Origin of the sequence: Flavobacterium omnivorum (genome assembly GCF_900099915.1) — a bacterium.
In the GTDB taxonomy this organism is placed as follows: Bacteria; Bacteroidota; Bacteroidia; order Flavobacteriales; family Flavobacteriaceae; genus Flavobacterium; species Flavobacterium omnivorum.
This window is the reverse complement of sequence record NZ_FNDB01000001.1, coordinates 1-57,671: the sequence shown is the minus strand read 5'-3', so window position 1 is coordinate 57,671 and position 57,671 is coordinate 1. Positions and strand designations below refer to the sequence as shown.

The 57,671-nt window shown below is 34.6% G+C and carries 59 protein-coding genes (1 of these 59 running past the window's edge); 23 read left to right on the top strand and 36 right to left on the bottom strand.

Annotated elements, in window-relative coordinates:
* From BLS90_RS00290 to uvrC, 6 genes are all read right to left on the bottom strand, one after another.
* Nucleotides 1-261: the start of a tryptophan 2,3-dioxygenase family protein gene (locus BLS90_RS00290; protein ID WP_091253602.1), read on the bottom strand. Its footprint begins 675 nt before the window's first position; only the first 261 of its 936 coding nucleotides appear in the window; the start codon lies at nucleotides 259-261; its stop codon lies beyond the left edge, outside the window.
* A gap of 2 nt (nucleotides 262-263) precedes the next feature.
* Nucleotides 264-1,034, bottom strand: a complete 771-nt coding sequence (locus tag BLS90_RS00285) for a DUF3108 domain-containing protein (protein ID WP_091253598.1) — start codon at nucleotides 1,032-1,034, stop codon at nucleotides 264-266.
* Between the two features lie 292 nt (nucleotides 1,035-1,326).
* The gene (gene hppD / locus BLS90_RS00280) at nucleotides 1,327-2,487 is read right to left on the bottom strand and encodes a 4-hydroxyphenylpyruvate dioxygenase (RefSeq protein ID WP_091253595.1); all 1,161 of its coding nucleotides are present in this window, start codon (nucleotides 2,485-2,487) and stop codon (nucleotides 1,327-1,329) included.
* A 264-nt stretch (nucleotides 2,488-2,751) separates the two neighbouring features.
* Nucleotides 2,752-3,909 (bottom strand): homogentisate 1,2-dioxygenase, encoded by a 1,158-nt coding sequence (locus BLS90_RS00275; protein WP_091253591.1) that lies wholly within the window; start codon nucleotides 3,907-3,909, stop codon nucleotides 2,752-2,754.
* A gap of 184 nt (nucleotides 3,910-4,093) precedes the next feature.
* Nucleotides 4,094-6,292 carry a patatin-like phospholipase family protein gene (locus BLS90_RS00270; RefSeq protein ID WP_091253588.1) on the bottom strand — a complete coding sequence of 733 codons (2,199 nt, stop codon included), beginning with the start codon at nucleotides 6,290-6,292 and terminating at the stop codon, nucleotides 4,094-4,096.
* 36 nt (nucleotides 6,293-6,328) lie between these two features.
* Entirely contained in the window at nucleotides 6,329-8,131 is a 1,803-nt protein-coding gene (gene uvrC, locus BLS90_RS00265) for an excinuclease ABC subunit UvrC (RefSeq protein ID WP_091253584.1), read from the bottom strand.
* Nucleotides 8,132-8,268: 137 nt separating this feature from the next.
* On the opposite strand from uvrC, the gene BLS90_RS00260 reads away from it, so the two are divergent.
* Genes BLS90_RS00260 through BLS90_RS00250 form a run of 3 tightly spaced genes read left to right on the top strand, consistent with a single transcriptional unit; the run spans nucleotide 8,269 to nucleotide 10,043 of the window.
* Nucleotides 8,269-9,246: a succinylglutamate desuccinylase/aspartoacylase family protein gene (locus BLS90_RS00260; protein WP_091253580.1), complete on the top strand. Its 978-nt coding sequence runs from the start codon at nucleotides 8,269-8,271 to the stop codon at nucleotides 9,244-9,246.
* Entirely contained in the window at nucleotides 9,233-9,802 is a 570-nt protein-coding gene (locus BLS90_RS00255; RefSeq protein WP_091253577.1) for a 5-formyltetrahydrofolate cyclo-ligase, read from the top strand. Before BLS90_RS00260 ends, BLS90_RS00255 begins: the two co-directional genes overlap by 14 nt.
* 43 nt (nucleotides 9,803-9,845) lie before the next feature.
* On the top strand, nucleotides 9,846-10,043 hold the full coding sequence (locus BLS90_RS00250; RefSeq protein WP_073352846.1) for a hypothetical protein: 198 nt from the start codon (nucleotides 9,846-9,848) through the stop codon (nucleotides 10,041-10,043).
* Nucleotides 10,044-10,105: 62 nt separating this feature from the next.
* On the opposite strand, the gene BLS90_RS00245 is transcribed toward BLS90_RS00250, so the two are convergent.
* From BLS90_RS00245 to gdhA, 11 genes are all read right to left on the bottom strand, one after another.
* Nucleotides 10,106-10,705 carry a lipoprotein signal peptidase gene (locus BLS90_RS00245; RefSeq protein WP_091253574.1) on the bottom strand — a complete coding sequence of 200 codons (600 nt, stop codon included), beginning with the start codon at nucleotides 10,703-10,705 and terminating at the stop codon, nucleotides 10,106-10,108.
* Nucleotides 10,706-10,790: 85 nt separating this feature from the next.
* Nucleotides 10,791-11,171 (bottom strand): TraR/DksA family transcriptional regulator, encoded by a 381-nt coding sequence (locus BLS90_RS00240; RefSeq protein ID WP_073352844.1) that lies wholly within the window; start codon nucleotides 11,169-11,171, stop codon nucleotides 10,791-10,793.
* Nucleotides 11,172-11,177: 6 nt separating this feature from the next.
* Nucleotides 11,178-14,636, bottom strand: coding sequence for an isoleucine--tRNA ligase (gene ileS, locus BLS90_RS00235; protein ID WP_091253571.1), 3,459 nt, complete (start codon nucleotides 14,634-14,636; stop codon nucleotides 11,178-11,180).
* A gap of 267 nt (nucleotides 14,637-14,903) precedes the next feature.
* The gene (locus BLS90_RS00230; protein WP_091253568.1) at nucleotides 14,904-15,107 is read right to left on the bottom strand and encodes a helix-turn-helix transcriptional regulator; all 204 of its coding nucleotides are present in this window, start codon (nucleotides 15,105-15,107) and stop codon (nucleotides 14,904-14,906) included.
* The gene (locus BLS90_RS00225; RefSeq protein ID WP_091253567.1) at nucleotides 15,097-15,558 is read right to left on the bottom strand and encodes a hypothetical protein; all 462 of its coding nucleotides are present in this window, start codon (nucleotides 15,556-15,558) and stop codon (nucleotides 15,097-15,099) included. Before BLS90_RS00225 ends, BLS90_RS00230 begins: the two co-directional genes overlap by 11 nt.
* A 161-nt stretch (nucleotides 15,559-15,719) precedes the next feature.
* The gene (locus BLS90_RS00220) at nucleotides 15,720-18,383 is read right to left on the bottom strand and encodes a TonB-dependent receptor (RefSeq protein WP_091253562.1); all 2,664 of its coding nucleotides are present in this window, start codon (nucleotides 18,381-18,383) and stop codon (nucleotides 15,720-15,722) included.
* A complete protein-coding gene (locus BLS90_RS00215; protein WP_091253559.1) occupies nucleotides 18,371-19,105 on the bottom strand; it encodes a GLPGLI family protein in 735 nt (244 codons plus the stop codon). The genes BLS90_RS00220 and BLS90_RS00215 overlap by 13 nt, the downstream gene beginning before the upstream one ends.
* 52 nt (nucleotides 19,106-19,157) lie before the next feature.
* Nucleotides 19,158-19,451: a hypothetical protein gene (locus BLS90_RS00210; protein ID WP_139171364.1), complete on the bottom strand. Its 294-nt coding sequence runs from the start codon at nucleotides 19,449-19,451 to the stop codon at nucleotides 19,158-19,160.
* Between the two features lie 72 nt (nucleotides 19,452-19,523).
* The gene (gene recO / locus BLS90_RS00205; RefSeq protein ID WP_091253553.1) at nucleotides 19,524-20,237 is read right to left on the bottom strand and encodes a DNA repair protein RecO; all 714 of its coding nucleotides are present in this window, start codon (nucleotides 20,235-20,237) and stop codon (nucleotides 19,524-19,526) included.
* 59 nt (nucleotides 20,238-20,296) lie between these two features.
* A complete protein-coding gene (gene porZ, locus BLS90_RS00200) occupies nucleotides 20,297-22,585 on the bottom strand; it encodes a type IX secretion system anionic LPS delivery protein PorZ (RefSeq protein ID WP_091253547.1) in 2,289 nt (762 codons plus the stop codon).
* 125 nt (nucleotides 22,586-22,710) lie between these two features.
* Complete coding sequence (gene gdhA, locus BLS90_RS00195) at nucleotides 22,711-24,054, bottom strand: NADP-specific glutamate dehydrogenase (protein WP_091253544.1); 1,344 nt, start codon at nucleotides 24,052-24,054, stop codon at nucleotides 22,711-22,713.
* A gap of 276 nt (nucleotides 24,055-24,330) precedes the next feature.
* Here gdhA and BLS90_RS00190 point away from each other — a divergent pair, with 276 nt between their 5' ends.
* Entirely contained in the window at nucleotides 24,331-25,134 is an 804-nt protein-coding gene (locus tag BLS90_RS00190) for a THC0290_0291 family protein (RefSeq protein WP_091253542.1), read from the top strand.
* 90 nt (nucleotides 25,135-25,224) lie between these two features.
* Here BLS90_RS00190 and BLS90_RS00185 read toward each other — a convergent pair whose 3' ends face one another.
* The gene (locus BLS90_RS00185) at nucleotides 25,225-26,370 is read right to left on the bottom strand and encodes a cystathionine gamma-synthase (protein WP_091253538.1); all 1,146 of its coding nucleotides are present in this window, start codon (nucleotides 26,368-26,370) and stop codon (nucleotides 25,225-25,227) included.
* A 192-nt stretch (nucleotides 26,371-26,562) separates the two neighbouring features.
* On the opposite strand from BLS90_RS00185, the gene BLS90_RS00180 reads away from it, so the two are divergent.
* Entirely contained in the window at nucleotides 26,563-27,306 is a 744-nt protein-coding gene (locus tag BLS90_RS00180) for a DUF3298 and DUF4163 domain-containing protein (RefSeq protein ID WP_091253535.1), read from the top strand.
* 150 nt (nucleotides 27,307-27,456) lie between these two features.
* On the opposite strand, the gene BLS90_RS00175 is transcribed toward BLS90_RS00180, so the two are convergent.
* Both BLS90_RS00175 and BLS90_RS00170 read right to left on the bottom strand, forming a co-directional pair.
* Nucleotides 27,457-28,089: a hypothetical protein gene (locus tag BLS90_RS00175; protein ID WP_139171363.1), complete on the bottom strand. Its 633-nt coding sequence runs from the start codon at nucleotides 28,087-28,089 to the stop codon at nucleotides 27,457-27,459.
* A gap of 141 nt (nucleotides 28,090-28,230) precedes the next feature.
* Nucleotides 28,231-28,689 carry a DinB family protein gene (locus BLS90_RS00170; RefSeq protein ID WP_091254583.1) on the bottom strand — a complete coding sequence of 153 codons (459 nt, stop codon included), beginning with the start codon at nucleotides 28,687-28,689 and terminating at the stop codon, nucleotides 28,231-28,233.
* Nucleotides 28,690-28,765: 76 nt separating this feature from the next.
* Between BLS90_RS00170 and BLS90_RS00165 the strand changes: the two genes are divergently transcribed.
* The 5 genes from BLS90_RS00165 to nadD all read left to right on the top strand — a co-directional run bounded on the left by BLS90_RS00165 (nucleotide 28,766) and on the right by nadD (nucleotide 32,457).
* Nucleotides 28,766-29,116 (top strand): arsenate reductase family protein, encoded by a 351-nt coding sequence (locus BLS90_RS00165; RefSeq protein ID WP_091253527.1) that lies wholly within the window; start codon nucleotides 28,766-28,768, stop codon nucleotides 29,114-29,116.
* Nucleotides 29,116-29,997, top strand: coding sequence for a DMT family transporter (locus tag BLS90_RS00160; RefSeq protein WP_091253524.1), 882 nt, complete (start codon nucleotides 29,116-29,118; stop codon nucleotides 29,995-29,997). The genes BLS90_RS00165 and BLS90_RS00160 overlap by 1 nt, the downstream gene beginning before the upstream one ends.
* A 203-nt stretch (nucleotides 29,998-30,200) precedes the next feature.
* On the top strand, nucleotides 30,201-31,061 hold the full coding sequence (locus BLS90_RS00155) for a YicC/YloC family endoribonuclease (protein ID WP_091253521.1): 861 nt from the start codon (nucleotides 30,201-30,203) through the stop codon (nucleotides 31,059-31,061).
* Between the two features lie 116 nt (nucleotides 31,062-31,177).
* The gene (gmk, locus tag BLS90_RS00150; RefSeq protein ID WP_091253518.1) at nucleotides 31,178-31,753 is read left to right on the top strand and encodes a guanylate kinase; all 576 of its coding nucleotides are present in this window, start codon (nucleotides 31,178-31,180) and stop codon (nucleotides 31,751-31,753) included.
* A gap of 80 nt (nucleotides 31,754-31,833) precedes the next feature.
* Nucleotides 31,834-32,457 carry a nicotinate (nicotinamide) nucleotide adenylyltransferase gene (nadD, locus tag BLS90_RS00145; protein ID WP_091253515.1) on the top strand — a complete coding sequence of 208 codons (624 nt, stop codon included), beginning with the start codon at nucleotides 31,834-31,836 and terminating at the stop codon, nucleotides 32,455-32,457.
* Here the strand turns inward: nadD and BLS90_RS00140 are convergent, their stop codons facing one another.
* Complete coding sequence (locus BLS90_RS00140; protein WP_091253511.1) at nucleotides 32,458-33,354, bottom strand: LysR family transcriptional regulator; 897 nt, start codon at nucleotides 33,352-33,354, stop codon at nucleotides 32,458-32,460.
* An 86-nt stretch (nucleotides 33,355-33,440) separates the two neighbouring features.
* On the opposite strand from BLS90_RS00140, the gene BLS90_RS00135 reads away from it, so the two are divergent.
* The 5 genes from BLS90_RS00135 to BLS90_RS00115 all read left to right on the top strand — a co-directional run bounded on the left by BLS90_RS00135 (nucleotide 33,441) and on the right by BLS90_RS00115 (nucleotide 37,189).
* Entirely contained in the window at nucleotides 33,441-34,205 is a 765-nt protein-coding gene (locus BLS90_RS00135) for a type 1 glutamine amidotransferase domain-containing protein (protein WP_175455403.1), read from the top strand.
* A 4-nt stretch (nucleotides 34,206-34,209) separates the two neighbouring features.
* A complete protein-coding gene (locus BLS90_RS00130; RefSeq protein ID WP_091253508.1) occupies nucleotides 34,210-35,373 on the top strand; it encodes an iron-containing alcohol dehydrogenase in 1,164 nt (387 codons plus the stop codon).
* Nucleotides 35,374-35,680: 307 nt separating this feature from the next.
* A complete protein-coding gene (locus BLS90_RS00125) occupies nucleotides 35,681-36,676 on the top strand; it encodes an NAD(P)H-dependent glycerol-3-phosphate dehydrogenase (RefSeq protein WP_091253505.1) in 996 nt (331 codons plus the stop codon).
* A 42-nt stretch (nucleotides 36,677-36,718) separates the two neighbouring features.
* Nucleotides 36,719-36,934: a hypothetical protein gene (locus tag BLS90_RS00120; RefSeq protein ID WP_091253501.1), complete on the top strand. Its 216-nt coding sequence runs from the start codon at nucleotides 36,719-36,721 to the stop codon at nucleotides 36,932-36,934.
* 6 nt (nucleotides 36,935-36,940) lie between these two features.
* Nucleotides 36,941-37,189 carry a hypothetical protein gene (locus BLS90_RS00115; protein ID WP_091253498.1) on the top strand — a complete coding sequence of 83 codons (249 nt, stop codon included), beginning with the start codon at nucleotides 36,941-36,943 and terminating at the stop codon, nucleotides 37,187-37,189.
* Here the strand turns inward: BLS90_RS00115 and BLS90_RS00110 are convergent.
* The 3 genes from BLS90_RS00110 to BLS90_RS00100 all read right to left on the bottom strand — a co-directional run bounded on the left by BLS90_RS00110 (nucleotide 37,160) and on the right by BLS90_RS00100 (nucleotide 39,243).
* Nucleotides 37,160-37,567, bottom strand: a complete 408-nt coding sequence (locus tag BLS90_RS00110; RefSeq protein WP_091253496.1) for a hypothetical protein — start codon at nucleotides 37,565-37,567, stop codon at nucleotides 37,160-37,162. The genes BLS90_RS00115 and BLS90_RS00110 overlap by 30 nt on opposite strands.
* A gap of 188 nt (nucleotides 37,568-37,755) precedes the next feature.
* A complete protein-coding gene (pheS, locus tag BLS90_RS00105; protein ID WP_091254576.1) occupies nucleotides 37,756-38,775 on the bottom strand; it encodes a phenylalanine--tRNA ligase subunit alpha in 1,020 nt (339 codons plus the stop codon).
* 111 nt (nucleotides 38,776-38,886) lie between these two features.
* Entirely contained in the window at nucleotides 38,887-39,243 is a 357-nt protein-coding gene (locus BLS90_RS00100) for a hypothetical protein (protein ID WP_073354483.1), read from the bottom strand.
* Between the two features lie 164 nt (nucleotides 39,244-39,407).
* Between BLS90_RS00100 and BLS90_RS00095 the strand changes: the two genes are divergently transcribed.
* Nucleotides 39,408-39,911, top strand: coding sequence for a CvpA family protein (locus tag BLS90_RS00095; protein ID WP_091253492.1), 504 nt, complete (start codon nucleotides 39,408-39,410; stop codon nucleotides 39,909-39,911).
* A gap of 20 nt (nucleotides 39,912-39,931) precedes the next feature.
* Here the strand turns inward: BLS90_RS00095 and BLS90_RS00090 are convergent, their stop codons facing one another.
* From BLS90_RS00090 to BLS90_RS00050, 9 genes are all read right to left on the bottom strand, one after another.
* On the bottom strand, nucleotides 39,932-40,675 hold the full coding sequence (locus BLS90_RS00090; RefSeq protein WP_091253489.1) for a tetratricopeptide repeat protein: 744 nt from the start codon (nucleotides 40,673-40,675) through the stop codon (nucleotides 39,932-39,934).
* Between the two features lie 46 nt (nucleotides 40,676-40,721).
* Nucleotides 40,722-40,955, bottom strand: a complete 234-nt coding sequence (locus tag BLS90_RS00085) for a GxxExxY protein (protein ID WP_317039356.1) — start codon at nucleotides 40,953-40,955, stop codon at nucleotides 40,722-40,724.
* A gap of 143 nt (nucleotides 40,956-41,098) precedes the next feature.
* Complete coding sequence (locus tag BLS90_RS00080; RefSeq protein ID WP_091253485.1) at nucleotides 41,099-42,841, bottom strand: BatD family protein; 1,743 nt, start codon at nucleotides 42,839-42,841, stop codon at nucleotides 41,099-41,101.
* A gap of 20 nt (nucleotides 42,842-42,861) precedes the next feature.
* Nucleotides 42,862-43,611, bottom strand: a complete 750-nt coding sequence (locus tag BLS90_RS00075; RefSeq protein WP_091253482.1) for a tetratricopeptide repeat protein — start codon at nucleotides 43,609-43,611, stop codon at nucleotides 42,862-42,864.
* A gap of 47 nt (nucleotides 43,612-43,658) precedes the next feature.
* Nucleotides 43,659-44,690 carry a VWA domain-containing protein gene (locus BLS90_RS00070; protein ID WP_091253479.1) on the bottom strand — a complete coding sequence of 344 codons (1,032 nt, stop codon included), beginning with the start codon at nucleotides 44,688-44,690 and terminating at the stop codon, nucleotides 43,659-43,661.
* Nucleotides 44,691-44,743: 53 nt separating this feature from the next.
* Nucleotides 44,744-45,745: a vWA domain-containing protein gene (locus tag BLS90_RS00065; RefSeq protein ID WP_091253477.1), complete on the bottom strand. Its 1,002-nt coding sequence runs from the start codon at nucleotides 45,743-45,745 to the stop codon at nucleotides 44,744-44,746.
* A complete protein-coding gene (locus BLS90_RS00060; protein ID WP_091253474.1) occupies nucleotides 45,745-47,376 on the bottom strand; it encodes a hypothetical protein in 1,632 nt (543 codons plus the stop codon). Before BLS90_RS00060 ends, BLS90_RS00065 begins: the two co-directional genes overlap by 1 nt.
* Before the next feature lie 133 nt (nucleotides 47,377-47,509).
* The gene (locus BLS90_RS00055) at nucleotides 47,510-48,373 is read right to left on the bottom strand and encodes a DUF58 domain-containing protein (protein ID WP_091253470.1); all 864 of its coding nucleotides are present in this window, start codon (nucleotides 48,371-48,373) and stop codon (nucleotides 47,510-47,512) included.
* Nucleotides 48,374-48,454: 81 nt separating this feature from the next.
* Nucleotides 48,455-49,459: an AAA family ATPase gene (locus tag BLS90_RS00050; protein ID WP_091253467.1), complete on the bottom strand. Its 1,005-nt coding sequence runs from the start codon at nucleotides 49,457-49,459 to the stop codon at nucleotides 48,455-48,457.
* 212 nt (nucleotides 49,460-49,671) lie between these two features.
* On the opposite strand from BLS90_RS00050, the gene BLS90_RS00045 reads away from it, so the two are divergent.
* The 3 genes from BLS90_RS00045 to BLS90_RS00035 all read left to right on the top strand — a co-directional run bounded on the left by BLS90_RS00045 (nucleotide 49,672) and on the right by BLS90_RS00035 (nucleotide 52,696).
* Nucleotides 49,672-50,544 (top strand): aldo/keto reductase, encoded by an 873-nt coding sequence (locus BLS90_RS00045; protein WP_091253462.1) that lies wholly within the window; start codon nucleotides 49,672-49,674, stop codon nucleotides 50,542-50,544.
* A gap of 45 nt (nucleotides 50,545-50,589) precedes the next feature.
* Complete coding sequence (locus tag BLS90_RS00040) at nucleotides 50,590-51,342, top strand: SDR family NAD(P)-dependent oxidoreductase (protein ID WP_091253458.1); 753 nt, start codon at nucleotides 50,590-50,592, stop codon at nucleotides 51,340-51,342.
* A 214-nt stretch (nucleotides 51,343-51,556) separates the two neighbouring features.
* Nucleotides 51,557-52,696 (top strand): ATP-binding protein, encoded by a 1,140-nt coding sequence (locus BLS90_RS00035; protein WP_091253453.1) that lies wholly within the window; start codon nucleotides 51,557-51,559, stop codon nucleotides 52,694-52,696.
* A gap of 234 nt (nucleotides 52,697-52,930) precedes the next feature.
* Here BLS90_RS00035 and BLS90_RS00030 read toward each other — a convergent pair whose 3' ends face one another.
* The gene (locus tag BLS90_RS00030; protein WP_073354450.1) at nucleotides 52,931-53,224 is read right to left on the bottom strand and encodes a Bor family protein; all 294 of its coding nucleotides are present in this window, start codon (nucleotides 53,222-53,224) and stop codon (nucleotides 52,931-52,933) included.
* Between the two features lie 572 nt (nucleotides 53,225-53,796).
* On the opposite strand from BLS90_RS00030, the gene BLS90_RS00025 reads away from it, so the two are divergent.
* The 3 genes from BLS90_RS00025 (at nucleotide 53,797) to BLS90_RS00020 (ending at nucleotide 55,053) form a co-directional block, all read left to right on the top strand.
* Nucleotides 53,797-54,522: a metallophosphoesterase family protein gene (locus BLS90_RS00025; protein ID WP_091253450.1), complete on the top strand. Its 726-nt coding sequence runs from the start codon at nucleotides 53,797-53,799 to the stop codon at nucleotides 54,520-54,522.
* Between the two features lie 112 nt (nucleotides 54,523-54,634).
* Nucleotides 54,635-54,769 (top strand): DUF6646 family protein, encoded by a 135-nt coding sequence (locus BLS90_RS17280; protein WP_317039355.1) that lies wholly within the window; start codon nucleotides 54,635-54,637, stop codon nucleotides 54,767-54,769.
* Nucleotides 54,742-55,053, top strand: a complete 312-nt coding sequence (locus BLS90_RS00020) for a DUF6646 family protein (RefSeq protein WP_317039354.1) — start codon at nucleotides 54,742-54,744, stop codon at nucleotides 55,051-55,053. The genes BLS90_RS17280 and BLS90_RS00020 overlap by 28 nt, the downstream gene beginning before the upstream one ends.
* A gap of 94 nt (nucleotides 55,054-55,147) precedes the next feature.
* Here the strand turns inward: BLS90_RS00020 and amaB are convergent, their stop codons facing one another.
* Nucleotides 55,148-56,695, bottom strand: coding sequence for an L-piperidine-6-carboxylate dehydrogenase (gene amaB, locus BLS90_RS00015; RefSeq protein WP_091253447.1), 1,548 nt, complete (start codon nucleotides 56,693-56,695; stop codon nucleotides 55,148-55,150).
* Nucleotides 56,696-56,876: 181 nt separating this feature from the next.
* A complete protein-coding gene (locus tag BLS90_RS00010) occupies nucleotides 56,877-57,416 on the bottom strand; it encodes a 3-hydroxyanthranilate 3,4-dioxygenase (protein WP_091253444.1) in 540 nt (179 codons plus the stop codon).
* Nucleotides 57,417-57,528: 112 nt separating this feature from the next.
* On the opposite strand from BLS90_RS00010, the gene BLS90_RS17210 reads away from it, so the two are divergent.
* Nucleotides 57,529-57,671: DUF4372 domain-containing protein (locus BLS90_RS17210; RefSeq protein WP_139171362.1), on the top strand; the 143-nt coding region annotated here is incomplete at its 3' end.

The window sequence follows — 57,671 nt, the reverse complement described above, 5'->3', positions numbered from 1 at the left end:
GGAGATTTGCTGCATTTCCCAAAGAATCATTTTGAATATTAATTCATTTACTTGGTGATACATGATGAAAACCATTTCATCAGGAAGCGTCGTTCTTTGGATTTGAAGATTTAACAAAGCGTCTGTTTGAATGTAATCCCAATACGTAATGGGCTTAGACCAAAGCAATCCTTCTAACTGCGTCTCTGTTTTTTGATTTATTGCATTGTATTTGAGCTCAATTTCTTTTAAGATAGCTTCTGAATTCTCGTTATTATTCATTATTATTTTGTTTTAAAAGGAGTCTTCAATCCTTTGTATGCATCAATATCTGCTTTGATTGAACCTACAGCTAAGCTGGCTTTTATTCTAAGTGGCACTTTATTATCATCATCCGAAATCCAAACGGTAAGACTTTCTTGCTCCTTAAAAACACGCCCTGATTGTACTAAAGGTCTAAAAATCATCGCTGGGACGACGCCAAATTTAGTGGTAATATTTTCCCGCCCCATAAACTTTAGCTTAAATTTTGTAGTTTCATCATCAAAAAACATGTCAATGGCCACGGCTTCGCCAATTTTTAACTTATCAATATTAGGATGATTCCTTAAATAATAAAAAGTCGATAAAATATCTTGTGTGTTTTTTGGGATGTAAAGCGTTTTTTCTGTCTTGTGTTTGTAATCTTTTACAACCACTCTATTACTGGATTGATTGAAAAAACCTTCTTGATTTTTAGTGTACCCTCCTTCATCAATTTTTCGAACAAACTGATACGGATTTCTGGTTTCTTTGTCAATATAACTTTCGTATAAATCGTCCACCTTGAAGAAAAATCGAGACATTCCAGTAGTGTATCCCTTACCGATAACATGAAACGTTTTTTTATTATTTATCGTAGCATCTTTTACTTCCAGCGTGGCATAACCCGCATTTACTATTCCGTAATGGATTCTAAATTTGAACCACTCGCCAACAGCATAAGCATCTTCCTGAGGAGAATCAAAGCTACTTACAGTTATAATCAATAAAAAGAATAAGAATAGTTTTTTCATTATTTGATTTGTCTATTTACGGATTGAACTAGCAAATTTTATTCCAAATATATCAAAACAAAAAAACTCAGTCAAATAATGACTGAGTTTTTATGCTATTAACTAACCAAAAAACTATAAACTATGAAATTTATATGAAATCAGGAAGGAAACCACCCCTTCCCTTTTTGCGAGTGCAAAGGTAGTTAACAAAACTAGTTATATTTGTTAAAAATAAAGTTTAACACAACATTTACAAAAATACGGGTTGTTCAGTGGGTATTTTTTCACAATATGTAAAAATAACACCTATTTACAACGTTCCTCGCAATTCCTGTTCTCGTTCAATTGATTCAAAAAGCGCTTTAAAGTTCCCCGCACCAAAACCTTTGGCACCCATTCTTTGAATAATCTCAAAAAACAAGGTTGGTCTATCTTGCACCGGTTTGGTGAAAATCTGCAGTAAATAACCCTCTTCATCCGCATCAACCATAATGGCTAATTTCTCAATTTCATTCAAGTCTTCTTTCATCATTTTCATGTGGTCACCCAATCGTTCTGGTATAGCTTGGTAATAAGTGTGTGGGGGAGCAGATAAAAACTCGATACCTCTTGCTTTTAATTGCGACACTGTTTTGATAATATCATCCGTAGCAATAGCGATGTGCTGAATTCCAGGTCCGCCATAAAAGTCCAAATATTCCTCAATTTGTGATTTCTTCTTTCCCTCAGCTGGTTCATTGATTGGAAATTTGATTCTACCATTTCCATTAGACATTACCTTACTCATCAAGGCTGAGTATTCCGTATTGATTTGTTTGTCATCAAAAGATAGGAAATTCACAAATCCCATCACGTCTTCATAGAATTTCACCCAAGTATTCATTTCGTTCCAACCTACATTTCCTACCATGTGATCGATGTATTTTAAGCCTGTTGGCTCTGGATTGTAATCGGATTTCCATTCTTTGTATCCCGGTAAGAAGACACCCGTATAGTTTTTACGCTCCACAAAAATATGCACCGTTTCTCCGTAGGTATAAATTCCAGAACGTACTACTTCTCCAAATTCATCTTTCTCCACCGTTGGCTCCATAAAAGAGCGCGCTCCACGTTTCATAGTTTCTTCGTAAGCACTTGTAGCGTCTTCAACCCAAAGAGCCGCAACTTTCACTCCATCACCATGTTTTCTCAAATGCTCATGAATAGGAGAATCCTGTGTTAAAGGCGTCGTTAAAACGATACGAATCTTATCTTGTTTTAGCACATAGGACGTTCTGTCTCGAACTCCAGTTTCTAGTCCGGCGTACGCCAATGACTGATAACCGAAAGCGGTTTTGTAATAATGTGCCGATTGTTTTGCATTTCCTACATAGAATTCTACATAATCGGTTCCTAGTAAAGGAAGAAAATCTTGTGCTCCTTCAAATATTTTTTCTAGTCCGTATTCTACTGATTTTACTTCTTTGCTCATTGTAATTTATTTTTTGATTCGGTTTCTCTAGTTTTGAAACGCAGATATCACGGATCAAACTGATGTACACGGATTTAATAATTTAAAAAAAATGTTTTTATATATTCCGAAGCCCTAGCCCTGATGATCGAATTGCTCTCGCAATTACCTTTTTCTGGCTTCTTTAGCCAGGAAAAGATAAAGCGAACAGCAGGAAATAGCTCCTTCCTTCGACTACGCTCAGGTTGACAATTGTAATGCGATTGCTTCGCTCCTCGCAATGACTTATTCCACCCAAGATTTATAGTACTGACCATCGTCTATTCCCATCGCTTCTTCGGTGACCATCAGCGGGCGAAACGTATCGACCATTACGGCTAATTCGTGCGTTTCTGTATGACCTATACTGCGTTCCATGGCTCCCGGTGCGGGTCCGTGTGGAATCCCCTTTGGGTGCAATGTAATGTGACCTTGCTCAATATTATTACGACTCATAAAATCGCCATCTACATAATACAAAACCTCATCACTGTCGATATTGCTATGATTGTATGGTGCTGGAATAGATTTTGGATGGTAATCGTACAACCTTGGAACAAAAGAACAAACCACAAAAGTTGCCGTTTCAAAGGTTTGATGTACCGGTGGCGGCTGATGAACGCGCCCCGTTATAGGCTCAAAATTATGAATGCTAAATCCATAAGGAAAATTGTAACCGTCCCAACCCACAACGTCAAAAGGATGCGTGGCATAAACCACTTCATGCATCATTCCTTCCTTCTTGATTTTGATCAGGAAATCCCCTTTTTCATCGTGTGTCTCTAACTCGTTTGGCAAAATAAAATCGCGTTCGCAAAAAGGAGAATGCTCTAAATGTTGCCCTGATTCGTTTTTATACCGTTTTGGCGTGTAAAAAGGCGCAAAGGATTCGACGTAAAACAATCTGTTTTCCGAAGTTTCAAAATCAATTTGGTAAATCATTCCGCGAGGAATAATCAAGTAATCCCCATATTCAAAAGGAATATTTCCCATCATAGTGCGCAATTTCCCTTTTCCCTTATGGATGAAAATCATTTCATCAGCATCGGCATTTTTATAGAAATAGTTGCGTAATGATTGTCTTGGAGCGGCTAATCCTATTGTACAATCATTATTGACTAGCATGGCTTTGCGGCTGTCTAGAAAATCATCTTCGGGCTTTAGTTCAAAACCTTTAAGCAGCAATGATTTGATGTTTTTTCCAATGGCAATTTTAGGTTCAACCGAATAAGATTTTAGAATCTCCTTTACCTGTGTTGGTCTGTGAACGTGATACAACAATGACGAATGACCGTGAAAACCTTCAGTCCCAAAGAGTTGTTCGTAGTACAAACCGCCGTTTGGTTTTTCAAATTGTGTGTGTCTTTTTTGGGGGAAAATCCCTAATTTATGATATAAAGGCATGATTTTTTGTTTAAAAGTGTAACAAATTAAAGTTTAGATTACTTTATTAAGTGCTATGCTAAATCAAAAAAAAGAGTCCTTATTCCGGATTTCTCTTGATAAGGAATTGAAGATACTCTAATAAACCTAGCCATTTTGTTTTCATTATAACAAATATCGGAATTATTATTGAAATAAATTATATTTAAAACAAAAAGCCAATACTAAACCAGGTAAATCCTTTAGGCTGTTCTGGGGACCACGAATATTTTATTTCTATTGGTCCAATTACCGTTTCTAAACCGTATCCAACGGCATATCCAGAATATTTTGGAATAGAAATCCAATCCACGGTCTCAAAAATTCGATCTCCAATATTAGCAAAATTTGCTGAAAAGTTGATGTGATTCTTTTTATAAAACTCATAATCGACCGTGCCTGTTGATTTTATATAACTATTAGCCGCCAAACTCAAATAATCATACCCATAAAAATATTTGAAATTATTAAGTGGATTGTATCCGTAACCGCCCAAAATAAAGTTGAAAAAAGTAACACTTTCCTGACCAAAAGAAAAACCTGCATCAGTTTGGAATTTGACAGTGGCATTTTTAAATAAAGTTGCTGCTACTGCAAAGTCCCCTTTAGCAATAGAGAACGGTTGAAAATCGCCAGTATAGTTAGAAGAAACCAAATAGGATTGCACATCACCTGCAAAATACCACCCTTTTTTGGGAAAATATTTGTTATCAAAAGAATCAAATTTCAAATAACCAAAAAGACTTAAATAGTTACTATTGTCAATTGTTGGATTCACATTGGCCAATGTTTCCGATTTTATCTTTAAATATTTGAGCTCCACGCCACCTCCAATCAAAAATTTCTGAACAAACAATGACTGGAAATACACTTGATTGGTCATGTCGCTAAAATCAACATTAACAGCGTTGATATTGGGATTATTAAAAGCGATATTGCTAATTTCTTTTGCTACATTTCTATTAAACTGGTTGTAATGTGATTTAAAACCAAAACTCAAATTAAATCCGTTTTCAATGTAATAATCTAAATTGTATCTGAAATTGTCTCCCAAAATAACATCCAAAGAGGCGATGTCATTTTTAAAAAGTGTTTTTTTACGAGTTAAATTTACTAGTATACCGCTTTTAAACAAGTTATCATAGTGCATTCCGAATTTCAGATAAGTCTTTGTTTCGTTTTCCTTTAAATTAATATTTAAGTCTACCGCTTCTTGAATAGTTTCCAAGGAATAAGAGATAGCGCTAAAATTTTGTGAGGCATTTATATTATTAATCCCTTTCAACAAGTCATCATAAACAATTTTTGCTCCTGGCTTAAATCTTAATTTTCCGCTGATATATTCTTTCGTATAATTATCTAAATCATTGCTGTTTATAGCACTAATTTGTAGGCTATCAGAATGTAGCTTCAGTTCAGGCTTGATGTAAGGATTCGATTCATCAACTAGTTTTTTTAGCTCCTCAAAAACAGCAAATGTAGCCTCTTCTCCTTTTTTAATTATTTCTTTGCCTTTATCAAATGAAATCACGCCATATTGTGAAATATCGGGTTTTATGTAAATATCCGTATTCGCAATATTTTTCGTCATTCGTTCTATAGAATGAAGATTGGTGATTTGCACTAAAATTTTAGTAGCATCTTTAAGCTGCGTTCGATCTAGTAAACCATCTTGAACGTCAACACCTATAATGATGTCTGCGCCTAGTTTTCGTACCTCTTCAATGGGATAATTATTGACTACTCCACCATCTACCAAAATTTTTCCATTAATTTCCACAGGGGAAAATAAAGAGGGGAAAGCAGAACTAGCTATCATAGCCTGAGCCAAATTCCCTTTGTTCAAAAGTACTTCTTCACCGGTTTCAACATTGGTGGCAATACACAAAAAAGGAATGGACAGTTGGTTAAAATCCTTAACATCCCGTACGTTTCTGGTAATCCTACTTAGTAAATTATAATTGTACATCCCTTTAGACAAAGCTTCCGGAATCCCAATTTTCATTTTGTTAAACGGTAAAACTAAAGCATACAGCTCATCATTTCTGCGCTCATAAAAATTCTTTGAAGATCTGGGAATAAAATCGTTTAGGAGCTCATTGAAATTTGTATTTTGAAAAATAGAATCGATTTGGGCAGCGTTATAGCCCGAAGCATAAAGACCCCCAACAACTGCACCCATACTGGTCCCGCCAATGTAATCGATCTTGACTCCTGCTTCTTCTAATACTTTTAAAACACCTATATGAGCAAATCCCTTTGCACCACCACCACTTAAAACTAAACCTATTTTAGGTCTTTTTTGCTCTTGCGAAAATACCGTCAGACTGGTAAAAACAATCAATAATAATGCGATTTTCTTCATAAGCAGCAATTTGTCTCGTAGCAGAATTAGGTAGTATTAAATTTCATTTGTTGTCTTGTAAAATTCGACAATTTTTTTGGCTTTTGATATACCTATAACGTCCGAAATTTCTTTTTCTGTTGCTGATTTTAATCTTTTAACACTTTTAAAGTGCTGAATCAAAGCCAACATTGTTTTTTCTCCAATTCCCGGAATTGACTCAATCGACGAATTCAATGCCGTTTTACTCCTTTTATCGCGGTGATGCGTGATCCCAAAACGGTGTGCCTCGTTTCGTAATTGTTGAATTATTTTTAAGGTCTCCGATCTTTTATCCAAATATAACGGAACAGAATCGCCAGGATAGAATAGCTCTTCTAACCTTTTGGCAATCCCAATAACGGTGATTTTACCTCTTAAACCCAATGCATCTATACTCTTCAACGCGGATGATAATTGCCCTTTTCCTCCATCAATAATAATCAATTGAGGCAAAGGCTGTTCTTCTTCCAATAATCGTTTGTATCTTCTATACACTACTTCGGTCATCGAAGCAAAATCATCTGGTCCCTCAACCGTTTTAATATTAAAATGACGGTAATCTTTCTTGCTTGGTTTTCCATCTTTGAAAACTACACAAGCAGCGACTGGATTCGTACCTTGAATATTCGAGTTGTCAAAACATTCTATGTGTCTTGGCTCGACAGGTAACCGCAAGTCTTTCTGCATTTGTGCCATAATTCTTTTGGTATGGCGATCCGGATCTACAATTTGCAGTTGTTTGAGCTGTTCGATTCGGTAAAACTTAGCGTTGCGAACGGACAAGTCCAGAATTTGTTTTTTATCTCCCAATTGCGGGATTGTAATTTTGATGTTTTCGCCCAAATCCACATGAAACGGAACAATCACCTCTCGAGACAATAATTGAAAACGTTCTCTCAGTTCTATTATCGCCAATTCTAGTAATTCTTCGTCACTTTCATCCAATTTCTTTTTAATTTCCATCGTATGAGAACGAATAATCGAACCGTGGGAAATTTGCAAAAAGTTTACGTATGCCGCACTTTCATCCGAGACAATTGAAAACACATCGATGTTGGTAATTTTTGGATTGACAATCGTGGATCGGGATTGGTAATTTTCTAAAATTTCAATTTTTTCTTTAATTTTTTGTGCTTCTTCAAAATGCATATCGGTTGCCAGATTCGTCATGACCCTTTTAAAATCCTTCATACTTTCTTTGAAGTTCCCTTTTAAGATTTCCCGAATCGCATCTACTTGTTTTTGGTAATTTTCCAAAGTCTCATGACCTTCACAAGGCCCCATGCAATTGCCAATATGGTATTCGAGACAAACCTTGAATTTCCCACTTTCAATATTGCTTTTACTCAAATCATAATTACAAGTTCGAAGCGGATATAACTCTTTAATCAGATCCAGAATAGTACTTACGGTTTTGAAACTGGTATACGGCCCAAAATATTCCGATCCATCTTTAACCATTCTGCGTGTGGCAAAAATTCGGGAAAAAGGTTCTTTCTTAATACACAACCAAGGATAACTTTTGTCATCTCGCAGCAATACATTATAGCGCGGTTGCAGGGTTTTTATCAGGTTATTTTCTAACAAAAGTGCATCAGTTTCCGTAGGAACAACGATGTGTCTAATGGTTACAATTTTCTTTACGAGTACATTGGTTTTGGCCGTATCGTGAATTTTATTGAAATAAGAGGAAACTCTTTTTTTTAGATTTTTGGCTTTGCCCACATATAAAATTTTCCCTTCCTTATCATAATACTGGTATACGCCAGGATTGTCTGGTAAAGTTTGGATTTGAAGTTCAAGAGTTGGGTTTTGCATGGTTTATTTATTTCAAAAAAAGTGTCGTTTTATGCGACTTTCCTTAGCAAGGCTGTTAATTTTACAAACCGTTACTTATTTCGTTTCAAATTTACGAATTCAAAATAATTATTTCTATTTTTAGCTTTTAATTCAATATGAAAAACTCAAAAACCATAAGTATATTAGGAGAATCTATTTTGCCTGGACAAAGTAAAACTATTTACATGGAAATTGCGAAACTACACAATGCTACAAAACTTAAAATCCCTATAGTTGTTCAACGTTCAAAAATTGAAGGACCTACCATACTCTTTTCAGCAGGAATTCACGGAGATGAAATAAATGGAGTTGAAATTGTAAGGCAGCTAATCACCAAAAAAATAAATAAGCCAAAAACAGGCACTATCATCTGTATTCCCGTAATTAATATGTTTGGTTTTGTAAATCAATCTAGGGAATTCCCGGACGGCAGAGACTTGAACAGAGTTTTTCCAGGAAGCAAAAAAGGTTCTTTAGCAAGTCGATTTGCGTATCACATTCTAACTGAAATAATGCCAATTATAGATTATGCCGTTGATTTTCATGCTGGTGGCGCCAGTCGATTTAATGCTCCGCAAATCAGGTTAGCTCCAAATAACGATGCGCTTAAAGATTTAGCCGATGTCTTTAATGCTCCCTTCACTTTGTTTTCTAATAATATAGCTGGAAGTTTTAGAAATGCCAGTCAAAAGCTAGATGTAAAAATGCTCCTTTTTGAAGGTGGAAAATCACTAAATATCGATTATCCGGTAGCCCATGCTGGGGTCGAAGGCGCTAAACGCATTCTATCACATCTTAACATGTTAGCTGAGAATCATGTTGTCCAGAGTCCAGAAAAAAAGACCATTTACATTCAAAAATCAGCCTGGATCCGTGCAAAATGCTCAGGCTTACTGCACGACAACGGTTTTATAGGTTTATTTGTCACAAAAGGTACTGTATTGGCAACAATAACAGATCCATTTGGAAAATTTGAACGCAAAATAAAAGCTCCAAATGACGGGTTTATCATCAACGGAAACCAAGCTCCAATTGTGTATCAGGGCGATGCCATTTATCATATTTCAAAGACCATTTTAAATGCAAAGCACTAAAAAAGAATTAAGATTAAAGTACAAAAATCTTCGACAAAACCTTTCGGAAGATGAAGTGGAAGAAATGAGCTTGGCTGTTGCCAATAAACTGCTTACCATTCCGATTTGGGAGAAAAACTATTTTCATATTTTCCTGCCCATTTCTGAACACAAAGAAGTCAACACCGAATTTATTTTACACTTGCTTTCTGGAAAAGACAAGGACATTATTATTTCTAAAAGTGATTTTTCGACGAGAAACATGAGTCATTTTCTTCTGACAGACAACACAAAAATCAAGAAAAATGAATATAATATCCCCGAGCCTGTCGATGGAATAGAAATTCCGTCAACTAAAATCGACGTTGTATTTGTCCCCCTTCTAACATTCGACAAAAAAGGACATCGTGTGGGTTATGGCAAAGGATTTTATGATAAATTTCTATCCGAATGCAAACCGGATGCCATCAAAATAGGTCTTTCATTTTTTGAAGCTGAAGAACTGATTGAAGGTATTTTTGAGGGTGACATAGCACTAAATTATTGTGTTACTCCAGATAGAGTGTACTCGTTTTAACTTTTAATCTGTACTTTCGCACCAGATAAAATTTAATCAAGTTATGAGAACATTTAAAAATTCAAGGGTAGCTGTAAGCATCATGGTACTTCTTTTTGCAGTTTCCTTTTCAAACTGCAGCATTCACACTGGAACGAGCAGATCTACCTACAAAGCTAAAAGACTTCCACCAGGTCAGGCTAAAAAAATATACGGTGGAAAAAGCGCAAAACGTTACGCACCGGGACATAATAAAAATTAACTGAAAAAGACCTGTTCAAATCATGAACAGGTCTTTTTTGTATGTTGTAAAAAACGTTGAATCTAATCGTGATGAAATGCTTTTTTATTAAAGAAAATCAAGATTCCAACTCCGGTAGAAATTGCCATATCGGCAATATTGAAGATGGCGTTGAAAAAAGTGAATTCTCTTCCTCCCCAAATTGGCAACCAACTTGGTAAAGTTCCGTGCCAAAAAGGGAAGTAAAACATATCTACTACTTGACCATGAAACCAAGTTCCATAAGGTTGGTCTGAGAATAAGGTAGCCAATTGTTGTTGACTGTCGTCAAAAATAACGCCGTAAAAAACAGAATCAATAATATTACCAAGAGCACCAGCAAAAATTAAAGATATTGCTACAATTAAGTAATTTGAGCTGTGTTTTTTCTCCACAGAATCCCACAACCAATATCCAATTCCGCCTACGGCCACTAATCTAAAAAGCGTCAGGAACAATTTACCATAAGTTCCCGGAATTTTAGTTCCCCAGGCCATTCCCTCATTTTCAATGAATAGAATTTTGAACCATCTGAAGACTTCTACTTCTTCTCCTAAAATAAAGTTGGTTTTGATATAAATTTTAGAAACTTGATCAACAAGCAATAAGATAAAAATAAGGAGATACGCTTTTCGTAATGACATTTTATAAATTTTAATGGCGCAAAAATAGCAATTTAATCAAAAAAAACGCTCCCAATGGAGCGTTAATTCTTGTTTAACAGAAGGTTTATCGTTGCAAGTTCTTTGCTTCAATACTCATGGTAGCATGAGGAACGATTTTTAATCTTTCTTTCCCTATCAATTTTCCGGTCACTTTACAAACGCCGTAGGTCTTATTCTCTACACGGAATAGGGCGTTTTTCAAATCACGAATAAACTTCTCCTGACGAATCGCCAGTTGTGAGTTTGCCTCTTTTGACATGGTTTCACTACCTTCTTCGAACGCTTTGAATGTTGGAGATGTATCATCGGTACCATTATTCAAATCATTCATATAAGCACTTTTAATCAAATCTAAATCGGCTTGTGCTTTTTGTATTTTGCTCAGTATTATCACTTTGAACTCTGCTAAATCTGCGTCAGAGTACCTTGTAGCTTCATCTACCATATTCGATTATTTTGAAATTAATATCATTGTTTTTATTTCGTCAAATTCTATTTCAGTACCCAATTCTAAAACATCAACAAAAACTAAATCACTCGTTAAAGTTTCCGATTTAATGTAGTCTTCATTTTTAAGAATCGCTTCTTCCAAGAGTCCATTTCTTTTCAATTGAACCTTGATTTTATCCGTCACTTCAAATCCAGAATCTTTACGGATATTCTGAATTCTGTTAACCAATTCTCTAGCAATACCCTCTTGTTTCAAGGGTTCTGAAATTGTAATGTCAAGCGCAACCGTTATTCCATTTGAGTTGGCGACCAGCCAACCTTCAATATCTTGTGACGTAATTTCTACATCTTCTACGGTTAAAGTTACGTTATTTCCTGCAATAACTACATCCAAGCTCCCTTCCTTATCTAATTGAGCAATTTGCTCCTTCGAAAAACCTTGTATTTCCTTAGAAATCAAGCCCATATCCTTTCCAAAACGGGGCCCGAGCGCTTTAAAATTAGGTTTAATCTGTTTTACTAAAATACCCGAAGCATCATCCAAAAGTACGATTTCTTTCACGTTTACTTCAGCTTTTATGAGCTCAGAAATGGCTTCAATTTCAGCTCTTTGATTGTTGTCAAGTACCGGAATCATTACCTTTTGCAAAGGTTGACGCACCTTTATCATTTCCTTTTTTCGGAGTGATAAAACCAGTGATGAAATGGTTTGCGCTTTCTCCATTTTACTCTCTAACATTTTATTAACATAGTTTTCAACCGAAATTGGGAACTCTGCCAAATGTACACTGTCGTACTTTTCTGACCGTGTTGTTAATGTTAAGTCTCTGTAAAGTTTGTCCATGAAGAACGGAGCAATAGGTGCACCGAGTTTACTTATGGTCAACAAACAAGTATACAAAGTTTGATAAGCAGCGATTTTGTCCTGTGCATATTCTCCTTTCCAGAAACGTCTTCTGCACAAACGAACGTACCAGTTACTCAAGTTTTCCTGAACAAATTCAGAGATGGCACGAGCCGCTTTTGTTGGTTCGTAATCCGCATAAAAACCATCTACTTCTTTAATCAACGTATTCAATTCTGAGATAATCCACTGGTCAATTTCCGGTCTTTCGTTCACTGGAATCTCCTCTTCTTCAAATTTAAAACCGTCAATATTAGCATATAAACTAAAGAATGAATAGGTGTTGTATAATGTCCCGAAAAATTTTCTACGAACCTCAGCGATTCCTTCTAAATCAAATTTCAAGTTGTCCCAAGGATTCGCATTCGATATCATGTACCAGCGTGTCGCATCTGGACCGTATTCTTTTAATGTTTCAAAAGGATCTGCGGCATTTCCTAAACGTTTGGACATTTTTTGTCCGTTTTTGTCCAAAACCAATCCGTTTGAAACTACATTTTTATAGGCTACTTTATCAAAAACTAATGTTCCTATGGCATGCAAGGTGTAAAACCAGCCACGCGTTTGATCGACTCCTTCTGCGATAAAATCAGCAGGAAAATCTTTGTTTTGGTCAATTTTATCTTTATTTTCAAAAGGATAATGCCATTGTGCATACGGCATGGAACCTGAATCAAACCAAACATCAATTAAATCAGCTTCCCGAGTCATCGGTTTTCCAGAAGGAGAAACCAAAACAATTTCATCCACTACATTTTTATGTAAATCAACCAAATCATAATTTGATTCGGCCATATTTCCAATTTCGAAGCCTTTAAACGGATTTTCTTTTTGGAAGCCAGCAGTGATTGATTTTTCTATTTCGTTGTATAATTCTTCGACCGAACCTATTAGAATTTCTTCTGCACCTTCTTCGGTTCTCCAAATTGGTAGTGGAATTCCCCAGAATCTAGATCGGGATAAATTCCAATCATTGGCATTTTTCAACCAATTCCCAAAACGGCCTTCACCAGTAGCTTTTGGTTTCCAGTTGATGGTTTCGTTCAAATCGAACATTCTATCTCTTACTTCTGTGATTTTTATAAACCAGGAATCCAATGGATAATATAAAATGGGTTTATCTGTTCTCCAGCAATGTGGATAACTGTGTACATATTTCTCAACTTTGAACGCTTTGTTTTCTTCTTTTAATCGAATGGCGATTTCAACATCTACCGAACGTTCTGGCGCTTCACCATCGGTATAATATTCGTTTTTTACATATTTACCGGCATATTCACCCACGTGCGAAGTAAATTTTCCTTGTAAATCTACTAACGGAACCGGATTTCCATTTTCGTCCAGAACCAACATTGGCGGGATTTCTGGTGATGCTTCTTTAGCTACTTTTGCGTCATCGGCACCAAATGTAGGTGACGTATGTACAATTCCTGTTCCATCTTCCGTTGTAACAAAATCACCTGCAATCACTCGAAATGCATTCTCCGCATTTTGAAACGGAAGTACCAATGGCATTAATTGTTCATAACGAATACCCACTAAATCAGCTCCTTTGCATTCCGCCAAAACCTGATATGGAATTTTCTTGTCTCCTTCTTTGAAATTTTCAAAATCAGCAGCATCTAAACTTTCAAAGAACCCTTTCCCGAATTGTTTTCCAACTAAATTCTTAGCCAAAATCAATGTTGCCGGACGAAACGTATATTGATTGAATGTTTTTACTAAAGCATATTCAATTTTTGGACCTACAGTCAAAGCCGTATTACTTGGTAAAGTCCAAGGTGTGGTAGTCCAAGCCAAGATGAAAACTTCGTCTAAATCCAAAGCTTCTAACTTATAATGCAGTAAATTGTTTGAACTGATGTAATCGTAAAACTTTGAGAACAACAACTCTTTGTGCGCGTCAATCACTTTAAATTGTGCCACAACCGTAGTATCCGTAACATCTCGGTAACTTCCCGGCTGGTTCACTTCATGCGATGATAATCCTGTTCCTGCTTTAGGAGAATACGGCTGAATGGTGTAGCCTTTGTACATCAAGTCCTTGTTGTAGATTTGTTTCAAAATCCACCAAACCGTCTCCATGTATTTGGATTTATAGGTCACATACGGATCTTCCATATCTACCCAATACCCCATTTTTTCCGTCAAATCATTCCATACGTCCGTGTAACGCATCACGGTTTTTTTACACGCTTCGTTGTATTCTTCGATGGAAATGGTTTTTCCAATATCTTCTTTGGTAATTCCTAATGCGGCTTCGGTACCTAATTCCACTGGCAAACCATGGGTATCCCAGCCTGCTTTACGCTTTACTTGGAACCCTTTTTGAGTTTTATATCTGCAAAAAATATCTTTAATAGCACGTGCCATTACGTGGTGAATTCCCGGTAATCCATTTGCTGACGGTGGCCCTTCAAAAAACACGAATGGGGTGTTACCTTCACGAGTGGTTACGCTTTTCTCGAATATATTTTCTTTCTTCCAAAAATCCAGAACTTCTGACGCCATAGTTGGTAAGTCAAGTCCTTTGTATTCAGTAAATTTTGTGCTCATTTTATCCTTTTCTAAATCGAGGTGCGAAAGTAAGGAATTTTGAATAAAAGAAAGAAAAGATGAGAGAAAATAGATAAAATTGATTAGAGAATTCGATAAAATTCATCATAAGTCCGACAACATTCTATTTTAAGCAAAAACTTCTTTTAAAACGTCCAGCGATTTTGACTTTTTGAATTTTAATTTATGTTGAATTTTATAAAGTATACTTGTTTTTAAAGACTTTGTATTTAATAGAATTTCTTAAGAATTTGAAGTATTTAACCCTTACTTATCATCATCGTCTAATTCGAAAAAATCATTAACTGATTTTCCAAACAACCTTGATAATTTTAATGCCAGAACTGTTGATGGCACAAAGCGATTCGTCTCAATTGAATTTATCGTTTGCCTGGAAACGCCTATTTTCTCCGCGAGTTCCTCTTGGGTTAAATTCAAAATAGCGCGTTCAACTTTTAGCTTATTTCTCATTGTATGCTTTTTTTAAAGACTTGAGAGTAATAATCTGGAAAGTAAGTAACATTGCTAAAAGGGGAATATCTTTATTTCCTTCCATTTTAGGGGCAGATGAAAAACTAAATACAATAGCATAGTTAAAAAAGGGTAATAGTAAATAAACCAAAACTGTAGCTATAACAGCATAATTATAAGATTGCAATCGGAGTTTTAAAACCAACTCATCTTCAATTTTTTCTTTGGAAATTGAAATTAAAAGTAATCCTAAAACCAATCCTGTCTCGGCAATCCGCACCAGAAAGTCATTGTATTTAATTTTTTCTAAATAAATTGAAACACTAACCATCGAAATGATTGAAATAATAAATAACATCAAGCCAATTATTTTAAATTTATTCGGTAACAAAAATCCCGTAATTTTTTCAATTTTTTGAATTTCCTTATCCTGTTTTGATTTTGGTTCCATAAAGTTAAGTAGTTAAAGCTTGTTTTCCATAAAGTATAACAAACTTGATTAAAAGACAAATATACTTTACTTTTTAATGCGAAATTAAATTATTAATAAATTTTTTTCTCCTATGAAAAAACTTCTTTTAAAACATCCAACGATTTTGGTTTTTTAAGCTTTTAAAAACGATATTCCATCTTCAACAATACATATCTTGGAATTAATTTATATTCAGTTTGTGAAATGTTGATGTCAGAAATGTTATAATTTCGAAATGTTTCTGTGTTGAACAAGTTGTTTCCTGAAAGCATAAATGTTAGTTTGTTTTCTTTTACAACATACCGTGCTTCAACATCTAGGAAATAATATCGACTTTTTTTATTCTCTAGATTTCCAAAAAAATAACGTTCAGTTTGAACTTGAATATTGAATTTGTTATTAATTACAAACGAAAAATCAAGGAATGTCATATTGTTTGTAAAATCATTTTTAATAATGGTTTTTACTTGATTATAAGTCCATTTTGAACCAATGTGATAATTGAAAAAGCCTCTAAAACCCGAACGTAATTCAAAACCATAATCAAAATTTATATTTTTCACTTCCCGTAACTCAGAATTATTTACAATATTTTTAAAATTAATTTTACTTAGCCCAAAACTAACTTTAAAGTTGTTTTTTACTTTTTTGACATAGTAATCTAACTCAGATGAAACTGATAAAAATTCTCTGTCATCTACGATGATTTTTTCAGATTGTGAAAAGTTTTGAGCGATTACTGAATTGGAGCTGAAAAAATCATTGTTTTTAGAATATAGAATAAACGAATTGGCAAAAAACTTGTCACCCCAGTTTCCATAGGTATAATTCAAAACAGCACTAGATGCGTTTAGTTGATTAAATTCTTCTAAACCTTTAGAAAACGAACGAAATCCGGTTTGCACAAAACCTGAATACACATCTAAAACTCCAGTATTTGTGGTATTTAATGAATAAGAGGATGTCATTTTATTTTTCTCACTGATCTTCCAATCTAATCCAATTTTTGGAACAACGAAAAACGGATTTTGACTAAATTTCACTTTAAAATTTTCTAATGCATTAAATAATTGATGGAAATCAGATTGAGTAAGTAATGTGAAATTCTTTAACTTAAAACGATATTTGGCTGATACATATAAATCATTAGAGGTATATGTCAAATTGTTTTGATACCCGTTTGGAAAAGCCAGATTATTGTCCTTATCCAATAGCTCAAATCGTGTGTTTAAATCATCTACTCGAAATTGATTACCTATTTTAATTTCTAACAAATCGCCGTTTTTCTTTTTGTCTAACAAATGAACTTCAACTCCGGAAAATTGCATTTTGTTTTTGCTAAATTGTTTGGTACTATTAGCATTTTCAATGAATAAATCGTTAAAAATAAACTGATTAACTAAATAGCTTTGTGGCGTTTTTTCGTTAATGTACCTGCCTGTGATCAAGAACACTTTATTATTTTTGAACCTGTTTGTAAATACTACTTTTTGGTCAAAAAGTTGGTTGTTTGAATTTAATCTTTCATTTAATAAATCATTGTTAAACAATAAATTACTACTATTCTTATCGTTAGTTTTATTAAATTTTCCTGAGTATTCAAAAGTTTTTGTTTTTGAAATGTCATAGATTAAATCAACTTTTCCAAAACCTGTAAACTGTGTTTTTCTACCTGCAAAGTCTTCTGTATTGCTGAATGACGTATTTCCAACCGAAAAAGATTGTAAACTATTTCTAAAAAAATCAACTTCGTCAGTGTTTAAAAAGCCTAATATTTTGACTTTAACTTTATCAGAAAGTGTTAAAATACTATTCAACGAAAGCATTTCGGCATTGTTAAGATTGACTCTTCTTTGTTTTAAATTTGGAGTATCAAAACCTAAACTTAATAAGGTTCTAACAGATTGATTATCACCCACACTTGCAGGTTCATCAAAACGATAAGGTCGAATTAAATGATTAATATCACCGGTTGCATCATAGCCGACGTTGTTTAAATTGGTGAGAAAGTAGTATTTAGATTTTTTACCAAAATTCATTAAATTGGCTTTTACATCATAGCGGTTTTCTGAAAACAAACCATAACCTAGCGATGAATTACCAAACCAAACACGTTTAAAATCTTCTTTTAACGTAAGATTTAAAGCGACTTTATTGCTGTTTTCAATACCTTTTAAATGTTTGTTATTGGAATAATTTTGTAGTAATTCTATGTTTTCTATTGGATTGACAGGCATGTTTTTGGTAAGGATTTTATACCCTTTTTCAAACATATCATCGCCATCAATCATTACTTTTTCAACTTCTTGATTACCTACTTTTATGGTACCATTTGCATCAATATTTAGTCCTGGTATTTTTTTGAGTAAATCCTCAACTGTTTGTTCATTGCCTTGCTTAAAGGAGTCTACATTAAAAATAATGGTATCATTTTTTATGATTATAGGACGTTTAGTTCTTAAAATAACTTCTTTTAGAGCTATAACTTTTGGAATTAATATAAAATCAATAGTTTTTGGCTCATTGATTTTATTAATAATAAATTCAACTGTTTTTGGCTCAAAACCTACTGAACTAGCAGTTAAAATAAAAGATCCTATTTTATCAGTAGTTAAACTATATTTTCCTGCATTGTCAGTAAAAGTGTAAAGAATTATTTTATTGTTACTATCTTTTAAAATAACACTAGATGAAATAATTTCTTCATCTAATTCATTTCTTACTTGACCAAGAAGTTTAGTTTGTGAATAAACAGAAAAATTAAAAATAGAAAAAAAAGCGATAAAATAATTTATTCTTCCCATTCAAATTTAGTTTCAATACCATTTCGGCTCGGTTTGGTTGTTTGCGTTTGTGTACCTCTAGGCAATCTAATATCAATGTTATCCATTATTTTTTCGTAGCGGGAATCAACATATTCTTTTAAATCAATTTTTTTATGAAGATTTTTTTCTTGTGGAAATTCAATTTTTTCATCTGTAAACCCAATACTTGTCACACCCCAATAATATCGATTATTTTGATCATAAATCTCCATAATTAAACCAGGCAATCCATTAAATTTCCATGGTCCATATTGCAATGGAAAATCTAAAGAATACCACGCTGTATAATTTCTTCCTCTAAAATTTGCGGTTGCTTTGTAACATAAATATTGATCTATTTCTTTTGTAGCTTCTTGATTAAGAACCCATTTAATCTTTGGAATATTTTCTGAAACAATTAAAATATCACTGTTAATTTTCTCTTTAAAAAATAATGAGTCGACAACAAAATCAGTTATCACATAACGCTCAATCTCTCCTTGAATAACATTAATTTGATTATCTTCTTTTGGTAATTCATTTTTTAAATTAGTTTTAGATATTAAAAAAAGAGATTTTTGACTTTTAACATCCAACATAAGAATCCCGTTTTTTTCATTATAAATTTCAGTATTGTACTTTATGATATAATTTATTTTCAAATTCCTTTGTCCAAAAGAAAATTTAAAAAGGAATAATGCAATTATGACTAAGTATTTCATGATTAATAAAATTAATTGGCACCTCGTTAAAGATGCCAATATTTAGATAAAATTATTGTGCTGCAGAAATATAATGCAATTTAACTGCGGTTGCCCAAGTACTGCATTCAGATTCACTATTTACATTATAAAAAGTATGCAATCTGCTACCCGTAACCTCTCCATCGGCATTATAAAAGGTAACTGTTACATAACAAGTTCCCAATAAATTGCCAAATCTAGCATCTTCTATGTTAAAATTAACATGTGCCTTTTTAGTTTTTTTAGAGATTGAGTTCGCATTTTCATTTGCAAATCCAAAACTCCCGATTATCAAAAATGCTAAAGAAAAGATAAAATTTTTCATTTTGTATAATTTTTTAAGGTTATACATACGAAATAACTAAAAAAAAAATGACATACAAGAAAATATTCACTTTTAACTAAAAACCTCTTTCAAAACGTCTAATGATTTTGGTTTTTTAAAACCATCCAAATGAAAACTGTAGTAATCTATTAGAATTCGTAAAACAATTTGCCTTTCTATGACATGAAATATTTTTTGATTGTTATCGAATTTCAAATCGATCAGTTTTTTAAACAAATTGCTTTCATGCTCCGTAAGTGAACTGATTGCGTGGAAAGGCGTAAAAATACCTTCGTTCATTTCGAAAAAAGGCATATCTATGTCCGAGGTATCAGGGTAAAAACCTAAATATTTTGTAGTTTCTAACAATAAAATTAAATGAAAATTAGCAATTTCGTCATGGTTGTCTAACCAATTTAAAGCGGCTTCAAGAAAATTAAAAAGTGCTTCATTTGTCTCTTCTTCGTGGATGGAATGGTGCAACATTTCGGAGATAAACATCACAATCGTACTCTTATAAATATCCGAATGAATCGAGTGAAAAGCCGAGGCAATTTTTATCTCTTTGAAATTTTCCAAAGTGCCTTTATTTTTATGAACGGCTTCTATTTCGATTATCGTCAACGGCTGGAAGTAAGCGATTTTTTGATTGGCTTTTCGACTCGAAAAAGCGTCCCGAACAAAATAAGATTTCAAACCATGCGACAGCGTGAAGCATTTGACAATCAAGCTTTTTTCTTGAAATTTTAAAGACGAAATGACGATAGCTTTGGTTTTGACTTGCACAATTTTAATTTCAAAGATTGAAAAATTTAAAGAATAAAAAATTAATTCACTCTTATAAATTATCTGATTATCATTACTTTTTTAACTTTGGTTTCTACTCCGTCTTGCGCCGAAATAAAAATCATATACACACCGGAAGCAACTTTGTATTTACCAAAAGCCGTAGTATCCCATTCTATTGTACCTCCTTGCGAAGTAGTTTCATAAACTAGATTTCCTCCAATATCCGTGATCTTAACATTCGCTCTATCTATTAAACCTGCAATCTTAACGGTCCCTGAATACTCGGGCCTTACTGGATTTGGATACACATATGCATTACTTAAATCATCATTTGCCGAAGTTGCAGTGCCTTTAAAGGAAACCAAACCTTTAGCAGTTGCAATAAAAACTTCTCCGGTGGTACTGTTGATATCAATATCATTGATAACATTACTGGGCAAAGGAGAATTATTTATCGTAAAATGGTATTTCGTTTCCTGTCCGTTTAGTGAAACTAAAAATAACCCTGAGTCAGCGGTGCCTATCCACTTGTTATTGGCTCCATCTACAGCGATGTCAGTAATGAACTGTTCGTATAATAATTCTTGAGCTAGATTATCCTCTAAAATAATTATTGGATTAGCGGTCATTTGATCTTCCAATTGAAAACTCCCTACATTGGATAAAACCCGTAATCCCTTTGTAGTTCCTATCCACAGTTGGTTTCTGGCATCTACCGCAACTGTTCTGACATTAGATATCGGTAAATTTCCAGCATCTGGACCTGTTGTTATTTTCTTGAATTTAGAAGTACTTTCATTAAAACCAATAACGCCATCTCCACTAGTAGAGAGCCATTTTGTTCCATTTTTATCGATGGCGATTGTCCCAAAATTATTATCTATGGCTGATTCTAGAATAACGTCCATTGCATAGCTCTGCCATTGTCCATTTGTTTTCAATACTTTCAGTCCATTTTTTATACGGCTGGTAGTAACCCAGAGATTCCCAGATTTATCAAACACGGTTCCATTCACTCTTATATCAATATAATTGGGACCTACAAACGTCAAAGACTCTAAACCGCTATTAGTTTGGTTATACAAAATTTTAGGTTCATCATTTTCAATTTTTAATAATCCCGAAAAAAAAGAACTAGCGTACACTTGGTTTTCATCACTTGGATTTATTGTAATTCTGGTAATCGATTGTGCACCAAAAACTTTTTCATAGGGAATATTCAACCATCCGCTTTCGTTCAACTTACTCACTCCATAACTATTCAAAGGATAGGGATTATAATCAGCTGAATAATCTCCATATACTGCCCAAAGGACGTTAGGTGTAGCTTGAAGAGCAAATATGTTGTTTCTCGAAGGACCAATAGGCGTTGTGTTCTCAAAACTTGAAGCTAAAGAAAGTGATGCTGTAATCAATCCGTTTTCTTTTGTCCCAATAAAAATAGTATCCCCGACTATGGTGGAACAAGTGAATGCCACATTACTTTCCGAAATTTGGCCTGTATTTATCTGACGCATTAAGGCCATTTGACTGTTGTAAATATAGATGCTATTCAAAGTTGTTACAATCAAATATCCTGCTGTTGCTCTTAGGTCTAATGCAGGCTCAGAGAGCTGGATAATTCCACTGAAAGAACTAGAAACCGAATTAAATCTATGAATGAATCCAAAATTATTTATGGCATACAAATCTGTACCAAAAGTGGTTGTGCTAGACCAGCCTCCTGTTGCTATGACTGTCCACTGATTAAAATCAATTAAATTTACATTAGTAATAGACGCTCTCCTTATTCCCTGGGTAGTAGCAGCATAAATAAACCCATTAAATAGCGTGGTTTGATTTACTATTATTTCGGCACCATTATCGCCTATAAAATAAGTGTCGCCAAATTGCAGCGTATTGAGATTGAATTGAACAATCCCAAAGTCACAAGAAATATAAGCAATGCCTTCAAATTCCATGAAGTGATTGATTTTTTTTATATTTGATGGAAGTTGCTTGCTGATAATATCGACTACATTCAATAGGCTACCATCCAATTCATTAATAACTATTATCAATCCATTTTCATAACCCACAATTGTTTTATTGAATTTCACGCTGTGATATACCGCAGAAATGGTTTGTCCTGAAAGTCCATCAATAGTATTCGTTGTTTTAATCCCGCTTGTTATTGTATTTTTAGAAAATAATGCATTTTCAGATGCGGCAAAAACTGCAGTCTCAGATTCTGTGACATCTTTAATTTCGTTGTAGGAGAAATAACCCTGCCACAACAAATTATTTTGGGAAAACCCTATTTGCGTAGAAAGTAGAAGTAAAAGATAGAATACGTTCTTTTTCATTATTTGCATAAATATTAGTTTACAAATATAGAACAAACGAAAGTCTTAGCATTTTGTTACATAAAAAAAATGCCTTCCACCAATTACATTGGCAGAAGGCATTTAAAATTATAAAAACTGTTGATTTACACCACTCCTTGCGCTAACATAGCGTCAGCCACTTTTACAAATCCTGCAATATTTGCCCCTTTTACATAGTTCACATATCCTTCCTCGTCTGTACCGTATTTCTTACATTGATTGTGGATTCCAACCATGATTTCTTTTAATCTACCATCCACTTCTTCGCTAGTCCAGTTCAAACGAATCGAGTTTTGAGTCATCTCTAATCCTGAAGCTGCTACACCACCGGCATTTGCTGCTTTACCTGGTGCAAAAAGCACTTTAGCATTCAAGAATTGTTTGATAGCTTCTAACGTACAAGGCATATTTGCAGCTTCAGTTACACAAATAACACCGTTTGTAATTAAGTTAATAGCATCTTCTTCATTTAACTCGTTTTGAGTTGCACAAGGAATTGCAATATCTACTTTAACTTCCCAAACGCTTTTCCCTCTGTGAAAAACTGCTTTTGGATATTTTTCTAAATAAGCTTCGGCTCTATTGTCACCTCTGGCTCTCATTTCAAGCATGAAATCAATTTTATCACCAGAAATTCCTTCTTCGTCATAAATATAACCATCAGGCCCTGAAATAGTAACTACTTTTCCTCCAAGATCATTGACTTTCAACGCTACTCCCCAAGCTACATTTCCAAATCCAGAAATAGCAACGGTTTTGCCATTAATACTTTGACCAATAGTTTTTAACATTTGTTCTGCAAAATAAACAACGCCGTATCCTGTAGCTTCCGGTCTAATTAAGGAACCTCCGTATGCCAACCCTTTACCTGTTAAAACTCCAGTAAATTCGTTTTTTATTCTTTTGTATTGACCAAATAAATACCCAATTTCTCTTGCTCCCACTCCGATATCTCCGGCTGGAACGTCTAATTGCGGACCAATATGTCTGCACAATTCTGTCATGAAAGACTGACAGAAACGCATTACTTCCCCATCAGATTTTCCTTGTGGATCAAAATCAGATCCTCCTTTTCCTCCGCCCATTGGCAAAGTGGTCAAACTATTTTTGAATACTTGTTCGAATGCTAAAAATTTAAGTACCGATAAATTAACGGTATGGTGAAAACGAATTCCGCCTTTATAAGGCCCAATTGCAGAGTTCATTTGAATCCTGAAACCTCTATTAACCTGGATTTCGCCCATATCGTCTACCCATGGAACACGAAATATAATTGACCGTTCTGGCTCAGTTATTCTTAGTAGTAAGTTTTTTCCGTCGTATTTTTTTTGCTCTGCAATAAATGGAATTACAGTTTCTGCAAATTCCCTAACAGCTTGAATAAATTCAGGTTCATTTGGATTCTTGGCTTCAACTTGAGCCATAAAATCATTTACTTTTAGTAACATAGATTATAAATTATTAATTAAGAAAACGATTTCGTTATACTGCACAAAGATACATTTTATAAAAATATTCAGCCCCAGTTTTTTTTATTTATCAATAGAATTATCTTTTTATTATCCATTCACAAACAATTCTATTTAAGTTATACCGTTTTAAAGCTCAATACCACCACTTTCGTAAGTAAATACGATTTTGTCTGCTTATTTTTAATTTTTATTTTGGTTAATTAATGGATGAGGTTTTTATATATTTGTCGGGATTTGAAAATTTTATCCCTAATGATCAAACAGATAATACCACTTTTACTAATCTTTATTGGGTTTTCTACTAATTCACATGCTCAATTCGGCGGGTTTTCGCATGAAGTTGGAGTAATTACAGGGCCGGTTGCTTTTCAATCTGATTATGGAGAGCGTTATGACTTGTCAACTAACGCCGGAAATACGGGAATAGGTATTGGACTGATACATTATTTAAACTTTTCCTATAAAGCCGACTGTAATTGCTATACGCCTGAAACCTACTTCAATGACCATTTTAAACTTAGATCGGAGCTATCCTATAATAAAACCGAATTACACCATTTTGGAGAATACGTAGAAGGAAAACCTTCACTCGGAAAAGAGCAATTAAAAGCTATGACCGGAAGCACAGCGGTAACAAATTTAGGAATGCAATTGGAATTTTTCCCATGGAGCATTCGTGATTTCACAGCTAGAACAGGCAGTTTAGGTCCATTTATGAGTCTTGGCGGGCAATTTAGCTATTACAATGCCGAAGCATCCTCCACGCTTGGCCCGTTAGGAACTCCTTTGACAACGTTTCCAAAATATCTAACTCCAACAGACGGTCGTCCCTATGGATTTTCTACGGAGAGCGGTACCGTTTGGTCCGTTGTTTCCAGTGTAGGAACCCGTTATAAATTAGCGCCTTTATCGGATTTAATGGTCGACTTAAGGTTTCAATATTTCTTTTCGAACTGGGTTGACGGTTTAAATCCCAATCCTGAGATTTACAAAGAAAACAAAGCAAATGACTGGTTGGTTTGGTTTAATGTAGGCTATATTTATTACTTGCAATAGTGTTTAATAATCGTTAAAAAAAGAAAAGCTCCAATGCTAATCCCGAAGTGTCAGGATTAGCATTGGAGCTTTTCTTTGAAAGATATTCAGTTACGCTAATGCTTGTTTCAAATCTTCGATTAAATCTTCAGCATCTTCAATACCAACACTTAATCGAACCAAATCATCTGTAATTCCAACTTCCTTACGCTTGTCTTCCGGAATGGAAGCATGTGTCATCAAAGCCGGATGATTTGCTAAAGATTCCACTCCGCCTAAAGATTCAGCCAGTGTGAAAACTTTTAGTTTTTCCAGAAAGTCAATTGCATCTTCTTTTTTGCCCGACACAAAAGTAAATGACACCATTCCTCCAAAACCACTCATTTGCTTTTTAGCAATTTCATGATACGGATGACTCGGTAATCCCGGGTAATACACGGTTTTCACTTTTGGATGATTGTTTAGAAACTCCACCACTTTTCCACCATTTTCACAATGTCTTTGCACTCGTAAATGCAAGGTTTTAATTCCTCTAAGCACTAAAAAACTATCCATTGGTCCTAATGTTGCTCCTGTCGCAAATTGTTGAAAATGCAATTGTTCTCCAAGTGCTTCATCTTTTACAATCAAAGCGCCAGCAATAACATCAGAATGGCCTCCTAAATACTTAGTCGCCGAGTGCATTACAATATCAGCACCTAAATCTAATGGTTTTTGCAAATACGGTGTAGCAAAAGTATTATCAACCGCAAAAAGGATTTTCTTTTCCTTAGTGATTTTTGCGATTTCCTGAATATCAGCTAGTTTCATCAAAGGGTTTGTTGGCGTTTCTACCCAAACCAACTTTGTATTTTCGTTGATTAAAGACTTGAATTTATCCAAATCATTCATGTCTACAAAATGGAATTTTATTCCAGAGTCTTTATAAATACGGGTAAACATTCTGTAGGTTCCACCATATAAATCATCCATAGCAATTATTTCGTCCCCTGCTTTGAAAGAACGCAAAACACAATCTGTGGCTGCTAATCCTGATGAAAAAGCCAATCCTCGAGTTCCGTTTTCAATACTCGCCAGAGCATTTTCAAGGGCACTTCTAGTTGGATTTGCTGCTCTACTGTATTCATAATTGGGATTTATCGGTTGCCCCGGACTAGTTTGAACAAATGTTGATGTTTGATATACAGGAGGCATGACAGCTCCTGTGCTTGGATCATGGTGCTGTCCACCATGAATAACTTTAGTATTGAATTTCATAAAGGTAAAATTTATTTTTAGCGGTGAATTATCGAATTGCCCATTTGTTTAAAGGGGCTCGATTCCGCAAAATTAGTAATGACAATTTCATAGATTGGATTTTCAACTAAAAAATTGTTCTACAAATTTACCCTTTAATTTATTTTAACCAAGCCACAAGTGATACCTTTGTATTTAATTAACAATTTTGAGATGAAACACATCATTATTTACACTTTACTTCTTTTTTCGGTAGCTCAATGTTCTAATGAATTGGTTTTTGAAGAAGAATCTTTTCAAAAAACGACAAGTTTGCCTTGTAAAGAAGATTGCCCCTCAATTAGTGTAAAAATACCTGTTGCAAATGCCGTCCCAATCGTGGCAGACAGCATTAACAAAAAAGTGTTTTCAGTATTAAAAGAGATTATTTATTTTGGTGAAAAACCCTATACCGCCAAGGATTATAATGGGTTATTACATTCATTTATTGGTTCCTACGAAAAACTTCAGAAAGATTTTCCAGAGGACAAATTTGGTTGGGAAGCTGACATTCAAGGGAGCGTAAAATACCAATCCGATGCTGTATTGAATATTGAAATCAAACATTACACCTACACCGGTGGTGCTCATGGATACCAAGGTTTGCGCTCTTTGCTGTTTGATCCAAGTACAGGCAAGTCGATCTCAAATGACGAATTATTCAATGACAAAGCTACTTTCAAGGCTTTCGCCGAAAAAAAATTCAGAGCAAAATATAAAATCCCTGCAAACAAATCAATCAATGCAACCGGATTAATGTTTGAAAAAGAAAAATTCCAATTGCCTCAAAATATTTTTTACACCGATAAAGGATTGCTGCTTTATTACAATTCCTATGAAGCCGCATCGTATGCTGATGGACCAAAAGAATTATTATTGCCGTACACTGAAGTAAATGATTATTTGGCGGTTAAATAATAAATGGTCTTTAAAAAATGAAATGTTTTTTTAAAGACCAAATAGTGTTTTTTAACGTTTTGCTACTTTGAGATAGCTGGAAATTCGTAACCGCTCAATTTTCCGCTTAACGAAAACTTGAAGCGAAACGGCAATTCTACTAAACTCCAACTAGCTCAAAACAGCGGTTAGCGATTTTGCTTTATTTTCAATTTCGAGTTTCAATTCTGCAGTTTCACTTCTGCTTTTTTCTCCAAGTACATTTGCTAGTTCATCAAATTCTATTTTACCATAAATATGATAATTAATTAATTCGTGTCGTACTTTCTGAAAATCATCTGAATGAATTAACTCAAACTGATATTTTCTTGATTGATTAGATTCTAAAAAAAATATTATTGAATTATTAATACCGTTAGAAAGTGCTGGACCTAGATTACCTTTAGTAAAATTAACTAACTTTCCGATGTAATCATCATTCGATATTTTAATATTACGGATGGTTTCTATTTGATAAATTTCTTTGCCAACAGTAATTGATTCTTTTTCAAAAGATATGAATCCTTCAAGTTTACCTCTGAGTGGTTCAATTTTATTTAAGTTGTAGAGCTTTAAAATTAATGCGAAAATAAATCCACAAACTGCAAACCAACCAAATAATTTATCTATATAGTTTTCCTCAATATTTAAAAATTTTTGTTTTACAAGCATAAGTGCACAGCAAAATAAAATAAAAGAATATGTTTTAATTTCAGCAGTCCAATAGAACTTATTAGATTTTATATAAATTGAAAATTTTTGCATATTCTTCTGTGTTTCTGGGAGCATTACCTCTGACGATTCCCTAGCCCCGATAGAAGCGGATATCCTTTTCTTTTTTTCTTTAAAAAGGAAAAGATAGAAGCGAATAGCGGGATTAAGCTCTCAATATTCTTAGAAATAATCCTAAATAAATTTTCGGATATTCATCATAATACCAATGTGAAGCCCTTCATGGAAATTACTGAAAGCCATGGCATCCTCGGCATTTCTTAAAACGTGGTCGCCAGTTGAAGTGGTATATTCCATGTAGGTTTTGAAAATTTGATTGTCATAATCTACTTTCGTTTGTTGTATAGTTTCAAACAACAACGATTTGATTTCGTCTACTTCGGCTTGGGTTACGATGTGTTCCGGCTTGGTTCCCTTTTTGTATTTCTCGACTAATTCATCAGAAACCAACATAGGTAAGCCCGAAAGCTTGTAAACCAATAGTTGTTGCGACACGATTATATGTCCGATGTTCCAAATCAAATTATTGCTGAATCCTTCCGGAATCGTGTTGAGTTGGTCCAGGTTGTATCCCGATAGAAATTTTGAAACCATATTTCTGCTTGTAGTGCTGACGTCGAATAATTGATTCATTTTTTTATTTTTTTGATAAAAATAATCATTTTCCGTGTTAAATGAATTTTCTTTGCACAAAGAAATCGCTATTTACATGGACATAATATACTATCTCGCTTCTTGCGACACCTGCAGAAAAATCATAAAATCATTACCGAAAGATCATGATTTTAAATTTCATGACATCAAACAAGATCCAATTACTGTTGCCGAATTAGAAAAAATGCGGGAACTTTCCGGAAGTTACGAAGCTTTGTTTAGCAAAAAAGCAGTGCTCTATAAATCGATGGATTTAAAAAATAAATCCTTGACTGAAGAGGATTATAAAAAATATATTCTGGAACATTACACGTTTTTGAGCCGTCCCGTCTTTATTATAAAAGACAAAATCTACATTGGCAATACCCAACAAAATATGTTGCAAGTAATGAAAGCGTTGGCATAATGTCCAAAAGAAATCTTGCACTAATTGGCGCCACAATTGTTTCCATAATTTACGGCGTCACGTTTACAATCGCCAAAGATGTCATGCCGTTGTACATTGACGCCTTTGGTTTCATCTTGTTACGCGTAGGCGGTTCAGTGATTTTGTTCTGGCTAGTTTGGCTTTTTATGCCAAAGGAAAAAATTGCACTTAATGATTTCCCCCGAATTGTTACCGCAGCTTTCTTTGGTGTGGCCCTTAATATGCTTACGTTTTTCAAAGGATTAAGCCTTACTTCTCCTATTAGCGCAGCGGTAATCATGGTTTCGACACCAATGATTGTTTTGACGCTTTCGGCCATTATCATGAAGGAACGCATGCAAAAACGAATGGTTTTTGGGATTGTTCTGGGTTTAATAGGAACTGCTTTTCTTATTCTTTACGGAAAATCCATTGGCAGCGCCACAAACGCCGGATTAGGAAATTTTCTGGTTTTGGTAAATGCTATTTCCTATGGATTTTATCTGATTATCGTCAAGAAATTAATGGATAAATACAATGCGTTTACGTTTGTAAAATGGATTTATTTGTTCGGTTTTATCATGGTTTTGCCTTTTGGCTGGAGCCAATTTCAAACTGTGAACTGGGCTTTAGTCCCAATGGATATTTGCTGGAAAATAGGGTTTGTCGTGGTTTTTTCGACTTTCCTGACGTATTTGTTGAATTTGCTTTCGATGAAAGAATTAAAACCAACCACGGTGGCCGTTTTTATTTATTTACAACCTGTATTCGCGACTATTTTCGCAATTGGTTTAGGAAAAGACGAATTGAGTTTGGTGAAAATTGGTTCTGCAGTTTTGATATTTGTGGGTGTCTATTTGGTAACGCAGAAAAAAAATTAGTTTTCAGTCTCAGTTTCTAGTCTCAGTGTTAAACTGAAATCGAGTTCGAAAATATTTTACTACTTTACTATGCTTTTTAACCATATAAGCCATTTAAGAATCATCCTGTGTAAATAAATGTGATTTGAACTATTCCCCAACTTAAAGCTGAGACTGAAAACTGACCACTTTTTTATTATCTTTGACCTTTTTTATACAACTATATGATACAATCAATGACGGGTTTTGGTAAAGCGACTTTGCAATTACCAACCAAAAAAATCACGGTAGAAGTAAAATCTTTAAACAGTAAAGGTTTGGATTTGAATGTGAGAATGCCTTCGCTGTACCGCGAAATGGAATTGGGTTTACGCAACCAAATTGCACTAAAACTGGAAAGAGGAAAAGTAGATTTTTCTATTTTTATCGAAAGTACCGCAGAACAAACTTCTACGAAAGTGAACGTGCCGATTGTAAGAGCCTACATCAATCAATTGAGAGAAGTATATGCTGATGCTGATGAAACCGAGCTCATGAAAATGGCCGTTCGTATGCCAGACACCATGAAAATAGAACGTGACGAAATCGATGAAAACGACTGGGTACAAATCCAAACTGTTATCGAAGAAGCGCTGCAAAACATCCTGAACTTTAGAAGAGATGAAGGAATGTCTCTTGAAAAAGAATTTCAATTGCGAATTGGCAACATTCGTCAATACATGACCGAAGCTTTGGCACTTGATCCAGAACGCGTTCAGGCTATAAAAGACCGTTTGCAAACTGCAATCTCAGAATTGAAAGTGAATGTAGATGAAAATCGTTTCGAGCAGGAATTGATTTATTATTTAGAGAAATTAGACATCACCGAAGAAAAAGTACGTTTAACGAATCATTTGGATTATTTCCTGGAAACCATCAACGGAACGGAAGCCAATGGTAGAAAATTAGGTTTTATTACCCAGGAAATGGGACGTGAAATCAACACTATGGGTTCTAAATCCAATCACGCACAAATGCAAAAATTAGTCGTTCAGATGAAAGACGAATTGGAAAAAATCAAGGAACAAGTATTAAACGTATTGTAATTATCAACCTGCACTGTTTTTAACCTTGCAGGTTTATTAATTTTATAACATACCTACACGGTTTTAGAAACCTTGCAGGAAAAGATAAACAGATACTGAAATAAATTCAGCATAAAATGAGCACAGGAGGAAAATTAATCGTTTTTTCGGCACCATCGGGATCAGGGAAAACTACTATCGTTAGGCATTTATTAAGCAAAGAAGATTTGAATCTTGAATTTTCGATTTCTGCCGCTACGCGTGAAGCTCGTGGCGAAGAAGTAAACGGAAAAGATTATTATTTCATGTCTACGGAAGATTTTAAAAAACACATTAAAGCTGAAGATTTTGTAGAATGGGAAGAAGTGTACCGCGATAATTTCTACGGAACCCTAAAAAGTGAAGTGGAACGCATCTGGGCCAAAGGTAAAAATGTGATTTTTGATATTGATGTATCTGGAGGATTGCGGATCAAGCATAAATTTCCTGAAGAAACTTTAGCCGTTTTCGTGAAACCTCCAAGCGTAGATGAACTGAAAAGACGATTGAAAGAACGTTCCACCGAAAGTGATGACAAAATTAATATGCGTATTGCAAAAGCTTCTGTAGAACTGGCAACAGCACCGCAATTTGATGTGATTATAAAAAACTACGATTTGCCTATTGCTCTTGAAGAAGCGTATCAATTGGTAAAGAATTTTGTTAAGGATTAATAGATTGAAAAATTAAAGAATTGAAAAATTCAAAGTTATTTCTAATCTTTAAATCATTTAATTTTTAAATCTTTAAATTAATGAAAATAGGACTCTATTTCGGAACGTTTAATCCCATTCATGTTGGGCATCTTATTATTGCCAATCACATGGCGGAGCATGCTGATTTAGACCAAATCTGGATGGTGGTTACGCCACACAATCCTTTAAAGAAAAAAAGTACTTTGCTTGATGATTACCATCGGTTGCAAATGGTGCATCTTGCCACCGAAGATTTTCCAAAAATCAAGCCTTCGGATATTGAGTTTAAATTATCGCAACCTAATTACACGGTAAATACTTTGGTTCATTTAGAAGAGAAATATCCAAAATATGAGTTCTCTTTAATTATGGGAGAAGACAATTTAAAATCGTTGCACAAATGGAAAAACTACGAAGTGATCCTAGAAAATCATGATGTTTTCGTTTATCCAAGGCTCGAAACCAAAGGTTCTGCTGAAGAAAAAATTTCAACCAATACGGACAATTTGGATTTAAAAATTTTACAAAAATTCGGTCCAAAAATCCACATGATTGACGCTCCGGTTGTTGAAATATCATCAACATTTATTAGAGATAACATTAAAAAGGGGAAAAACGTACAGCCTTTATTGCCTGCAAAAGTTTGGAAATATATTGACCATAATAACTTTTATAAAAAATAATTATCTCAAAACCCTTTTCAATTCCTGTTGAATATTTTCGAAAATCATACTCAAATTATCGTTTTTACCGGATAATACAAATACTTCCGTAGTTGGCATTTGCTTGCTGCTCCACAACAATTGAATTTTATTTTCTTTGATTAAATTTTTAGCATTTATGTCCCAAACTACTCCTATTCCTGTATTTATCGAAATGATTTCGAGCATTTCATATTCGGATGGAATAATATAATTGGGAACCATCGACGGTCTTTTTTTATTAAAAACATGCAACCAGAATAATTTGATATGTGGAATTTGCGCATTGTGACTGAACCATTTTTGGTCGTTCAACCATTGTTCCGTTGCAGAGAAATCCTTTATTTTAATACTAGACTTTAACTCGGAAGCATCAATAGTGTTAGAACCTACAATCACTTGTTTAATTTCGCCAACCTTTTTCTGAATGGTGTCAAACGTGTCATATTGTTTGGTAACAACGGCAAAATCAAGTTTTTTAGAATCAACCAATTCAAAAAGCGCATCGTTTTCATGAAAGCTAAAATCGATAAAATCAAATTTAGAAATTAAAGCACTTCCTAAACTGCTCATCAAATGTTTCGAGATTCCAATAGAAATTAATCGATTGGCATTGAACGCTTTGGCACGAAAACCATTTTCCACATTTTCTAGTCGGTCTAGTGCTTCTATAATTAAATTATTGAGTAACTTAGCGTATTCCGTTGGTTCGACGCCTTTAGACTTTCGATTGAAAAGTTTATATCCTACATGGGCTTCCAACATTGATATTTGCTGACTAACAGCAGGTTGACTGATAAATAATTCTTTGGCAGCCAAAGAAAAATTACCGTTTTTATAAACTGATTTAAACGTTCTGTACCATTCCAGATTAACCATGATATAAATATATTTATCACAAACATAATTTAAATTATTTTTACTAATAACATATTCGCCTTAAATTTGTACAAATAAAATTAAAGATGAAAAAAATCGCATTATTTGCCATTATAGCATTAACCGCAAGTTGTATTACAGCAACTGCACAAAATAAAAAAGGTATGAAAAAAGTATTATTCGTTCTAACTAGTCATAGTGAATTAGGGAACACAGGAGAAAAAACAGGATTTTGGATTGAAGAATTTGCTGCTCCTTACTATGAGTTAGCTGATAAAGGAGTGATCATTGATATTGCATCACCCTTAGGAGGACAGCCACCGATTGATCCAAAAAGTTCAGATCCCTCTTCGGCTACTGAAGACACTAAAAGATTTGACAAAGACACAGAATTACAAGCTAAACTTAGTAAAACTCACAAACTATCTGATGTAAAACAAGCGGATTATGATGCTGTTTTTTATCCTGGAGGTCATGGCCCATTATGGGATTTAGCAACGGATGCAAATTCAAGCGCTTTAATTGAAGCTTTTTATACCAATAATAAACCGGTCGCTTTTGTATGTCATTCACCAGCAGTGTTGAAAAACGTAAAAGTAAATGGAGAATTTTTAGTAAAAGGTAAAAAAGTAACTGGATTTTCAAATACAGAAGAAGAAGCGGTGCAATTAACGAATGTAGTTCCATTTTTATTAGAAGATGCTTTACAGGCTAATGGCGCAATCTATTCTAAAACTGGGGATTGGCAGCCGTATGCTGTAGAAGATGGTTTATTAATAACAGGTCAAAATCCAGCTTCGTCTAAACTAGTTGCGGAAAAATTATTGAACCAATTGAATTCAAAAAAATAAAAAGATGTTAAATTTCGAATTATACAATCCTACCAATTTAATTTTTGGAAAAGGACAAATAGAAAAATTATCAACGTTAGTGCCAACAGGAGCAAAAATTCTTTTAGCCTACGGCGGAGGAAGTATTTTCAAAAATGGAATTCATGAGCAAGTAATCAACAATCTAAAAGGTTTTGAAATTGTAGAATTTGGAGGAATTGAACCAAATCCGCATTTTGAAACATTGATGAAAGCAGTTGCGATTATCAAAGAGCAAAAAGTAGATTTTATCCTTGCCGTTGGAGGAGGTTCTGTAATTGACGGGGTAAAATTCATTTCGGCAGCGGTACATTTTGACGGAAACCCTATTGATATTCTTCAAAAACGAGTATTAACTAAAGATGTATCTAAAATTATTCCTTTTGGAACCGTTTTAACTTTACCAGCAACTGGTAGTGAAATGAATTCTGGCGGAGTTGTCACTATTGAATCTACGCAGGAAAAATTATCCTTTGGTGGTAGCGCATTGTTCCCCAAATTTTCTATCTGCGATCCAACAGTAATTGAATCTTTACCAAAAAGACAATTACAAAACGGAGTTGTAGACGCCTACACTCATGTTTTGGAACAATATTTAACGTATCCGCACGAAGGATATCTTCAAGATAGAATTGCCGAAAGCATTCTTCAAACTTTAATCCAAGTGGGTCCAGAAGTAGTTGAGAATCCTAAAGATTATGCTCTAGCATCTAACTTTATGTGGAGTTGTACGATGGCCTTGAATGGATTAATCCAAAAAGGAGTTCCTTCGGATTGGGCAACGCACATGATTGGGCATGAATTAACGGCTTTGTACGGAATCGATCACGCCAGAACATTGGCAGTTGTGGGTCCAAATTTATACCGGGTAATGTTTGAAACCAAGAAAGGAAAATTGGCACAATACGGAAAACGTATTTTCAATTTAACTGGAACAGATGATGAAATAGCAAACGAAGCCATCAACAAAACCGTTGAATTTTTCCATACAATGGGAATGGACACTAAATTATCTGATTACACCAAAGACTTTGATAAAACAGCAGATTTTATTGTTGATCGTTTTAAAGAAAGAGGTTGGTTAGGTTTAGGCGAAAAACAAAATATTACTTTAGAAAAGGTAAAATCAATTGTGGAAATGAGTTACTAACTTTAGCACAAAAATCACTTACTAAGCATCAAATAAAAAGGCGTCTTCATCTATGGAGACGCCTTTTAAAATTCTAAAATATAACTAACTAAATCAATTCTCGAAGTTTTGTTAAAAAAATAAATTATTTATAGACAAAACGAAATACTCCTCCTTATATTGCACCTAAAATCAAAAATAATTCTTTTAACTTCAAAATAGTTTTATAATTATATTTCAAAACCTAGCAAACACTGGGTTTCACGTTTTAATTTAATTTGTTCGATTAATAGTTTTTTAAGTACTTTTGATTAAATTCAATAAAAAAATGGCCGAAAATATAAAATTTGCAGTAATTGGTGGTGGAAGTTGGGCGACAGCTATAGCAAAAATGTTATGTGTAAACCTTACCGAAATTTCATGGTATATGCGCAACGATGCTGCAATAGAGCACATTAAAAATTTTAAACACAATCCAAATTATTTAAGTTCAGTTGAATTTGATACCACAAAACTAAAACTGACTAACGATATCAATGAAGCTGTAACATATGCTGATTATATAATATTTGCTATTCCATCAGCTTTTTTAGATGCCGAACTAGAAAAACTAACTGTTTCGCTACAAGATAAAATTATTTTTTCAGCAATAAAAGGTATCGTTCCTGAAACAAGTTTGATTGTGGGCGAGCATTTTCATGTAAAGTATGACATTCCTTACTATAACATTGGTGTAATTACTGGTCCTTGTCACGCTGAGGAAGTAGCGATGGAGCGTCTTTCCTACCTTACGATTGCTTGTGGTGATCCGGATAAAGCTAAGGTTGTTGCTAAAAATTTATCTGGGAATTATATTAAGACCAAAATTACAGATGACATTATAGGAACGGAATATGCCGCAATGTTAAAAAACATTTACGCTATTGCCGCAGGTATGGCACATGGATTAGGCTACGGGGATAACTTCCAGTCGGTTTTGATGAGTAATGGGATTCGTGAGATGAAAAAATTCATCAAGAAAGTGCATAAAATGAAACGCAACATTAATGACTCAGCCTACTTAGGCGATTTATTGGTTACCGGTTATTCTATATTCTCCAGAAACAGAATGTTCGGAAATATGATTGGTAAAGGCTATACTGTAAAATCAGCAATGATGGAAATGAGCATGGTTGCCGAAGGATACTACGCAGTGAAAAGCGCTTATAAACTAAATCAGGCGTATGGTGCCAAAACTCCTATTATTGATGCTGTTTATACAATTCTATATGAAGGAAAAGATGCTAAAACTGTTTTTAAGAAACTAACGGATCAGCTAGATTAAATTAAGGAAAAAAGCTAATTTTAATCCCATATCAATACTATTATGAGCGAAAGATGGAAATATCAGATTAAAACAGGTTTGCCATGGGGTGTTTTTATGACTGTTTTTATGATTTTATTTGAAATTAAAGAGGTCTCTTTTATTGATCAAGTCAGTAAACCTTTTTTTTATTTTAAAGCAGTTGCTTATATTCTATTAGGAATATTTGTTTTGGGATACTCCTCTTGGAAGTCCAAAATTAAAAGACAAACTAAATAAATTATTATGAGGGAAAGATGGCAATTTCAGATTAAGAATGGTGGAGTTTGGGGATTAATCGTTTCCTGCTCCATTGCCATTATTGATTTATTCGAAATGTCTTTTGAAGATGCTTTTTTATCCCAAGAAAAGCTACTCCGAACGCTTTATTTTGTTTTGGCAGGAATATTTATTGTAGGATATTCAAATTGGAAGAAAAAAAATAAACTAGAACGTGGTGCAGAACTACCTCACAATAACCCCATCAACGAATAAAATTGGCACCTCTTCGACGTTAGTTTCATTGATTGAATTTGCTTTAAAAGTAAACTTTTTATCGTAAAGCTTTCCATCCATGAAAAAGGTAAGCATGAACTCATTGTTGAGTGCCAAAACACTTTTTTCAATCATTTCGATTTTCACGAGCGATACGGGTGGTAATTCTACAAAAGCATGGCGCAACAGCGATGTTTTTTTCATTTCACCCTCAATTGTTCCAAAAGCTTTGGAAACCACCATTACACTTTCAATTAGAAAATCACTGTCATTTATCAAATATGCGTACCATACTTTCTCCATAAAATCGTCGCTCCATTCTTGAACTGCAGCTAGGAACACGTTTTCTACTTCGGGGATGATGATGTCTTTTTTCATATCGTTTTGTAGAATGAAGCAAACTCTTCACTCATTAATTACTATTTAGTATTCAAAAACTTAATTTTATTGTCAACCGAAATGCCTAGCCCAGATAGCAGTGAAAATCCTTTTTTGAGGCTTTTTGCCTCAAAAAAGATTGCAACGGATAGCTAGAAATAGCTCCTAAAAATATAATTTATAACTCTTTATATGCTTGATTTGAATTGCTCAAGGAAACGAACGTCGTTCTCATAAAACATGCGAATATCGCCAATTTGATAGAGTAACATGGCAATTCTTTCGATTCCCATTCCGAATGCAAAACCGTTGTATTCATCAGGATTGATCCCACAATTTTTCAAAACATTTGGATCTACCATTCCGCAACCCATGATTTCTAACCAACCGGTTCCTTTGGTGATTCTATAATCAGTTTCGGTTTTTAAACCCCAATAAATATCAACTTCGGCACTTGGTTCCGTAAATGGAAAATAGGAAGGTCTCAGGCGTATTTTTGATTTTCCGAACATCTCTTTGGTGAAATACAAAAGCGTTTGCTTTAAATCAGCAAAAGAAACATCTTTATCGATGTACAATCCTTCCACTTGGTGGAAAATACAATGAGAACGAGACGATACGGCTTCATTACGGAAAACTCTTCCCGGGGAAATAGTACGAATGGGCGGTTTATTGTTTTCCATATAACGCACTTGCACTGATGAAGTGTGCGTGCGCAACAAAATGTCAGGATTCGTTTGAATAAAAAAGGTGTCTTGCATATCACGTGCCGGATGGTATTCTGGTAAGTTTAATGCGGTAAAATTATGCCAATCATCTTCAATTTCTGGACCTTCAGAAACATTGAAACCGATGTTTGAAAAAATATCTATAATTTGGTTTTTTACCAATGAAATAGGGTGACGGGAGCCAATAATCATTGGTTCCGCAGAACGGGTTAAATCCCCGTAAAATCCTTTACTTTCTTCTTTATTTTCTAAAGCTTCCTGAATGGATTTTACTTTTTCCTCAGCAGAAGTTTTAAGCAAGTTAATTACTTGTCCAAATTCCTTTTTTTGGTCGTTAGGAACATTTTTAAATTCGGCGAAAAGCTCCTTCAAAAGTCCTTTGCTTCCTAAAAATTTGATTCGGAATGTTTCTAAATCAGCAGCATTTTGAGTTGAGAAAGCTTGTGCTTCACCAATATATTCTTTTATCTTGTCTATCATTTTCATTCAATAATTGAGAGTGCAAATTTAAGAAATTTGTTCCGAGTTTCACGTTTAATATTTTAAGTTTATTGCATTAGACTTTTATCTAACGAAGTTCCCTTTGATACGCTATTCTATCACTTCGCGTTCTAAGAAATAGTTTACAATAGCTTCTTTCATTAAAACCGATTGTTCCCCAGCTTTTAGTGGAGGCAACTCCTCTTTTACTCTGTAATGCGGCCATCCATCTTCATCAAAAAACTCAAATTCATAGAAACCATAAGGCTCTAATAAACGGCAAATTGCGATGTGCATTAGGTTTAATTTTTCGTCTTTCTTGTATTCACTGTGAACTTTCCCGAGTTCCTGAACTCCAATTAAATAAATAATAGCGTCTAAATCTAAGTCTTCTCCTTGTGAAAATTGATTGGAAAGTATATTTACAAGCTGTTCCCAGCGTTCTTTAAGTTGTGTGTCTCTTGACATTTTGATTTTTGATTGTAGATTAACGATTTTTGAATGCAGATTTGTATCACAGATTTTCAAAAAGAATAATCAAATTATTTTGGCAAAGATAAGAACTTGAAAACTGACAATGGTAAAGAACAATTATTTTATATTTGCAGATATAATTTTTTTAATTAAGCGTTATGGGATTTTTAGATATTATTTTGGGTGTACTACTGGCTTTCGCTTTTTATAAAGGAATCCGAAATGGACTTTTTATAGAACTAGCTTCTTTGGTTTCGCTATTGGCGGGAATATATTTTGCTGTGAAATTTTCCTCCTTTATGCGGGATATTTTAGTAGGATTTGTGAAGTGGAATCCCAATACGATTCAAGTTGTTGCTTTTATTCTCACGTTTATCGCTGTGGTTGTGGTAGTCACAATTTTAGGAAAGTTCCTAACTGGAGTCGCCGATTTTGCTTTTTTGGGCTGGTTGAATGCGATTGGTGGTGGCTTCTTCAGGGTGCTAAAAACAATTTTGATTATCAGTATTGTCTTTGCTGTTTTCGAAAAAATAAATTACAAACACTATTTAGCCAAAAAAGAAACTTTAGACAATTCACTTTTTTACAATCCAATCCAAAAAATAGCGGGATATATGTATCCGTCACTAAAGGAATGGTATAGTAGTTTGAAGAAAAAGTAAGTAAAATTCACAGAACATTATTACTTCACTTCCTTAATCGCACTAGTTTCAATCCAGCCTTCGGTTCCATCCGTTAGTTGTATTTTTTTCCATTTCCCAATGGTTTCAAAAACAAACACTTTTGTTCCTTCATGCAATACTAATAATGGCTTACCACCATCTCTGGGTTCCGGTTTCATATTCGTTCTTTCGGCAAAAACAATCGCTGGCTTCTCTGTATCAAAATGACTTTTTTCAAAAATAGCTGCTGATATGGTGATTAGCAAGATAAAAAGAACTACAAACATTCCAAAAAAGAAAATTCTTTTAAATACTGTTTTTTGTGAAAAATAATAACCAATAAAAAACAATAGAAAAAAGGTCGCCAGTCCTACAGAAATCCATCCCCAAGTATTAAAATGATAAATTCCGGTGAAATCCCGAAGTAACTTTCCAAAACCCACTTTTGGAATTACTTTAATCTCATCAATGGTTCTTTTTTGAGCGAATTTCAGGTTGTTTATGCTTTCCTTATCGTTTGGATTCAGTACCAAAGCTTTTTCATAATTATAAATTGAAGGCGCAACCTTATTCAATTTATAATAGGCATTCCCTAAATTAAAATACAATTCCGAAGAGTGCTTATTGTCTTTTAAAACACTTTCATAAGCCGCCACAGCTTCAGTGTACTTTCCTTTTGCATAGTAGGCATTCCCTTTTTCAAAGCCGTTTTGGGCAAAGAAAATCTGGGTTGAAAGTAATAGTATGTATAGAATGTTTTTCATAAAAATTTAAACACAAAGGTCACAAGGAAGTCGCAAAGATCACTATTTAAAGTACTCCATTTATAACTCGCCTTACACCTTCTTTTAGCAATTTTACATTAAAATTAATTAGTAATCCTAATCTGCAATCCGACAATCTCAAATACGTTAGTAATTGAGCCAAATGAACATCTGTCAGAGCTTCTACAGAATTTACCTCAACAATAAATTTATCCTCAATAATCATATCAATTCTGTACCCAACATCCAGTTTCACTTCTTCATAAATCAAAGGAAGCACTTTCTAATAGTCCGGGACCTAAAACTTTATGTACTTTCAAAGCACTTTCGAATACAATTTTTGATATTTCGTTTTCATTCATTTATTTTATAAAACTAGTGTACTCTGTGCCTTCTTCGTGCACTTTGTGGTTAAGCAAACTACTAAGCAATTTGTTTTTCTAATTCAGAGATTATAAATACCGCTTTATCAAAATCCTGTTGTATCGTAACACTTGACGAAGGTGCATAACGAGCCACTTCACAATTTTCAGTAAGCGCAATAAAATCATTTACAGCTTCTGGTTTTGCATTTCGAGATAACAATAATTCCTGAATATTATCCTTGCTCATTTCTGAAGTTTCAATGTGTAATTTCGCTTTTAGGAAATTATGCATCGCTTTTTCCAGCGCAATGTAAAACAGTTCTTTGTTATTGATTTGTTTCTTCGCTTCTGATAAATATTTCTTCGCCAGTCTGTTATTCATTCGGATTCTGTTTCCAGTGATATCACTATTCATAGCCTCTTTCTTCTTTTTGCATAAAACAATTATTGGAACCAATAAAAAAGGAAGCAATAACAATCCAATAAACAAATTAGATCCAAAGAAATCCTCTTTATCTATAATAACAAGATTGGTTTTTGACTTGATAGTTTTAAATTCCTCTGCAGCAATTTTATTTTTGTTTCCATCTGTTGCGGTCGAATCAGCCGGTGTAGGTCCATCCAAAACATTGATCATCACCTCCGGAGATTTTATTGTTTTATAGGTTCCGGAACTCAGATCAAAATAAGAAAACTGCATTGGTTTTACCGGATAATTACCTCTGTATTGTGGAATTATGGTGTAACTATCCGAAGATTTTCCAGTCATTCCAGAAAGTGGTGTGCTAATGTCTTCGCTGTGAACGGCATCATACATTTCAAGCGCATTTGGCACTACAGGTTTTGGCAAACTGAATAATTTTAAATTTCCCTTTCCGGTTACACTTACAACCAAATCCAGACTTTCTCCGTGTTTTAAATTAGTTTTTGATGGTGTAACTTTAAAGTCAAAATCCCCAACAGCACCACTAAAATCATCCGGTTTTCCTGCCTCGGGTAATGGTTTAACGGTGATGGTTTTAGATCCAGCCGAAACACGCTTCGTTGTTTCTGTAAGCATCATACGACCAAACATATCCCTACGATTGGTTGGTAATTGCACATCTACCGATAATGACAATGGCTCTATTTTAAGTCTGCCCGATTTTTGCGGATACAGCACTACTTTTTTCAGTACAATAAACCTGAAATTCTGGCCTTTAAAAATTCCTTCTTCGGCTGCAAGTTGTTTGATTTCGATATTTTGGCTCCAAAAATCATTGTACTTAGGCTTACTTGATTCTCCAAGGTTTGAAATTCCAATGTTAGCAAAATACAATTTATAAACCACCGTAATAGGTTCGTTGATGTATGGATTTGTTTTAGAAACATCAGCAACCAGATATAGGTTTTCATCCCCAGACATTTGAGTATCGTTTGGGTCTCTAGGCTGTTCCGTGGCGGCGGTCACAATAATCTTGATTGGTGCTGTTTTGTAAATCTGACCGTTGTACTCAATAGCCGCAGGCTTAATTGTAAATGTTCCTTTTTGATTGGGTGTCAGAAAATAAGAATACGCTTTTTCAAAAGAGCTTCTTCCGTTTACCCAAGATTGACTTACTTGCTGACTTGGTCCGGCTATAATACGGAAACCATCAAAAGACGGCTGCACAAAGTTATCTCCATCTACATTCATCATAAAATCAATACGCAATCTTTCATTCAAGCCCAGCGTAGTTTTGCTTACTCTGGCCTCAAACTGAATCTGAGCACTGAGTGTGCTGCACACCAAGAAAACAATCGCTGCTATAAATTTTTTCATTTTCAAACTCTCTAATTGAACTACCAATCCTTCTCGGTTTTAACTGGTTTTCCTTTTACTTTCTGGGCATTCACTTTATCCTGAACTTTCTTTTCCTCTTTATTTACGGCGTTTAAAAGATTTTCTAAACGTTCCTTAGAAATTCCTCCTGGAGCCGGTTTTGGTTCTCCCATGTCATTGGGTTTCGGATCTTTATTTTGTTTGTCCTGATCGCCTTTGTCGTCTTTTTTATCTTTTTCGTCCTTTTTATCTTTTTCGCTGTCTTTTTTATCTTCCTTCTTTTCTTGATCTTTTTTCTCGTCTTTTTTCTTGTCGTCTTTTGGAGGATTATCTTTCAGCATTTTTTTGGCCAAAGCATAATTGTAACGGGTTTCCTCATCCGTCGGATCATTTCTCAATGCATTTTTATACGCTTCTACCGCTTGTGTATAATCTTTTTCTTTCATGAACACATTGCCTAAATTATGAAAAGCACGGTGTTTCTGAGGTCTAGTTTTCGAATTTTTTAACGCTTTTGCATATGCAAATTTCGCTTCGGAAGATTGTTTTTGCTTGTAAATACTATTTCCAAGATTAAAAGGCGCAGCTGCTTTATTGGGGAATTTTGAATCCGAAATTCGGTAATTAGCCTCCGCATCCACAAATTTATTGTCCGCATAATCTTGGTTTCCTTTAGGCAAAATTCGATCTTTTTGTTGCGCATGTAATCCGGCTGTCCCGGAGAAAGCAGCGATTAAAAAGGCAATTATGATAATTTTAAATCTTTTCATTTATTGTATCTATAAATCCAGAAGGTTTTGAAGCCTTTTAGAAATAATTATTTATTCTCGTTAAATAAATCCAACTTTTTAACCCAACTCGTTTTTCTTTCCAATAGAAAAACGTCTACAAATAACAGCAAAAAGGCAAAACCCAAGAACCATTGAAATTGCGATTGAAAATCTGCCATTTCGGTCGCTTCAAATTCGGTTTTTTGAATATTATTCAAAGCATTCTTAACATATTCCAAAACCTCTTTGGTGTTATTGCCGTTTACATAGCCTCCTTTTGTGGCTTTTGCAATGGCTGTCAGACTTTCAGGAACCAATTTTGTTATCACTACTTCGTTGTTATTGTCTTTCTTGAAACCTTCGACTATTCCATTTATTTTTAATGGAATAGTACCTCCTTTTTCAGTTCCAACACCAATTGTAATAATTTTAATTCCAAGTTTATTCGCTTCTTCGGCGGCTTCATCAGCACCTTCGTTATGGTCTTCACCATCCGAAATCATAATCAATAGCTTACTCGTTTTTTTATCATCAAAATACGTTGACGACAACTTGATAGCCTCATTGAATGATGTCCCAACGGAAGAAACCATATCAGTATTCATGCTTTGGAGAAACATTTTGGCAACGCTATAATCCGTAGTTATGGGCAATACAGGAAAAGCGCTTCCGGCATATGCCACAATTCCTATTCTGTCACTACCTAACTGATTGATAATTTGTGAAACAATTTGCTTGCTTTTATCCAATCGGTTTGGCGCTACGTCTTCAGCCAGCATACTTTTGGAGACATCAATAGCAAAAACAATGTCGATTCCTTCTCGTTTCACAGTTTCCATTTTGGTTCCAATCTTTGGATTTACCAAACTAAGAATGAGTCCAAGTAAAGCCAAAATCAGTACAGTTACTTTCAAAACGGGTTTAAAAACTGAACTTTCCGGACTCAGTTTTTTTACCATTTCTAAATCGCCAAACTCGCGTTGTTTTTTTCTTTTCCAATATAAATTGAACAGAAAAACCAACACCACCAAGGGCAGTATAAAGAGAAGATATAAATATTTTTTTTCGTCTAATTCCATTTTTTTACTTTTAGTCGCAGTTTTCAGTTACAGTTTTCAGTTTGCGACTGTCATTATATAAAGCTTTTAAAAACCGTGTTCCTTAATCCCACTTCCAGCAATAATAAAAAACCGGCGAACCATATAAAAGGTCTGAATTTTTCATCGTAATCATAGAATTTTAATTCTTCGATTTCAGTGGTTTCCAGTTTATTGATGGAAGCATAAATCTCCGCTAATTTGCTGTTGCTTGTTGCTCTGAAATATTTACCGTCTGTTTTTCTTGCGATATTTTTCATCAACTGCTCGTCAATTTCTACTTTCATCATTTGGAACAAAAACTTCCCATTTGGCGCGATCGCATAAGGAAACATGGCCATTCCATTAGTTCCAATTCCAACGGTATACACTTTGATTCCGTATTGTTTGGCAATATCCGATGCTGTTTCCGGCTCGATAAATCCAGCATTATTCACACCGTCAGTCAAAAGAATAATCACCTTGCTTTTTGCCTGACTGTCTTTCAATCTATTCACAGCAGTCGCTAATCCCATTCCTATTCCGGTCCCATCCTGTAAAACATTATCGTATTTAATGCTGTTGATAGCATCCAGAATTACGGCTTTATCACTGGTTACCGGGGTTTTTGTGTACGCTTCAGAGGCATAAACCACAAGTCCAATCCTGTCATTTGGTCGTTCTTCAACAAAATCAGCGGCCACTCGTTTCAGGGCTTCCATTCTGTTCGGTTTCAAATCTTTGGCCAGCATACTTCCGGAAACGTCAATTGCCATAACAATATCAATACCTTTCGTCGTTTTAGTTTTATTACTCACATCGACCGTTCTTGGTCTAGCCATAGCTACAATCAAAGAACATAAAGCCAAAACCCGAAGCACATTCAACATCGGTTTTAACTTGGTCAAATACGATTCTGTTCCTTTGAATCCTTCGAGAGAACTCATTTTCAACGTAGCTGATTGATGGTTCTTTTTTCGCATGAACCAGACAATTACAACTGGAATCAGCAGAAACAACCAAAAAAATTCTGGGTTTAAAAATGTTATTTTGTCCATTATTTACTTGCTTGTTTTAATTCGACAGCATTCAAAACGCGTTCTGATATTTCGTTGCCATACTTATCTCCTTCTTCATGAAAAATTAAAATCTGCTGCAATCCACCTTCTTGGCTGAACAATATTGCTTCATAATACATTTTTGCAGTAGTCTTATTGTCGCTATCAATTTGGGAGAACGTTCCGTAGGCTTTCAATCCTTTAACTCCTTCATTAGTTTCAAAATCTTCTTGTTTTACAATCATGTTTTGAGCTCCTTGCGCTTCCAGTGATTGCAAAGCACCATCCATAGATTTTGCCAAATCAATTTGAGTTTCTGCTTTGAATTTTAGCGTAGAAACCATTACATAAAAACGGTCCAAAACACTTCCATACGCAAAAGACTGCATTTCTTTGATCAAAGCCATTCCGTTTTTAGGGAGTGTTTTTGTCAAATCTACTCTCTTAAGCACTTTTGGTGTTTCTATGATAATTCCAGGATTTCCGTACTCACTTTTTACCCATTCACCTTCCAATAATTCTTTTGTGGGATGACCAATAATATTGTCTTTCACATAATCAAACCCTTTGGTAACAATGAAAAAAGTCGTGGTTGCTGCCAATAAAAAAACAACCGAAGCTACCGCGGTTACGATGCGTTTGTTCCTTTGTTTACGCAACTGAATTTGGATTTGTTTTTGTCTTTGCGCTTCATTCAACAACATGTCTTCCTCTACCGGAATTTCCACAGGAATTGAATTGTCTAATGTCAGTATTGCTTTTTGAATCTTATTTCTGTCTTCTGTGATTTCAAAATCTAGTGGTTTCGATTTGGCAAATTTTACTAAATCGGCTTGTTTTAAAACGCGCTCCAGATTTTCAATTATTTCCTGCGAAAGCGTCATTTTCTTTTTTACAGAAGCTGCTCTAAGACCCTGAATCAATTCCGAAGTCGTGCTTTCCATAGCCGGAATTTCTATTGCTTCTTCGATATAATTTCTGGCAATATCAGTCAATTCACTATAATAGGCTTTGACTTCTCCTTTTTGCCAAAGTTCCTTTTTCTCTAAAGTATCTAGCAAAGTAGTCGCTTTCTCGATTGGAGTTTTATAAATTTCTTCGTGTAGTTTCTTTTCTTGGCGTTTTTTAATGAACCAATAAATAAAAGCTCCAATACCTACAATCAAAGCAATAATCAAAAGGTATTTCCACCAGTCGCCAATTGGGTTATCAGCTGGAGCAATATCCTTGATGTCGAACATTTTTTGCTTCAAAGTATCCACTTGAACATTCGCCACTTCAACCAAAAGCGAATCCGTCATAAACGGTTTGCTGTTGATAAAAATCTTGATACTTGGAACCACGTATCTACCGGAATCAAATTGGGTTAAACCGTATTTTTTGATTAATTCATAACGTCCTTCCATTTTGACAGTATCAATAGGATACGACTGAATCACCTCTAAAGCTCCAAAGTTTTTCAATTTCGGGAAAATAACTTTAGACGAAGTATCAACAGTAGTTTTTATGGACAGTTTAAATTCCGCACCAATTTTATTTTTAGTTGTGTCAATACTTGTGACTACTTGCTTTTGTTGTGCAAAAACCGCAGTCGAAAGCAGCAATAGTAGTAGGTATAATTGTTTTTTCATCTTTTATTATTGAACCTCTTTTGATTTTTGATTGAGGATTAACGATTTTTGATTTGCTTCGCCAGTTCACTAACGTTCGTGTCAGATTTGACCCAGAAACTTCGATTCGTTTTTCATCAAAAATCCAGAATTATCATCTTGATTTAAAGTAACTTAATAATTTCGTCACATAACTTTCATCAACTGTAGTGTTTACAACACCTGAACCTGATTTACTGAATGTTTCTTTAAAATAATTGACTTTGTCGCGGTACTGTTTTTCATAATTCATTCGCACTGCTTTCGAACCGGTATTTATCAATTCAATTGCTCCGGTTTCAGCATCAAGCATAGAAACCATCCCTAAATCCGGCATTTTTTCTTCTCGAATATCGTACACGCGAATCCCAGTTATGTCGTGTTTTTTTGCAGCAATTTTTAAAGTGTGCTCGTAATCTTCCGAAATGAAATCAGAAATTACAAACACAATCGCTTTCTTTTTTTGAGTTCCCGATAAAAATTTTAAGGCTTGAGCAATATCAGTTTTACGGCTTTTAGGCTGAAACTCTATCAATTCTCGAATGATTCGAAGTACGTGTGATCTTCCTTTTTTTGGCGGAATGTACAATTCGATTTCATCCGAAAACAAAATCAAACCTATTTTATCGTTGTTTTGAGTCGCTGAAAAAGCCATTGTTGCAGCAATTTCCGTAACAATATCTTTCTTGAATTGATTTTTCGAACCAAAACTTTCTGAACCTGAAATATCAACCATTAACATCATGGTCAATTCGCGCTCTTCTTCAAAAACCTTTACGTGGGCTTCGTTGTACCGTGCGGTTACATTCCAATCAATCGCACGAATATCATCCCCGTACTGGTATTGACGCACTTCACTGAACGTCATTCCACGTCCTTTGAAAGACGTATGATACTCTCCCGAAAAGATGTGATCGCTCAATCTTCGGGTTTTAATTTCTATTTTTCGGACTTTTTTTAAGAGGTCTTTTGTATCCATTTTTAATTTGTTTAAAGTTTAAAAGTTTAACGTTCCAAGTTCTTAATCCAACAACTTGAAACTTTAAACCTTAAACAAACTTTAAGGTACTTCTACTTCGTTTACGATTTTGTTGATGATGTCTACTGAAGTAATATTTTCGGCTTCGGCTTCGTAAGTAACTCCAATTCTGTGACGCAAAACATCATGCACTACAGCACGAACATCTTCTGGAATAACATAACCACGACGTTTGATAAAAGCGTAACATTTTGCGGCAGTCGCCAAATTAATACTTCCACGTGGAGATGCTCCAAAACTGATTAATGGTTTCAAATCAGCCAATTTATATTTCTCTGGATAACGTGTGGCAAAAATGATATCAAGTATGTATTTTTCTATTTTTTCATCCATGTAAACCTCACGAACTGCTTCCTGAGCGCGTAAAATTTGTTCCACAGAAACTACAGCATTTACTTTTTCATAACTCCCTTTTAGATTTTGCCGAATTACTAAACGCTCGTCTTCCATTTTTGGATAATCAATAACCGTTTTCAACATGAAACGATCGACTTGCGCTTCAGGTAATTGATACGTTCCTTCTTGTTCAATTGGATTTTGAGTCGCTAACACTAAAAATGGTCTATCCAGTTTGAAAGTAGTGTCACCAATAGTTACTTGCTTTTCCTGCATGGCTTCCAGTAAAGCCGATTGCACTTTGGCGGGCGCACGGTTAATCTCATCGGCAAGGACGAAATTAGCGAAGATTGGTCCTTTTTTTATCGAAAATTCATTTGACTTAATATTATAAATCATAGTTCCCACAACATCGGCTGGCAATAAATCCGGTGTAAATTGAATTCTGCTGAAAGATCCCTGAACGGCTTGTGAAAGGGTGTTTATCGCTAAAGTTTTTGCTAATCCGGGAACACCTTCCAATAAAATATGCCCTTGACCCAAAAGTCCAATTAACAAACGCTCCACCATGTGCTTTTGACCCACAATAACCTTGTTCATTTCCATTGTGAGAAGGTCTATAAATGCACTCTCTCTTTCGATTTTTTCATTGATTGCTCTGATGTCTAAAGTCGCCGTATTTTCTTCCATTTTACTATTTTTAAAACCTTGAATTTAATGCCTTCGTTTTGAAGGTGCAAATTGAATTTTTTTTTAGAAGTAAGATGTTAATAAATGGTTAAAACTTCAATAAAACCCCTAATTTTAAGGACTAATTGTGATACAATTTTTATATTTTTAAGAACTTTGAAAATTATACTTTGAATTACAAGATTTACGCATTTCAATAAAAAATAAAAACCATGAGCAAAACAAAATTATCACCCATTGTAGCAGGTGTAATGAATTGGGGAATTTGGGATAAAAAACTCAATACCAAAGAAATGGAAAACATGATTAATGTGTGTTTAGAAAACAAAATCAGCACTTTTGACCATGCCGATATATACGGAGATTACACTACAGAAACCGACTTTGGAAAAGCATTCGCTTCCAGTAACATTGCACGAGAAAAAATGCAATTAATTTCGAAGTGTGGCATCCAAATGGTCACTGAGGGCCGTAAAAACAACATAAAACATTACGAATATTCCAAAGAATACATCATCTGGTCTGTCGAGAACTCGTTAAAAAATTTACAGACGGATTATCTGGATGTGCTCTTACTTCATAGACCTAGCCCACTGATGCATGCTGATGAAATTGCCGAAGCGGTTTTAAAATTAAAATCAGAAGGAAAAATTATCGATTTTGGGCTTTCTAATTTCACGTCTTCACAAACAGAATTAATTCTTCAAAAAACAGAAGTTTTGTACAATCAGGTGCAGTTTTCAGCAACGAATTTTGAACCAATGGTCGATGGAAGTTTTGATTACATGCAAGCCAATACCATTCGTCCGATGTCATGGAATCCGCTGGGATCTGTTTTTAGAGAAGATATTCCACAAACCAGACGATTGAAAAAATTACTGGCGACCTTAGTTTCAAAATATCATTTTGGCTCTGATACTATTTTGCTTTCTTGGATTTTAAAACATCCCGCGCAAGTTATTCCTATTGCGGGAACTGTAAATGTGGCCCGAATTCAATCCTTGATGAAAGCTGTCGAATTAGAATTAGACCAAGAAGATTGGTTTGCCATTTGGTCCGCGAGCATGGGCAGTGATGTAGCCTAAATATAAATATCCAATATCATAAATTTAGAAAAAACAGAAAAAATCATGAGCAAAACAGCCTTAGTGACTGGAGCCACCAGTGGAATTGGAAAAGCAACAGCACAAATATTAGCTAAAAACAACTATAAAATTATTCTTTGCGGACGCCGTGACGATCGATTGCTGGAAATAAAAAATGAACTTTCAGCATTCACTGAAGTACACACCTTATCCTTTGATGTACGCGATAAAAAAGCAGTTTTTGAAAGCATCAATTCTTTACCAGAGGCCTTTTCCACAATTGATGTTTTGGTTAACAATGCCGGAAACGCACATGGTTTAGACCCAATTCAAAATGGAAATTTAGACGATTGGGATGCCATGATTGACATTAATGTAAAAGGACTTTTATATGTTTCTAAAGCTGTAATTCCACAAATGATTGAACGAAAATCGGGACATATTATCAACATTGGCTCCATTGCTGGAAAAGAAGTATATCCAAACGGAAATGTTTATTGCGCCTCTAAACATGCTGTTGACGCCTTAAACCAAGCTTTGAGAATGGATTTAAATCCGTTTGGAATTCGAGTGGGCGCTATTCATCCTGGTGCTGTTGAAACGGAGTTTAGCGAAGTGCGTTTCAAAGGAGATGTAGACAAAGCTGCTAATGTGTACAAAGGTTTTGAACCCTTACATCCTGAAGATATCGCTGACATCATTCACTTTGTAGTTTCAAGACCCTATCACATAAATATTGCCGATTTGATGGTTTTACCTACTGCACAGGCATCTGCAACTATTTTAAAAAGAGATTAATTGTTGTTGTTCTTTTATTTCTAAAACCTTTGAATATGGCGAATTACAATTTGTTTTTAAAATGAAAATAATAAGGAATTTTAATGAATCAAAAATTAACCGCAGATTCGCAGATTTTTAATTAATTTTAAATCTGCGAATCTGCGGTTAATTTATTTTTAAAAAGAATCGAAATAGGATTAATTCCTGAATGACAATAAAAAAATAATTAGTAATGATCAACAAACGCATTCTTATCAAGAACTTGCTTGCTCACAATGATGAGAGCAGTTTTTATGATAAAAAGCGGCAGTTAAATTTACACACTCGCGAAGGAAAAGCCAAATTTTTAAAACACATTTGTGCGCTCTCTAATTCGAATCCTACAAACAATTCCTATATTGTGGTGGGTGTAGAAGATCATGACAATCTTATTGTGGGCGATGATTTTTTTGACGACAGCCGGATTCAGAATTTAGTAAATGCCTATCTGGAAAATCCTCCCAAGATTCAATACGAAAATGTGCCGTTTCCAAATTTGCCCAAAGATAAAGTAATTGGACTGGTAACGGTCAAGCCAAAAAGCAAAACGTCCCATTTCAAAAAAGGGATTCACACGATTCCAGCCAACAGTATTTTTATACGACGCGGCAGCAACACGATGCCAGTGGAAGGCGAAATAGAAAAGAATTACCAGAATACGGAGACAGTAATTGGTATTGAAAACAACTCCAGAAACAGCATTGAATACACACTTGATGGCGTGATTGATTTCATGAATTTCCGCCATAAGGATATGGCGCCAAAGTATAAAGTATTCAAAGAATTATTTGTAATCTGCTGGGCAGGAACTGCCAAAAAATCCCGTGAAAAAACCTATTTATCGCGAGTAGATATCGAATTGATAAACGAACAAATCAAGCTGTTTTACTCGGCGCAGGATGTAGTCGAAATTACTTTTGACGAAGATACTTTTACTATTATTGAATATGTTCCTTTGGGTTTGAATGACAAAACAAGCTACTATCCTTTAGAAAAGCAAACGATTCATTTTCATGATAATGGCTATTATAAAATAGAAAGAGAAATGCTGTTTCAGCCACCGGAATTCAACAAAAAAATGCTGTTTCACATTTATAATTCCAATATTGCTTTGCTGAAAAAGCTCCAAAAAGGACTTTCTTTAACCGAAAGAGAGCATAAAGATTTAGAGAATTTACCCTCAACATTCATGATTTGTTACCTCAACGGGTTTGATGAGGCAAAACAAAGATTGATTGATGCCAAAGCATTATTAAAGCCATTCAACCAAGTGTATTTATCTTTTAAAGAAGCGTTGCGAATTTTGAGAAAAATGAAATATGATGTGCAGTAAATTAAAAACTCTTTCTCAATCTATAGGTAGAATATCCAAAAAACAGTAAAAGTAGAATCTTTCCAAAAAGGAATCCAAAACCAAAGTTATTTAGTTTTTGATAATGATATATAAAAATGTTCACTAAAATAAACAATAAATAGAGTGCGATTATACCTGAAATAAAAAACAATATTTTTTTCATTTTTTTAAAATTTGGCGATGGTTAATAAAAACCATCGCCATTTTATTTAATTATTTAGTTACGGTAGTCGTTGTTGGCGTGTAAATACTAAAAGTAATTGCAGCAATAAGACCATTTACAAATGATTGTCTTGTGAAAACAGTATAATCTGTTGCTCCTGCAGCCATTTCTTTAGAGTCTGACACTCCAACTGGTGCTAATCCGCCAATAACATAGTGATTCCATTTTGTAACGCTTGAATTCCCTTGAGCTCCTTTACCCACAACACTTGTGTAAGAGAAACAAGATGTCAACATTACAGAAACTGCAAAAACTACCGATAACTTTTTAATTGTTTTTTTCATTCTTTTTCTTTTTAAAAAAATTAATATATTTAATTACTCTTATGGAGTCCACTTTAAAAACATGCTGTGCAACCTTAGTTAAATAATGATTTTACTTAACGAAAGATACAATGTCTTTTTTTTTACTGTTGCCTGCATGGAAAACTGTTATAACTACACTGATTGAATACCTCAATATCTAAAACACTCTTTGTATTAGAAAGTGATTTCAATTTTTACAAATCTATTTTCCTAAGCAAAATCTACAAGCAAGCTAAACTCAGGTGAACTACTACCCAAGTAAAATATCGTTTACCAAACTACAAATCACATGAACAAAGAATACTGTAATAGCAATAATTGCGGTCATAATAGCGGTGTTTATTTTTGGTAAAACTAATCTGAAAAATTAAATAAAACAATCACCTAAAACAGTGATATTTCAGTTTCAAAAAAAAATAATCATGCTGTAAAATAATTAAAAAAAACAAACTAAAAAAGTCTGCTTCATCGCTCTTTTACTTAATTTTATAAACTGAAAAATAGTGCTTATTTTCTGCTATTTTTGCATTAATAAAAAGAACAATTTGTAGATGAGAACACTTGTTATAGGCGATATCCACGGTGGTTTGCGAGCGCTGCACCAAATTATGGAAAGAGCCAAAGTTACTAAAAGCGACACCCTTGTTTTTCTAGGAGATTATGTTGACGGATGGAGTCAATCCCCTCAGGTACTTGACTTTATAATTGATTTAAAAACCAAACAGAACTGTATTTGCATTCGCGGGAATCATGATGATCTCTTACTCGAATGGCTTGATGAAAGTAAAGACAACTTATTGTGGTACAAACATGGCGGGGAAGCGACCGTACTTGCTTATGAGTCCGTTAGTGCAGAAACCAAGCAGCAGCATATTGATTTTCTAAAATCGTTAGACAATTATTATCTGGATGCGCAAAGGCGATTGTTTGTTCATGCTGGTTTTACCAATATGAACGGGGTTGATTTTGAATATTTTCCAGGACTTTTCTATTGGGACAGAACTTTATGGGAAACGGCTTTGGCATTAGATACAACAATGAAAATCAATCACCCGTTTTATCCAAAGCGTTTTACCTTGTATGTTGAAATCTATATTGGTCACACCCCCGTTACTCGAATAGGGCAAACAACGCCTGTACAAAAGGCAAATGTTTGGAATGTGGATACTGGTGCTGCTTTCAAAGGCCCATTAACCATTATGGATGTTGACACCAAGGAATTTTGGCAAAGTGAACCATTAGATCAATTGTATTTTGACGAGAGAGGTAGAAATTAGAATTATTGAGTCACTTTTACTACAATTTAAAAAAATTAAAACATAAAAAAGATTACTAGTATTATTAACAGTCGGTTTAATCAATGTACAAGCATTCAAAGGAAAAGGTGATGTGAAATTTGACATAGGAGCGAACTTTCAAGACGGAGGATCTGGAATTCGTGTTTCTTCTGATTTTGGTTTGGGAGAGAATATGTCATTTGGATTTGCCGCTTGCACTTGTTATCTGTTTCTAATGATGATTTAGGAAACAAACCTGATTTTGGTGATAGAGTGGACATAAAAGGACGATTCAATGCCAACTTGGGGAATATTTTTAAATTAGATCCAAAAATGGATTTATATCCAGGATTGGATTTAGGATTGCGTAATTTTGGTGCGCATTTAGGATTTCGTTATTTCTTTACGGAAGGTTTTGGATTTTTCACTGAAGCAGGAATTCCAATTGCCAGTTACAAAACAAATCCAATAGGTTTTGATAAATTAAACAATCAATTCACGTTTAATATTGGTGCTTCTTTCAATTTATAAAATACTTTTCACAACAATTCTCAAAGCAATTTGAAATAAAAAAAGGCAATTTGAAATATTCAAATTGCCTTTTTTAGTTTATTATATTTTGGTTCTACAAATCAAATTTGATTCCTTGTGCCAATGGCAATTGGGTTCCGTAATTGATCGTATTAGTTTGTCTTCTCATGTAGGCTTTCCAAGCATCAGAACCAGATTCACGTCCGCCACCCGTTTCTTTTTCACCGCCAAAAGCGCCACCAATTTCTGCTCCAGAAGTTCCAATATTCACATTGGCAATTCCACAATCAGAACCAGATTGAGAAAGGAACAATTCCATTTCCCTCATGCTATTAGTAAAAATAGAAGAAGAAAGTCCTTGTGGAACTCCGTTTTGCAACGCAATGGCCTCTTCAATCGAACTGTATTTCATTACATATAAAATAGGAGCAAAAGTTTCTGTTTGCACAATGTCTAAATGATTCTCCGCTTCAATAATGCAGGGTCTCACATAACAACCACTTTCATATGCACTTCCTTCTAACAAACCACCTTCAACAATTATTTTTCCGCCTTCTTTTTTGGCGCTTTCAATAGCATTCAAATATTCCTGAACAGCTCCTTTATCGATAAGCGGTCCAACATGATTGTTTTCGTCCAATGGATTTCCAATTTGCAGTTGACCGTAGGCATTTTTCAAAACGCTGATGGTTTTGTCATAGACACTTTCGTGAATGATTAAACGTCTGGTTGATGTACACCTTTGTCCTGCTGTTCCTACCGCTCCAAAAACGGCTCCAACCAATACCATACTGATATCAGCATGTTCCGAAACGATAATCGCATTGTTCCCTCCTAATTCAAGGATGGTATTCCCAAAACGTTCTGCAACGGTTTTTGAAACGTGACGTCCAATTCTAGTTGATCCTGTAAAAGAAACTAACGAAATTCTTTTGTCATTATTGATTAAATCTCCGGATTCGTTTCCTGTTACTAAACAACTAACACCTTCGGGAACGTTATTTCTTTTTAAAACTGTTTTAATAATATTTTGACAAGCAATTCCGCATAAAGGTACTTTTGAACTTGGTTTCCAAATCGCAACATCACCACAAACCCATGCAATCATGGCGTTCCAACTCCAAACAGCTACTGGAAAGTTAAATGCTGAAATGATTCCAACTGTTCCTATTGGATGGTATTGCTCATACATTCTGTGCAAAGGTCTTTCAGAATGCATGGTCAATCCGTACAATTGACGGGATAAACCCACTGCAAAATCACAGATGTCAATCATTTCCTGTACTTCACCATATCCTTCTTGAAGACTTTTTCCCATTTCATATGAAACTAGTTTTCCAAGAGGCTCTTTGAATTTTCTTAATTCATCTCCCATCTGACGAACGATATCGCCTCTTTTAGGAGCTGGAATCATACGCCATTCTAGGAAAGCTTCTGATGCTTTTTGCATCGCTTTTTCATAATCCTCTTTAGAAGACGTTTTTACTTTTCCAATTAAAGTCCCATCTGCTGGTGAATAACTTTCGATGATTTTTCCGTTGGCAAAATTAGCTGCTCCAGTTGATGTTCCTTCATTTATCTCTTCAATCCCTAATTGCTTAAGGGCATCTTTGATTCCGAATTGATCTGCTATTGTTATCATTGTAACTTTTTTATTAAAAATTGTTATATTTTTTTACAAATATATTGATTTAAGGTTAAATAGTAAACGTTACTACTTATATTTTCATTTTTTAGCCCTGATAGAAGCGACATCCTTTATAGGTCTCGTTTTTTACGCGACTTATAAAGATACAGCGTATAGCAGGATGAGCTCCTGAAAATTATTTTTTGGCAACAAATCGAGGGTCTGTTTCCATTACGGTTCCACATTTTTCACAGGTTCTCAAGTGTTCAGAACTATAGAAATGTTCGAAATGAGGCAGAAAATCTTTCTCAATATCATGTAGTTCAAAGTAAACTTCGTGAAGTTTATGATTGCAAGAATCACAAAACCAAAGCAATCCGTCCGTGAATCCTTGTCCAGCTCTTTTTCGTTCAATGACAAGTCCAATAGAACCTTCGGAACGCACTGGAGAATGCGGAATTTTAGCTGGATTAAGATACATATCGCCGGGATGTAATTCCATTTCTTTGCGCTCGCCGTCTTCCTGAATAATCACTTTTATGGAGCCTTCGAGTTGGTAAAACAATTCTTCGGTTTCATTGTAATGGTAGTCTTTTCGGGCGTTAGGACCGGCAACTACCATAACGATATAATCTCCGGATTCTGTGTATAAATTCTTGTTACCTACGGGCGGTTTGAGCAGATGACGATTTTCGTCAATCCATTTATTAAGGTTGAAAGGTTTTGCTATTGCCATGATTTTTATTTTAATTGTAAAGTTATGAAATCATTGTTGTCCGATAAAAAAGAAGCCAAATTAATGGCTTCTTAAAATAATCGTAATTTAGAGTTGCAAAATTCAAATAACGATGGGTAAAAATAAGTATTTTTCGACTAAGTCTGTTTTCGGACAGCTGATTTCTTTAATAGATGATTCAATGGTTCAGAAAGCTGTTGAGAAATATGATTCAGACAGATATGTGAAAAGTTTTAAAAGTCAAGATCATTTATT

Bases quoted from the DNA above. Each gene is read 5' to 3' on its own strand.
- BLS90_RS00285 (WP_091253598.1), bottom strand. From the start codon at position 1,034: ATGAAAAAACTATTCTTATTCTTTTTATTGATTATAACTGTAAGTAGC.
- hppD (WP_091253595.1), bottom strand. From the start codon at position 2,487: ATGAGCAAAGAAGTAAAATCAGTAGAATACGGACTAGAAAAAATATTT.
- BLS90_RS00275 (WP_091253591.1), bottom strand. From the start codon at position 3,909: ATGCCTTTATATCATAAATTAGGGATTTTCCCCCAAAAAAGACACACA.
- BLS90_RS00270 (WP_091253588.1), bottom strand. From the start codon at position 6,292: ATGAAGAAAATCGCATTATTATTGATTGTTTTTACCAGTCTGACGGTA.
- uvrC (WP_091253584.1), bottom strand. From the start codon at position 8,131: ATGCAAAACCCAACTCTTGAACTTCAAATCCAAACTTTACCAGACAAT.
- BLS90_RS00260 (WP_091253580.1), top strand. From the start codon at position 8,269: ATGAAAAACTCAAAAACCATAAGTATATTAGGAGAATCTATTTTGCCT.
- BLS90_RS00255 (WP_091253577.1), top strand. From the start codon at position 9,233: ATGCAAAGCACTAAAAAAGAATTAAGATTAAAGTACAAAAATCTTCGA.
- BLS90_RS00250 (WP_073352846.1), top strand. From the start codon at position 9,846: ATGAGAACATTTAAAAATTCAAGGGTAGCTGTAAGCATCATGGTACTT.
- BLS90_RS00245 (WP_091253574.1), bottom strand. From the start codon at position 10,705: ATGTCATTACGAAAAGCGTATCTCCTTATTTTTATCTTATTGCTTGTT.
- BLS90_RS00240 (WP_073352844.1), bottom strand. From the start codon at position 11,171: ATGGTAGATGAAGCTACAAGGTACTCTGACGCAGATTTAGCAGAGTTC.
- ileS (WP_091253571.1), bottom strand. From the start codon at position 14,636: ATGAGCACAAAATTTACTGAATACAAAGGACTTGACTTACCAACTATG.
- BLS90_RS00230 (WP_091253568.1), bottom strand. From the start codon at position 15,107: ATGAGAAATAAGCTAAAAGTTGAACGCGCTATTTTGAATTTAACCCAA.
- BLS90_RS00225 (WP_091253567.1), bottom strand. From the start codon at position 15,558: ATGGAACCAAAATCAAAACAGGATAAGGAAATTCAAAAAATTGAAAAA.
- BLS90_RS00220 (WP_091253562.1), bottom strand. From the start codon at position 18,383: ATGGGAAGAATAAATTATTTTATCGCTTTTTTTTCTATTTTTAATTTT.
- BLS90_RS00215 (WP_091253559.1), bottom strand. From the start codon at position 19,105: ATGAAATACTTAGTCATAATTGCATTATTCCTTTTTAAATTTTCTTTT.
- BLS90_RS00210 (WP_139171364.1), bottom strand. From the start codon at position 19,451: ATGAAAAATTTTATCTTTTCTTTAGCATTTTTGATAATCGGGAGTTTT.
- porZ (WP_091253547.1), bottom strand. From the start codon at position 22,585: ATGAAAAAGAACGTATTCTATCTTTTACTTCTACTTTCTACGCAAATA.
- gdhA (WP_091253544.1), bottom strand. From the start codon at position 24,054: ATGTTACTAAAAGTAAATGATTTTATGGCTCAAGTTGAAGCCAAGAAT.
- BLS90_RS00190 (WP_091253542.1), top strand. From the start codon at position 24,331: ATGATCAAACAGATAATACCACTTTTACTAATCTTTATTGGGTTTTCT.
- BLS90_RS00185 (WP_091253538.1), bottom strand. From the start codon at position 26,370: ATGAAATTCAATACTAAAGTTATTCATGGTGGACAGCACCATGATCCA.
- BLS90_RS00180 (WP_091253535.1), top strand. From the start codon at position 26,563: ATGAAACACATCATTATTTACACTTTACTTCTTTTTTCGGTAGCTCAA.
- BLS90_RS00175 (WP_139171363.1), bottom strand. From the start codon at position 28,089: ATGCAAAAATTTTCAATTTATATAAAATCTAATAAGTTCTATTGGACT.
- BLS90_RS00170 (WP_091254583.1), bottom strand. From the start codon at position 28,689: ATGAATCAATTATTCGACGTCAGCACTACAAGCAGAAATATGGTTTCA.
- BLS90_RS00165 (WP_091253527.1), top strand. From the start codon at position 28,766: ATGGACATAATATACTATCTCGCTTCTTGCGACACCTGCAGAAAAATC.
- BLS90_RS00160 (WP_091253524.1), top strand. From the start codon at position 29,116: ATGTCCAAAAGAAATCTTGCACTAATTGGCGCCACAATTGTTTCCATA.
- BLS90_RS00155 (WP_091253521.1), top strand. From the start codon at position 30,201: ATGATACAATCAATGACGGGTTTTGGTAAAGCGACTTTGCAATTACCA.
- gmk (WP_091253518.1), top strand. From the start codon at position 31,178: ATGAGCACAGGAGGAAAATTAATCGTTTTTTCGGCACCATCGGGATCA.
- nadD (WP_091253515.1), top strand. From the start codon at position 31,834: ATGAAAATAGGACTCTATTTCGGAACGTTTAATCCCATTCATGTTGGG.
- BLS90_RS00140 (WP_091253511.1), bottom strand. From the start codon at position 33,354: ATGGTTAATCTGGAATGGTACAGAACGTTTAAATCAGTTTATAAAAAC.
- BLS90_RS00135 (WP_175455403.1), top strand. From the start codon at position 33,441: ATGAAAAAAATCGCATTATTTGCCATTATAGCATTAACCGCAAGTTGT.
- BLS90_RS00130 (WP_091253508.1), top strand. From the start codon at position 34,210: ATGTTAAATTTCGAATTATACAATCCTACCAATTTAATTTTTGGAAAA.
- BLS90_RS00125 (WP_091253505.1), top strand. From the start codon at position 35,681: ATGGCCGAAAATATAAAATTTGCAGTAATTGGTGGTGGAAGTTGGGCG.
- BLS90_RS00120 (WP_091253501.1), top strand. From the start codon at position 36,719: ATGAGCGAAAGATGGAAATATCAGATTAAAACAGGTTTGCCATGGGGT.
- BLS90_RS00115 (WP_091253498.1), top strand. From the start codon at position 36,941: ATGAGGGAAAGATGGCAATTTCAGATTAAGAATGGTGGAGTTTGGGGA.
- BLS90_RS00110 (WP_091253496.1), bottom strand. From the start codon at position 37,567: ATGAAAAAAGACATCATCATCCCCGAAGTAGAAAACGTGTTCCTAGCT.
- pheS (WP_091254576.1), bottom strand. From the start codon at position 38,775: ATGATAGACAAGATAAAAGAATATATTGGTGAAGCACAAGCTTTCTCA.
- BLS90_RS00100 (WP_073354483.1), bottom strand. From the start codon at position 39,243: ATGTCAAGAGACACACAACTTAAAGAACGCTGGGAACAGCTTGTAAAT.
- BLS90_RS00095 (WP_091253492.1), top strand. From the start codon at position 39,408: ATGGGATTTTTAGATATTATTTTGGGTGTACTACTGGCTTTCGCTTTT.
- BLS90_RS00090 (WP_091253489.1), bottom strand. From the start codon at position 40,675: ATGAAAAACATTCTATACATACTATTACTTTCAACCCAGATTTTCTTT.
- BLS90_RS00080 (WP_091253485.1), bottom strand. From the start codon at position 42,841: ATGAAAAAATTTATAGCAGCGATTGTTTTCTTGGTGTGCAGCACACTC.
- BLS90_RS00075 (WP_091253482.1), bottom strand. From the start codon at position 43,611: ATGAAAAGATTTAAAATTATCATAATTGCCTTTTTAATCGCTGCTTTC.
- BLS90_RS00070 (WP_091253479.1), bottom strand. From the start codon at position 44,690: ATGGAATTAGACGAAAAAAAATATTTATATCTTCTCTTTATACTGCCC.
- BLS90_RS00065 (WP_091253477.1), bottom strand. From the start codon at position 45,745: ATGGACAAAATAACATTTTTAAACCCAGAATTTTTTTGGTTGTTTCTG.
- BLS90_RS00060 (WP_091253474.1), bottom strand. From the start codon at position 47,376: ATGAAAAAACAATTATACCTACTACTATTGCTGCTTTCGACTGCGGTT.
- BLS90_RS00055 (WP_091253470.1), bottom strand. From the start codon at position 48,373: ATGGATACAAAAGACCTCTTAAAAAAAGTCCGAAAAATAGAAATTAAA.
- BLS90_RS00050 (WP_091253467.1), bottom strand. From the start codon at position 49,459: ATGGAAGAAAATACGGCGACTTTAGACATCAGAGCAATCAATGAAAAA.
- BLS90_RS00045 (WP_091253462.1), top strand. From the start codon at position 49,672: ATGAGCAAAACAAAATTATCACCCATTGTAGCAGGTGTAATGAATTGG.
- BLS90_RS00040 (WP_091253458.1), top strand. From the start codon at position 50,590: ATGAGCAAAACAGCCTTAGTGACTGGAGCCACCAGTGGAATTGGAAAA.
- BLS90_RS00035 (WP_091253453.1), top strand. From the start codon at position 51,557: ATGATCAACAAACGCATTCTTATCAAGAACTTGCTTGCTCACAATGAT.
- BLS90_RS00030 (WP_073354450.1), bottom strand. From the start codon at position 53,224: ATGAAAAAAACAATTAAAAAGTTATCGGTAGTTTTTGCAGTTTCTGTA.
- BLS90_RS00025 (WP_091253450.1), top strand. From the start codon at position 53,797: ATGAGAACACTTGTTATAGGCGATATCCACGGTGGTTTGCGAGCGCTG.
- amaB (WP_091253447.1), bottom strand. From the start codon at position 56,695: ATGATAACAATAGCAGATCAATTCGGAATCAAAGATGCCCTTAAGCAA.
- BLS90_RS00010 (WP_091253444.1), bottom strand. From the start codon at position 57,416: ATGGCAATAGCAAAACCTTTCAACCTTAATAAATGGATTGACGAAAAT.